A 49,292-nucleotide genomic window follows, 5' to 3' on the forward strand; every position below is an offset into this window, starting at 1 on the left:
AAAGAAATGAAGAAAGAAAACAAAAAAGAGAGAAGAAGATAACAAAAGGAGAAAGGAGGAAATAAATCCCTTTGAGGGATGGCGAGAGTCAAAAGCGATAGCTTGAACGAAGAGAAAGCAGCGCCTTGAGACGCGAGCAAGCAATATAGGCTTATAGCCTCAGAGAAAACCACGTCTTTTAGGCGTGGTTTTTATTTAGTTCTTTTTTATAAATAATTTCAATAATTGTTGCTCGTGACGTAAGGTCATGAACTATAATGTTTATAGAGGTGATGATATGAATGAGGACTACTTAACAATTGGAGAATTAGCACAAAAGATGGATGTAACAGTTCGTACACTACAATATTATGATCGTGAGGGGTTGTTGAAGCCAGCAGCAATTAGCAAAGGGGGAAGACGGCTCTATTCAACTAAAGATATTGTTAAATTGCATCAAATTTTATCATTTAAATATCTTGGTTTTTCACTTGTAGAAATTAAAACTAAATTATTTAATCTCGACACACCACAGGAAGTTGCAGCGATTTTAAATCAACAAAAAAGTGTGATTCAAGAACAAATTGCTAACTTATCAGAAGCTTTAGAAGCAACGATTGCCTTATCTAGAGAAGTTCAAGAAATGAATACGGTAGATTTTAAAAAATATGCTGAAATAATAGAGTTACTTCGTTTGGGAAATAAAGAATATTGGGTGTGGAAACATTTTGATAATACAATTACTGATCATATTAAAGAACGATTTGGTGATGATCCAGAGGCCGGGTTAAGAATATTTAGCACTTATCAAGAAGTCTTAGATAAGCTGTATGTGTTAAAGAAACAGGGGGTAAGTCCTGATAGTCCAGAATGCTTTATGATTGCCAAACAGTGGTGGGAAATGATTTTAGAATTTACTGGAGGTAATTTAGAACTGTTGCCAGAGTTACAAAAATTTAATGATAAAAAGAATGATTGGAATAATGATCTGGCAGTTAAACAAAAAGAAATAGATAATTATCTAACTGCGGCTCTAGAATATTATTTTAAGAGGATCCAAAAGGAGCAAGAGTAATATGGATATTGCATTGCAGATTAATAATCTTGGTAAGGTTTATGGTAAACATCAGGTTTTAGAAAATATTAGTTTTACTGTTGTTAAAGGGGAAATATTTGCTTTACTTGGCACAAACGGTGCGGGGAAAACAACGACATTAGAATGTTTAGAGGGGATTCGACGATACGATACAGGTAAAATTTTAATAAATGGTAAGCTGGGGGTTCAACTGCAATCATCATCATTACCAGCGGATATTACCGCTAAAGAAGCAATCATGTTATTTGCAAAATGGCAAGATCTTGAGGTGACTGACGATTATTTTATTTATTTAGGAATTAAAGCTTTTCTAAAAAAGCAATATCACCAGTTATCGACAGGACAAAAGCGTCGTTTACATCTTGCAATTGCGCTATTAGGACACCCCGATATTATTGTACTTGATGAGCCAACTGCAGGACTTGATGTTGAGGGACGTAACAGTATCCACCAAGAAATTAAACGACTAAAAACCCAAGGTAAAACAATTTTATTAGCGAGTCATGATATGACCGAGGTTGAAGAGTTGTGTGATCGAATCGGAGTATTAAATCATGGGAAAATTGTTTTTATTGGGGCTCCTGATCAATTGCATCAAACAATGCAAAGTAAATTTAAATTAAAGGTTCGTTTTTCAAAGGTGCCCCGATTAAATGAGCAGTTTGAAATAGTTTCTCAGGAACAGGAGTATTATATCTTTGAGACTACAAACTTAGAGATAACATTAAAAGCAATTATTCAATTAACCGAGGAACAAAGTATTAAAATTATGGAAATAAATACTGTTCAGCCAAAGCTGGAAGAAAGATTTTTAAAAGAGGTGCAATCATGAGGGCTTTCATCTATCAAATTGGATTAAACTGGAAATTAAATCTTCGCAGTAAAGAATTATTAGTTCATTATTATGTGGTTCCCTTAGTCTTTTATTTGTTTATTGGGGGGGTTTTATATCGATTTTGCCCGATGCTGATAAAACGATAATTCAAGTAATGAGTGTTTTTGCTATTACCATGGGTGGAGTCTTAGGTTCTCCATATCCGTTAGTGGAATTTTATCATAGTGACATAAAAAAGGCTTATCAGGTAGGAAAGATTCCTTTATGGACGATTGCCGCAAGTAATTTTATTTCTGGGATTATGCATTTATTTGTGATGAGTTTGATAATTTTAATAAGTGCCCCGATTATTTTTAAAGCACAAATACCTGAAAATATTTTTATATATTTATTGGGGGTGATTTTATTTATCATAGTTAGTTTGAGTATTGGAATGGTTTTTGGTGTATTTTTCAAAAGTGCAGCGAAAATGGGAATGGCAACGCAACTAGTTTTTTTACCGTCGATCATGTTATCAGGAATAATGTTCCCTGTAGCAATGCTCCCTAACGTATTACAGGTGATAGGCAGAATTTTACCGGCCACATGGGGATTTGAATTAATGTGTACAAATGATTTTTTGTGGCTTAATGTGGCTGTTCAGTTAATAATTTTTATGATAATGCTAATTGTAGCAAGTTTCAAGATCAAGCAGATAAGAAAAGAAGATTAAAAAAGCCTAAATTAGTACAAGCTGATTTAGTGCTTTTTATTGTTTAAACTGTTGATCAATCACATTGTTAAAACTATTGGTAATGAAGTCTTTAGTTAATCCTTTTGAATAACGATTATGACTTTTTTCTAATTTTTCATTATATTTATCTATAGGCACCAATTTAAAATTTTCAAATTTTTGATCATAATAGTTGATGACTGGGAGAGAATTAATATTTTTAATTATGGTAGAATTATTATTCTTTTCAAAAGTTATTTGCAGGATCATTGAAACATTATATGCATTGGCAAATTCTGGTGTTGCTCTAGTTACCTGATTATCAGCTGAAATAAATGATCCTAATGAATATACAACAAGTGTTTTATGGTTGGTAGTTTCTAACCATTCAATTGGCTGAATACAATGTGAATGATGACCGATAATGACATCAACCCCTAATTCGTTTAGATAATTAGCTAATTCTTTTTGTTCACTATTGACAGCATATGTAAACTCATTGCCCCAATGAACACTAACGATAACTATATCACTAAGCTGTTTTGCTTGTGCAACTTCTTGTTTTATGATTTCTTTATGAGCATTATCGAGTTTCATAGTGTCAAGGTTGCGATAATAACCAATCAGTTCTCTGTTTTGATTATCAGGCTTATTAGTTTTATAAGTGTAGCCAAGAAAACTGAAGGTTATATCATTTATGGTTTTTGTAGGGATTTGTGTTCGGACTTCTTTTGATTCATAGATTCCGGTTGTTAGAATCTGGTGTTTTTTAAAGAAGCTTAATGTATTGATACGTCCTTGAGGACCCGCGTCGTTAGCATGATTATTAGCAAGATTAACAGCATCGACACCCATAGCGATAACTTGATTACCAATTTCCTCAGGAGCATTAAAACTATAACCAGTTCCGGATACTCCTAATCCTTTGCCGCCGATAGGGACTTCCATATTGGCTAATGTTAGATCGTCATTTAAAAAATATGGTTTTACTAAGTCATAATAGCCTTTATCATTGTAACTTGTTCCAATCCAATCATAGTATGGCTGTTCATATAATAAATCGCCGATAAAAGATGCATTAACTATTCTTGGCCTTTTAGTAGAAGTGGATTTGTTTGGTGATTTGATTGATGTTTCTTTTCTATTGATAAATAAATACGTCCCCGTTACGAGGGATAAAAGCAGGAGAAAATTAAGAAATATTTTAATTGGACGTTTTAGTTTTAATTTTTTCTTTGACATTTTTATCACCCTTTATATTGTAACATGATCAATCATGCTAATTGTCTTAAATAAGCTGAAAAATCTTTGCATATTCTTAAGATAAATTATAGAAGATTTGGTAGTTAGATTTATTTAGTTTAGTAGAATGTATGCAAGGACATTGAGGAGGAATGAAAGATGACTAATGAGATTAAGCTGGAAGTTACCTGTGTTCATTGCTTAGGGGTTGGGGAAAAACAGTTATATCCAATAATTAATAGACAAGATTTAGAGGCAAAACAGAATATTTTTGAAGAAGATTTGTTTTTATATCGTTGTCCGCATTGTGGACATTATCAAAGGATTTCGTATGAATGTATGTATTATGATGAGAAATTAAAATATGCGGTGGTGTTGAGCCATGATGGACACCGTTTTTTAAAGAAAGTGAAAATAGATTTAACCGCTTATCAACTTCGTTTTGTAAAAAGTGTAAGTGAATTAAAAGAAAAAATCGTTATTAAAGAAAATGGTTTAGATGATCGAATTGTTGAGATAATGAAACATAATATTCAAACTACTTTAAGGAGCAAAGCGTCTTATCAATTGGTATTAAGAGATGGACAAGGACTAGAGTTTGTTTTATTATATCCAGATAATGAAGTTATTAAGATATTTATGTTTAATAAGCAAGATTATTTGACTTTAACAAAGAAGTATAATCGTTGTTTGGCTAATGATTATATAGTAGATAGGCTCTTTGCTTCTAGAACGGTTTTACGTCTAAATAAGTTCAATAATTTGAAACTAAATTGTCATTAGAATAAATAGATGATATTGGTAAAATACTTGATAAAATCAGGACTTTTATATTGAATCGACTTGTGAAATAATTAATTATTAATCAGATAATTAATTATCTATAAAATTTATGAAAAAGGGTTGACTTCGACAAAATTACGGGCTATTATATTCAGTAACATAACTTAAATACTTTGATAGGAACTAGTAAATAAATTTATCGAGCATAGAGAGATTCTGGGTGGTGAAAAGAATTGTTGATGATTTGTTGAACTCATCCTTGAGTGGAGCGCTGAATCAAGTAGGTGGCTACGGAGTGCAACCGTTATCTAGCAAAAGTATGAACTATATATAATAGCGTACTTGGTGAGATTAATATCGTGAGGTATTAATAAATTGAGGTGGAACCACGGGGTTACTATACTCTCGTCCTCAAAATGACATAGTCTGTCATTTTGAGTGCGAGAGTTTTTTTATAAGTATTTATTATGCAAAAGGGAGGAAGAAAAAATGATGAATTATCAAAAGTATAAGAGATTTGAACCAATCAACTTTAAAGAACGTACTTGGCCGGATAAACAAATTGAAAAAGCGCCAACTTGGGTCTCTGTAGATTTACGTGATGGCAATCAGGCGTTGATTACCCCTATGAAAATCGAAGAAAAAGTCGAAATGTTTCAACTTTTAGTTGATATGGGGTTTAAAGAAATAGAAGTTGGTTTTCCTTCTTCTAGTCAAATTGAATATGATTTTTTAAGAATTTTGATTGATGAAAATTTAATTCCTGATGATGTGACTGTTCAAGTTCTAACTCAAGCACGTGAACATTTAATTAGAAAGACTTTTGAATCATTAAAAGGATTAAAGAGAGCAATCGTTCATGTTTATAATTCAACTTCAGTATTACAACGTGATGTCGTCTTTAATCGAAGTAAAGAAGAAATTAAACAGATTGCAGTCGATGGTGTTAAATTAGTCAAAGAATTAAGTAGAGAATTTGATGGGGAAGTAATTCTTGAATATTCACCAGAAAGTTTTACTGGAACTGAACTGGAATATGCCTTAGAAGTTTGTGAAGCGGTGATGGATGAATGGGGCGCTACTAAAGATAATAAAGTAATTATCAATTTACCGTCAACAGTAGAAATGGCAACACCTAATGTGTATGCTGATCAAATTGAATGGATGTGTACTCACTTTAGTGATCGTGATCGTGTCATTGTATCGTTGCATACTCACAATGATCGTGGTTGTGGTGTAGCGGCTACTGAATTAGGAATTATGGCAGGAGCTGATCGTGTTGAAGGAACACTATTTGGTAATGGTGAAAGAACAGGAAATCTTGATATTGTCGTAGTAGCCTTAAATATGTTTACCCAAGGAATTGATCCAAAACTAGATATGAGCAATATCAATAATATAAAACATGTTTATGAAAAAGTAACGAAAATGGAAATCCCACCTCGTCAACCATATGTAGGAAAGTTAGTGTTTACCGCATTTTCAGGTAGTCACCAAGATGCAATTAATAAAGGAACTCATGCAATGCATGAACGTGACAGTCAAATTTGGGAAGTACCTTATTTGCCGATTGATCCTAGTGATCTAGGCCGCCAATATGAACCGATTGTGCGTATTAATTCACAATCTGGTAAAGGTGGTGTAGCATATGTAATGGAAAGTATGTATGGTTTCCATTTACCAAAAGGATTACAAGTAGATTTTGCTAAAGTAATTCAAGATATAAGTGAAGAAGAAGGAGAAGTTTCTCCAGAAAGAGTCTACGATACATTCATTGAAGAATATGTAGATATTGATGAACCTTATCGCTTTATTAAACAAAAGCTGATTGATATAAGTGAAGATGATAGTGAGTTTGAACGTCGTGCTGAGATTACGATTGAGGCGCATGGTGAAGTTACAACTTTAACAGGATATGGTAATGGACCAATCGATGCTGTTAAAAATGCTTTAAACTCACTTCCAGAAATGCATTCACACTTATTAGATTATAGTGAACATGCATTAACTTCAGGATCAAGCTCAAAAGCAGCGGCTTATGTTTATTTAAGAGCTAAGGGAAGTGCTAGACAAGAATACGGAGTGGGGATTCATCCAAATATTACAACTGCAACTGTAAAAGCGATAATATCTGGAATGAATCGTCTGTATAAGACGCTAAAATAAGTGGAAAGGAGCCGAACATGAATCGTTTAGTATTATCGTTATTAGTGGAAAATAACCCAGGTGTATTAAGCAGAGTGGCTGGTTTATTTAGTCGTCGTGGTTATGGAATTGAAAGTTTAAGCGTTGGCAAGACCAATGAACCTAATGTTTCACGCATGACGGTTGTGGCTGTTGGTGATGAATTGATTTTAAATCAAATTGAAAAACAGTTAGGTAAACTAGTCGAAGTAATTGAAATTTTCCCATTGAAACCGGAAGAATCGGTATACCGGGAATTAGTTTTAGTTAAAGTTGAGGCTGATGAAAAACAACGTTCGTCACTTGTTTCCATTGCCGATATCTTTAGAGCACGGATTATTGATGTTGCACCAGCATCATTAGTAATCGAGGTAACAGGAGATCAGTCAAAGATTGATGGACTGCTTGCCATGTTAGAAGGTTTCAATGTTGTTGAGATGGTTAGAACCGGATTATCTGGTATCAAACGTGGTCTTGGCGAAATTGATATAGAAAGTCATAACAAATAGAAATAGGGGGATTAGAAAAAATGGCTAAAATTTTTTATGAATCAGATTGTGATTTATCTTTATTAGACGGTAAAACTGTTGCCGTGATCGGGTATGGTTCTCAAGGACATGCTCATGCATTAAATATGAAAGAATCAGGAGTAAACGTAATTATCGGTTTATATGAAGGTTCTAAATCTTGGAAAAAAGCTGAAGAACAAGGTTTTGAAGTTTATACTTCTGCTGAAGCAGCTAAAAAAGCTGACATCATCATGATTTTGATCAATGATGAATTACAAGCTAAATTATACAAAGAATCAATTGAACCAAACTTAGAAGAAGGAAATATGTTAATGTTTGCTCATGGTTTCAATATTCATTTTGGACAAATCGTACCACCTAAGAATGTTGATGTAACTATGGTTGCACCAAAAGGACCTGGACATACAGTACGTAGTGAGTACCAAGTTGGTAAAGGTGTACCTTGCTTAGTCGCTGTTGAACAAGATGCTACTGGTCGTGCTCAAGATGTTGCTTTAGCATATGCTTTAGCTATCGGTGGAGCAAGAGCTGGAGTTCTTGAAACTGATTTTAGAACAGAAACAGAAACTGATTTATTTGGTGAACAAGCAGTATTATGTGGTGGAGTTTGTGCTTTAATGCAAGCTGGTTTTGAAACATTAGTTGAAGCTGGGTATGATCCAAGAAATGCTTATTTCGAATGTATCCATGAAATGAAATTAATCGTTGATTTAATTTACCAATCAGGTTTTGCAGGAATGAGATATTCAATTTCAAATACTGCTGAATATGGTGATTATATTACAGGACCAAAAATTATCACAGAAGATACTAAAAAAGCAATGAAAAAGGTATTACAAGATATTCAAGATGGTACATTTGCTAAAGACTTCTTATTAGATATGTCTGAAGCTGGTGGACAAGCTCATTTCAAAGCAATGAGAAAATTAGCAAGCGAACATATTTCTGAAAAAACTGGGGAAGATGTAAGAAAATTATACGCTTGGTCTGATGAAGATAAATTAATCAATAACTAATTTATTATAACAACACACTTTTGTGTGTTGTAATTAAGGAGTAATTTCTTACTCCCTAATTACAACCTACAAAGGTAAAGATAAGGGGGGAATATAAAAGTGGCAATGACAATGACACAAAAAATATTAGCAAAACATGCAGGATTAGACGCAGTTGTGGCGGGGCAGCTAATCGAAGCAAAACTTGATGTTGTAATGGCTAACGACATCACAGGACCGATGGCATTACCAATTTTTCATCAAATGGCTGACAAAGTCTTTGATAAAGATAAGGTGATTTTAGTTCCTGATCATTTTACACCAAATAAAGATATTAAGTCGGCTGAAAACTCTAAAGCAATTTTAGATTTTTCAAATGATCAATGTTTAACTCATCATATGGAACAAGGTAAATGTGGGGTTGAACATGCAATTTTACCAGAAAAAGGAATTGTTGTCGCTGGTGAATGTATCATTGGGGCTGATTCACATACATGTACTTATGGCGCTTTAGGAGCTTTTTCAACTGGTGTTGGAACTACTGATATTGCAACAGGAATGGCAACTGGTGAATTATGGTTTAAAGTGCCTAGTGCAATCAAATTTGTCTTAACCGGAAAGCCTAGTCAATTTGTTAGTGGTAAAGATATTATTTTGGATATTATTACTCGTATTGGAGTTGATGGGGCCCGTTATAAAAGTATGGAATTTGTTGGTGAAGGAATTCAACACTTAACAATGGATGATCGTTTTACGATTTGTAATATGGCAATTGAAGCTGGGGCTAAAAACGGGATTTTTCCTGTTGATGAGCAAACGATTGCTTATATGGAAAAACACTCAGTGAAAGAATATGCTGTCTATGAAGCTGATGAGGATGCTGAATATGATGAAGTGATTGAAATAGATTTAGGTAAAGTTAGACCAACAGTAGCTTTCCCACATTTACCAGGGAATGGGCATACGATTGATGAAATTGAAGCAATGGATAAGATTATGATCGATCAAGTTGTAATTGGTTCATGTACGAATGGGCGTTTGTCTGATTTACGTAAAGCGGCAGCAATCCTTAAGGGAAAACAAGTAGCTAAAAATGTTCGTGTAATGGTTGTTCCAGCGACTCAGAAAATCTTTGTTCAATGTATTCATGAAGGTTTAGCAGAAATTTTTGTTGAAGCTGGATGTGCATTTAATACCCCAAGCTGTGGACCTTGTATGGGTGGACATATGGGAGTTATGGCTAAAGGTGAAAAGTGTGTTTCTACAACTAACCGCAATTTTGTTGGTCGAATGGGCGACACAGAAGCGTTAATTTACTTAGCTTCTCCAGAAGTAGCAGCCGCAAGTGCAATTGCGGGATATATTGCAAATCCTGAAAAAGTAGGTGAAGAATAATGAAAATATATAAATATGGTGATAATGTTGATACGGATGTAATTATTCCAGCACGTTATTTAAATTCATTTGATGCTAAAGAATTAGCTAGTCATGCGATGGTGGATATTGATCCTGATTTTGCTAAAACGGTTGAATCGGGTGATATTATTGTTGCTGGAAAAAATTTTGGTTGCGGTTCTTCAAGAGAACATGCTCCTCTATGTTTAAAAACAGCAGGAACTAAATGCGTCATTGCAGAAAGTTTTGCTCGTATTTTCTATCGTAATTCAATTAATATTGGATTTCCAATCATGGAATGTCCAGAAGCAGTAGCAGGAATTAATCAAGGTGATGAAGTTACAGTAGATTTTACCACTGGTTTAATTACTAATATTACAAAAGGTGAAACTTATCAAAGTCAACCTTTCCCAGAGTTCTTACAAAAGATGATTGAATTAGATGGTTTAGTCAACTATGTTAATAGTAAAAAGGGGTAAGGATAATGGAAAAAAATATTGCTGTAATAAAAGGTGATGGAATCGGACCAGAAATTGTAACTGAAGCGATGAAAGTTTTAGATGCTATCGCTGATAAATATAATCATAAATTTAATTATACTCAAATTTTAATGGGTGGTGCTTCAATCGATGTTCATGGCGTTCCTCTAACTGATGAGGCGTTGGCGATTGCTAAAAATAGTGATAGTGTTTTACTTGGGTCAATTGGTGGTGATACTACAACATCACCTTGGTATAAATTAGAACCGAATCTTCGTCCTGAAGCGGGGTTATTGAAAATTCGTAAAGAGTTAGGATTGTTTGCTAATTTAAGACCGGCGGTCTTATATGATGAATTAAAGGGTGCTTGTCCTTTGAAGGAAGAATTAACTGAGGGTGGGTTTGACATGATGATCATGCGTGAACTTACCGGTGGGTTATATTTTGGTGAACGTTCAACGAAAGAAGAAAATGGTGAATTAGTGGCTCGAGATGCAATGAGTTATAGTGAGACTGAAATTAGAAGAATTGCTAAAAGAGCGTTTGATATTGCTATGAAACGTAATAAAAAAGTCACGAGTGTTGATAAAGCTAATGTTATTGATACTTCAAGATTATGGCGTAAAGTTGTAAGTGAAGTTGCAAAAGATTATCCTGAAGTTGTGCTGGAGCATATGTTAGTTGATAACTGTGCAATGCAACTGGTAAAGGATCCAAAACAATTTGATGTTATTTTGACGGAGAATATGTTTGGGGATATTCTAAGTGATGAAGCTAGTATGGTAACAGGTTCGATTGGGATGCTGGCAAGTGCATCACTACGTGTTGATAAATTTGGAATGTACGAACCAAGTCATGGTAGTGCGCCTGATATTGCTGGTAAAAATATTGCTAATCCAATTGCTACTATTTTATCAGCTGCAATGATGCTTCGTTATTCGTTTGATCTAGATGATGAAGCGAAAGTGATTGAAAATGCAATTGAAAAAGTATTACAACAAGGATATCGAACAAGTGATATCATGTCAGATAATAAAACTTTAGTAGGAACTAAAGAAATGGGTGACTTAATTGTTGCAAATTTATAAGGGGGATAGAAAATGAAAAGTGATAATGTAAAAAAAGGGATGCAGCAGGCACCACATCGATCATTATTTAATGCTTTAGGTTTAACTGAAGAAGAGATGGATAAACCGTTAATTGGAATTGTTAGTTCATATAATGAAATTGTCCCTGGACATATGAATCTTGATAAAATCGTTGAATCAGTAAAAATGGGAGTAGCCCTAGCGGGTGGAGTACCTAGAGAATTCCCGGCTATTGCGGTATGTGATGGAATTGCTATGGGACATATTGGAATGAAGTATTCGTTAGTAACTAGAGATTTAATTGCTGATAGTACTGAAGCAATGGCTTTAGCTCATCAATTTGATGCTTTAGTTATGGTACCCAACTGCGATAAAAATGTACCAGGATTATTGATGGCGGCTGCAAGGATCAATATACCAACTATCTTTGTTTCTGGGGGGCCAATGTTAGCTGGACGCGTACATGGTAAAAAAACTAGTTTATCATCAATGTTTGAAGCGGTAGGAAGCTATAGTGCAGGTAAAATTGATGAGGAAGAAGTTCGTTATTATGAAAATCATGCTTGTCCAACATGTGGTTCATGTTCTGGGATGTATACGGCTAATTCAATGAACTGTCTGACTGAAGTGTTAGGAATGGGGCTTCGTGGGAATGGGACTATTCCTGCTGTCTATTCTGAAAGAATTAAATTAGCTAAACATGCGGGAATGCAAATTATGGAATTGTTAAAGAAAGACATTCGTCCTCGTGATATTATCACTAAAGAATCAATGATGAATGCTTTAACGATGGATATGGCGTTGGGATGTTCAACTAATTCAATGTTACATTTGCCAGCTATTGCTCATGAAATTGGTTTTGATTTCAATATAAAGTTTGCTAATGAAATAAGTGAAAAAACACCTAATCTTTGCCATTTGGCGCCAGCTGGACCTACTTATATGGAAGACTTGAACGAAGCAGGCGGTATTTATGCAGTAATGAAAGAAATCAGTAAATTAAATTTATTGAATCTTGATTGTATGACTGTTACTGGTAAAACAGTAGGTGAAAATATTAAAGATGCAGTTAACTTTGATCCTGAAGTAATTCGAACAATTGAAAATCCATATAGTAAAACAGGCGGATTAGCTGTTTTATCGGGAAATTTAGCGCCTGATGGTAGTGTAGTAAAACGCTCAGCAGTTGTGCCGGAAATGATGGAACATAGTGGTCCTGCAAGGGTCTTTGATTGTGAAGAAGATGCGATTGAAGCAATTAAAGGTGGTAAGATCGTAGCGGGAGACGTTGTTGTGATTCGTTACGAAGGACCTAAGGGTGGGCCTGGAATGCGCGAAATGTTGAATCCAACCTCTGCAATTGCCGGAATGGGCTTAGGATCAACAGTAGCCTTAATTACTGATGGTCGATTCTCAGGGGCATCTCGTGGAGCTTCGATTGGACATGTTTCACCTGAAGCGGCAGTAGGTGGACCGATTGCTTTAGTTGAAGAAGGCGATATTATAGAAATTAATATTCCTGAATATAAAATCAATTTAAAAATTTCTGATGAAGAAATGGCAAAACGTAAAGCTAAATGGCAGCCAAGAGAACCAAAAGTAACGACTGGTTACCTAGCGAGATATGCGGCAATGGTAACTTCAGGTGATCGTGGTGCTATTTTAGAAGTACAAAAAAATAAGTAGAGGGAGGTATTTAAATGTTATTAACAGGTTCCCAAATTGTTGCTGAATGTTTAATTGAACAAGGTGTTGATACAGTGTTTGGTTATCCAGGTGGAACAATTCTAAATATTTATGATGCTTTATACCAATATCAAGATAAGATTCATCATATCTTAACATCTCACGAACAAGGTGCGGCCCATGCTGCTGACGGCTATGCGCGCTCAACAGGAAAGGTTGGAGTGTGTATGGCGACTTCTGGGCCGGGAGCTACGAATCTGGTTACAGGGATTGCTACGGCTTACATGGATTCAACACCATTAGTTGCAATTACTGCTAATGTTGCAGTATCGCTGCTTGGGCGTGACAGCTTCCAAGAAATTGATATCGCTGGAGTTACTATGCCAATTACTAAACATAATTTTATTGTTAAAGATATTAAAGATTTGGCACCAACGATCCGTAAAGCCTTTCATATTGCGAGCGAAGGTCGTCCTGGGCCGGTATTAGTGGATATAACTAAGGATGTTACAGCGGCTAAATTTGATTTTGAGCCAATTGTTCCAGAAGTGATCGAACCACGTAAATATACTTATGGTGCTCAAGAATTAGATCAAGCTATCAAGATGATTGAAGCAAGTGAAAAACCATTTATTTTTGTTGGTGGTGGGGCAATCGCTAGTGATGCGGCCAGCGAATTGAAAGAATTTGCAGAAAAAATTGATGCTCCTGTTACGGATTCTTTAATGGGTAAAGGCGCATATGATAATACCCGTCCTCGTTATACTGGAATGTTAGGGATGCATGGAACAAAAGCCTCAAATTTTGGGGTTAGTCAATGTGATTTATTGATTGTTGTAGGGGCTCGGTTCTCTGATCGAGTTACTGGAGATACAAATCGTTTTGCTAAAGATGCAAAGATTATTCATATTGATGTTGATGCTGCTGAAATTAATAAAAATGTTGTTGTTGATTTAGGGATCGTTGGTGATGCTAAAAATGTACTTAAAGAACTTAATGAAAAATTAACACGTCAAAATCATCCTCAATGGTTAAAAGAAATTCGTGATTTAAAAGAACGTTATCCTTTAAGTTATGATGATGAAGGTTTAACAGGTCCTTATGTAATTGAACAAATTGATTATCTCACTAATAGTGAAGCAATAATTTGTACTGATGTTGGACAACATCAAATGTGGGCGGCTCAATACTTTAATTATCGTCGCCCTCGTCAATTTATTTCTTCAGGTGGTGCTGGAACCATGGGATTTGGTTTAGGAGCAGCAATGGGAGCAAAATTAGCTAATCCCCACCAAACTGTCTTTAATATTGCTGGAGACGGATGTTTTAGAATGAATTTAAATGAATTAGCAACTCTAAGCCGTTATAATATTCCAGTAATTCAAGTCGTTATGAATAATCAAGTTTTAGGAATGGTTCGTCAATGGCAAACATTGTTCTATGGACAACGTTATTCCAACACAATTCTCGAAGATAAAGTTGATTTTTGTAAAGTTGCTGAAGGTTTAGGTTGTAAAGCAATTAAAGTTACAACTAAAGAAGAAGTTGCTTCAGCAATCAAAATTGCAATGGAGCATGACGGTCCTGTAGTGATTGAATGTATGATTGGTAAAGATGATAAAGTATTCCCGATGGTTGCTCCAGGTGGTGCAATTGCGGAAGCTTTTGACGATACTGATTTAAAGAATAAACAATAGGTAGTAATTTTTAATTACTATCTTTTTGTTTTTTAAAAGTATTTATTATAATATGCATTGAAAATCTAAATATCAAGTGTAATAATTGAAATATAGGATAAGGTTATAAGGAGGCAAGACAATGCAAAACGTATACAAATGTGTCTATGATTATGATGATCAGCAAATTGACAGGTTAACAAAAAACGGTAGTAGTATTCTTGGATTATTCAAGGTGATTGTGGAGAATGAGCGTTTTGTATTAATGCCGGTTAATCATCTAAATGCTAAAGATAGGAGCGTTTATTTTAATGAGATTGAAAAAGTAAAGATGACTTTATCCACAGGTGCAGCAACACGAATCACTATTAATCGTGCGACAATTTATCAAATTGATTTAAATATTTATTTTCATGATGGTTCATTATTTACTTTAGAATTTAGAAGTTTTCGAGGGGTTGTATCATTGATAAAGAAATTTGCAGAATTACATATCTATGTATATGATCCGATGAATTTATTGGAGATTATTTCAATGGATGATCGTTGGGCGATTGAAAAATATTTTGCAATTAACCTTGAGAAAATTAAAAAACAATTTCAAGTTGAAGAAATGCGAAAAAAAGATCGCTATGTTAAAGCGTAATGAGGAAAAGGGGGAATATAAATGAATGTAGTGTTAACGGGTGATAATACAAATATTACACCATACATAGTAATTATGGTAATTGCTATCGTTGTTATCGCAGGAGTATTGATTTATCGCAAAAAGAAACAAAAATAAAAAAAGAAACCGCTAGCGATAAGCGGTTTCTAAAGCTTTTTTCAAGACTTTAGGATCTTTATTATATGGTGTGACCTTACAGATTGGTTTATTGATTCCTAGTAATGTATAAACTGCAATTCTTGCGGCTCTTACAGAATATTCTTCGGTAAAGACCATATCCTCAGGGATTTCTACAAATTGAGAAATCATCGCAAAGTTAGTAGATCCTTTGGGAACAACATGAGGTCGATCGCTCATTTTTCGAGGCTGGAACTGGGCATCTACATATGGCATCATACATGGAATGACATTGATGATGTCTTTTTTAATTTCCTCTTTACGATCAATTAAATGAAGATGATATAGTAATTCATCAAAAATTTCTTCTCCAGTACAATCTTTCATTGGTTTTTTAATATAGTCGCCTAAACGATCAGTGTATAAGCCGTAAGCCCAAAAAATTGTAGTGTTAGCATCTTGTGCTTTGAAATGCGGTTGGGCTGCAACGACCATCGACATTAGCCATGATGAGTCTTTAAAGGTCATTAAAGCACCACTACCAGGGATGTTAGTTGAGAATTCCTCAATTATTTTAAGGAATTTATTTCCTTTAAATGTCACAGTAATACTCTCCCAGTTTGTTTCTTTAATGTTACCAAAGAATGGCTCAGGATTACCGAGGTTTGGTTTCTTTTGGGCAACCTTATACCAGAGTTCGCCAGAAATTGGTTTTTCAAGAGGTTTAGGAGCAGGAGTTTTGTAATCTCCTAAGGTAGCACTGTCAGTCATACATGCATTAGTCATAATACAAATGTCATTATCATTGAGAATGATTTTTTCATCTTTGCCATCTTTATTTAAGTAAAGCACTTTAACAGTAATAGTATCATCATCTTTAAAATCAATATCTGTAACAGTAGCGTTTGTTACAAAGTTGACATGATGACTATCTAAGTATTTCTTGATTGGTAAAATAACTGACTCAAATTGATTATATGGTGTTCTTGTTACGCCGGCTAATGTTTCGATACGTGGGAATTCAAAAATCATGCGGTTCATATAGCGTTTTAATTCAAAAACACTTGACCATTTTTGAAAGGCAAAAGTTGTTTGCCACATATACCAGAAGTTAGTTGTAAAGAAATGAGGTGCATCTTTAAACCATTGTTCAATCGTAATATCATCAAGTTTAGATTCAGGAGTAATCATTAATTTTCCTAAAGTTAAGCGATCGTTATTATCAAAGCCCATTGACTTAACGTCAAGAATTTTTCCATGACGATCAATTAAACGTGCCCGAGCTTCAGTTGGATGTAAATGATCAAAATCTAGTATTTCTTTAGTTACGCTTTGACCAGGATGGTCAAGTGAAGGAATTCGATCGAATAATTCCCAAAAATTCTCATAAGTTTCTTCATTTAACATTCGTCCGCCACGACAAACAAATCCATCTTTAATTGATCCGGCACCATCATTACTACCACCAAGAATTTTCATGCCTTCAAAAATATGAATATTTTTACCATCAACATGACCGTCTTGAATCAAATAGGCAGCCGCGGCCATACTGGCAAGCCCGCCACCAATTAAATAAAATTGTTGGTTTGTAATTTCAACAGGTTTTCTAACTGTATCTTTGTTATCAGCGTATTTCTTTGCTGCAACTGCTCCAGCTCCAGCTAGAAGAGCTGCTCCAGTTAATAATTTTGTTTTAGTTTTCATTTTTAATATCCTTCTTTCTTCTAACAAATACTAGTATAGCCAGAAAAAATAAAAAGTATTTAAACAAAGATTTAACTTTGTCTAAATACTAGACAGATATAATTAATTGTCTAATTATTTAATAAACTAGCAGCAAAAGTTTCACTTTGAGTAGCGATTTTTTTTAGTCCGTGTGCAAGTTTTGCAGGCTCATTTTTCATATTGGTTTTTATCCAGCGGAGTACTGTTCCGGCAATTCCATAAGCATAAAATTCACTAAAAAAATTCTTTTCTTGTGGGGAAACGGTTTTGTTTACATCAAGCTTAGTAATCGCATCATAAAAACATTTCTGAGCCAGATTATATAGATCATGATAAAAATATTGTTCGTTGGTATTGATAGTGCTAATATAAAAATCTTTTTCTTGATATATTTTTTCTAAAACTGTTAATAGACATTGATCCCAGTTGTCAAAAGTAATGATATTCTCGATATCTGCAAATAATTCATCATAATATAACCACTGTAATAAATCATATTTATCTTGGAAGTGATAATAAAAAGTTTGACGATTTAGACCACATTTATTAGTTAGATCGTTAATGGAAATTTTTTCAAAGTTTCGATACTGACAAAGTTCTTTTAAAGTTTTAGCCAAAGCCCGTTTAGTGATTAAAGAATCAGACATATAGTTCACCTCGATGATTATTGTAACAAATTTTTATGAATAAAACATTTACATTAATAATAATCTTGTTATAATAAGTATATAATCTTTCATTTTATTGTGACGAAAGGCAAAAAAAGGGGGGAGATATTTGGTTAAAATTACAGAATTAAAAACGAATAATATTCATCAAGTACGATTATGTTTTTATAATGGTGAAATTTGGACTAAAAACGATTTAGCTAAACATACTGGTCTATCACTTGCAGCAACAACAAACATCTTACAATTATTACTAAAAGATGATGAAATTAAGCTTGTTGGAGAAGCGCAGTCAACTGGTGGTCGCAAATCAAAACAATATATTCTAAATAAAGATTATTATCATTTAGGTAACGTAAGTTTAAAAAGAGATGATCAATATTATTATTTTCTTGTTAAAATTACAGATTTATTAGGGAATATTTTAAAGGAAGAAAAGCTTATTAGTGAAGAGGGTTCAATCGATGAATTACTAGAAGCCATAAGTAATTTAATTTGTGATGATTATAAAGTAACAGTGCTAGCACTAAGTATCCCGGGAGTGTGTAAAGATGGAAAAGTTGGAATTTGTGATTTTGAAGCGTTACGAAATTGTGAGTTGTTAAAGCTGCTGAAAGAGCATTTCAATCTTGATATAATAATGGACAATGATGTTAATGCGGCTAGCATAGGGTTTGGAATTCATTATCCAAATGCTAACAATTTAGCGTTAATGTATCAGCCTAAGATTAAATATGTTGGATGTGGTATTTTAATTAATCATCGATTATGCAGCGGATATTCTAACTTTGCGGGTGAACTATCATATTTGCCGTTTATGAGCCATCATGAGCAAGATGAAATGTTGTTTAAAGCTCCAAATGATTTACTATTAAAACAATTAGCAACGATTTGTTGTGTTATCAATCCGGAAATTATTGGTGTTTGCAGTGATGTATTTAAAGAGTTTGATTCGAGTCAATTAATTAATTATTTACCCGCAGAACATTGGCCTAAAATTATTGATATCGATAATTTAGATCAATTAATTAAAGATGGATTGTATAGTTTAGGAATTGAAGTATTAAAAAATAAAATGCGAAAGAGAGATAGATAAATGGAAAAGTATATTGATTTACACATGCATTCAAAATATAGTGATGATGGTGAATTTACTCCGACTCAATTAGTTGAACAATGCCACAAAGCAGGAATTAAGGTTATGGCAATTGCTGATCATAATAGTGTTAAAGCGATTGATGAAGCGAAAGAAGCAGCAGCTAAATTAAATATTAAATATATTCCTAGTGTCGAAATTGACTGTACTTATAAGGGAATCAACCTACATGTTTTAGGTTATGGGGTTGATTATCATCATGCGGATTTCGTGACGTTAGAAGAAAATGTATTGAACCAAGAACTAGCATGTTCAAAAGAAAAGGTAAAATTAACAAATATGTTAGGTTTTGATGTTGATCAAGCAGCGTTAGATGCTTTAAGTGATAATGGTGTTTATACGGGGGAAATGTTTGGTGAAGTATTATTAAATGATCAACGTTATAATGAAAATTCTTTATTAAAACCATATCGTAGCGGGGGAGAACGTAGCGATAATCCATATGTTAATTTTTATTGGGATTTCTATGCTCAAGGGAAACCATGTTATACAGAAATAGTTTATCCGACTTTAAAAGAAACGATTGATTTAATCAAGAGGCATGGAGGAACAGTTGTTTTAGCTCATCCTGGGAATAATTTAAAAGGTAAATTTGAGATTTTTGATGAGATGGTGGAATTAGGTGTAGAAGGGGTTGAAGCTTTTAGTAATTATCATAGTCCTGAAACAGTTGAATATTTCTATCAAGCAGGAAAAAAACATCAGATTTTGATTACATGTGGTAGTGATTATCATGGTAAAACTAAGCCGGCAATTGAGCTTGGTGAATGTCGCTGTACGATCGATGAACATGATATTGAAAATCAATTAAAAGAATATAAATTAATCTAATTATAAGAGCGTAATGGAGCGCTCTTTTTTATCAAAAATAAATTATAATTGTTCTTTAATTGATACAATCACTGTGCTATAATCGGGGCGTATAAAAGGGGATCAGTAACATGGATATAAAAAAGAAGAAATGCTTGATTAGCTTTGGTGCTGTGTTTTTATCATCGTTAATCATGGCTTTTGCAACAAAAAATTTAGTTCGGCCAGCCGGGATTTTATCAGGCGGATTTATGGGAATCGCAATAATGATCGATATGATTGCTGAACTAATCGGGCACAATATACCTACTTCAATTGGCTTATTGTTTTTAAATATCCCAGTAGCTTTATTTTGTGCAAAAAAAATATCACCACGATTTGTTTTCTTTTCGCTTTTGCAGGTTGGTCTGACATCGTTGTTTTTACCATTGATGCCACAAGTTCCATTATTTGATGACAAGATATTAAATGTTATTTTTGGTGGATTTATGTTTGGCGGAAGTATTGTAATTGCTTTGAAAGGTAATGCTTCAAGTGGTGGAACCGATTTTATAGCATTGTATGTTTCCAATAAGAGCGGAAAGGAAATCTGGAATCAAGTGTTCATTTTTAATACAATAATGTTGTGTGTATTTGGATATATTTTTGGTTTTGAGGCAGCAGGATATTCAATTTTATTCCAATTTATGTCAACAAAAACAGTTTCTAATTTTCATACCCGTTATAAACGTGTAATGATGCAGATTTTCACAAAAAACAAAGATGATGTTATGGCAATATATTGCAAAAATTTTCATCATGGGATTACAGCTTTAGATGGAATGGGTGGATATTCTAAGACGCCGGTTTCTATGTTAACGGCAATTGTTTCAAGTTATGAGGTTGATGATGTTGTTACTGCTTTAAAAGAAGTTGACCCCAAGATAATTATTAATGTAAGTAAGTCAGAAAAATATGTTGGTCGTTTTTACAATGCACCATTATAAAAATAATCCCGTTAGTTTAACTGGCGGGATTATTTGGTATTAGTATTTTGACAATAAAGTAACCTTCATCTTCTTCGAATTTAATTAAACCTTGGTAATGGTTGACTAATAGTCGTACGTTATTAATACCAATTCCATGATGCTCAGAGTCAACTTTAGTTGTATTTAAATCTGGATTAGCAGCTAGAACACTATCTTTGATACTGTTTTTAATACTAATAAAATAATACTCTGGTTTTGTCCCGATAGAAACCCAAAGTTGTTTATTGAAATTTGAATCGCAATTTTCAATTGCGTTGTCAATTAAGTTTCCCACAATAATAAAGAAATGGGCATCTTCCAGTGGACCAATGGTATTATGACAACTAGTTATAAGGTGAATCTCTTTATCCTTTATTTGATTAACTTTTTGTAATAATAAATAATCTAATAATTCATTTCCAGAAGATTGAACAAAGTTATTGCTATTTAAATTATGATTATATTCATTGATGATTTTAAAAGCTTAATTATAATTTTTATTAGTTAGTTGATATTTTATGGCATTAAAGACATGGATAATATCATGTTTCCAATTTCTTAGTTGTTGATAATTATTTTCATTGATACTTTGAATAGTTTCTAAGTTTTCAATTTTCATACTTTTTCGTTGTAATTCGAGAATACGATATTGTTCGCGCTGGGCCTCAAAGAATACAAAACAAAGACAGATTGTTAGGGCATCAATAAGCAATAATAGCAATGTTAGAGTGGAATTAAGATTATCCCCATAAAATATGTAATCAACAGTAACGCTGTAAATAAAGTTTAATAAAACAATTGAAATTGTAATATATTTAAGTACTTGACTTTCTAAAAAATAATACTTTTTAATATGACTGGCTGTTGCAAGTACGAGAACAAGTAAGATTGGTTTTGAAATCATAGCCATTAAATGATAACCGTCAACTGAATCGATTGGAAATTTGGCTAGTAAAGTAGAGAAACAAATTGATAAAGTAGTTGCTACATTAACAAGAGTATTAATGAACAAAGCGATAAAGATATTTTGTAAATAATTCGCTTTATTTAGAAAGTGTGAATAGGAAAAGAGAATTAGAATTGAAAGAACAATCATTATTATTTCGGGTGATGATGTAAAATTACATGCTGTTATGACTCCCGAATAAAAGAGAGAGGCAATCAAATAGGTGGAAAATTTCCTGTTAAATAATTTGTATACAAATAATGTGCAAATAAAAGCTTCAGTAATATTTATAATTAAATCAAAATAGCTCATAGTAACCCCCAAATATAGCTTTGATAGTGTTTTTCGAAATGTTTATTATATCCTAAGGATATGATTAGTTCGATATTATTTTTTAAACAAATTTTATTCTTTTTAATATCTTTTATATGTAACATATTTATTATAGTAGAACGATTAATGCGTACTAATCCATTAGAAAGGTGGGATTTTTCAATGTTTCCTATAGTGTCACGAATACAAATAGATTTTTTGTTTTCATATAAAAAGATATAACATAAGTGATCTTCTACAATGATGTAATAAATATCTTTGATGCGAATATTTTTCTTCCGATCGTAAATATAACCAGTAATAAATTTATCATTCTTTTTCAATGATTTAAATAACTGATTACAGACATTGATTATTTCTATTTTAATATTTTGTTTATTAATAAACTGAAATGGATGAATATTGTATGCGTTTGCGCGATAATCATTATTATTAGTAACAACTATAATTTTTGTTTCATAATAATTATTAAGACGTTCGGCAAATGAAAAACCATCTTCTTTAGGCATTTCGATATCTAAGAAGATAGCGTCATAAAAAATACTCAAATCAAAATTCAATGAATTATTATAAACATCAAGTTTATATTCAATATTATGAAGCTGACATTCCTTTTCTAATGTCGATAGGATTAATTTTTGGTCAAAATGATTATCATCAATAATTGCAAACTTATACATAGTTATTTCTCCTTTAGTGACTATTATATACGAAACTTGACGATTCGCGAAATAAAATAGTACTTTACGACATATATATTGTATTAATTTGGTGTTATGATATTGTGATGAAAGGAGATGTGGTTATGATTGATAGTTTATCAAATAAGTTAGTGAATTATTTAGACAAAGGTAATTATTTAGATGAGGATAAAGAAATATACCTTCATGGAGCTAAGCTGATTATTTCTGAAGTGATTGGGACGTTGCTGCTTTTATTTTTGGGTTTAATGACTAATCATTTTATTGAAGCAGTTGTTTATGAAATTGTTTTATCAAGCACAAGATCAATTTTAGGCGGGTATCATTGTAAAAGTTATGCCGCTTGTATTTGTACATATGCTGGTTTTTTCTTGGCGGGTGTTATATTTTTAAATTATTATCATTTTACATTAATGACAATATTAATAGTGTGTTTGATTGGTTCAATTAATATTTTAGCTTTAGGTCCAGTAGATAACGTGAATAAAGTTGCGAGTAAAAAGAAGAAAGATGTATTCATACGTTATTCAAAAATAGTCTTAATAATTTATCTAACAATAATAGCGGCATTATTCCATATTCATAATGGATATTTAGACATAATGGTTTATATATTTATTGTGATTAATCTACTAATGTTGGGAGGGAAGATTGATTATGAAAAATCTAAAAAGTAAAGTATTAAAAGTTTTAAGTTCAGGTTTATTTTTAGTTGCTGTTCAAGCGGTAAGTGTATATTCACAAAGACATATTTATCAAGAACAAGAACCTGAGGCATTAAAGAAATACGACAGATATTAATAAGAAAAGGATTGAGATAAATTGCGTATCTCAATCCTTTTTTGTATGCCGGGCATGGCATATATCTAGGTGGTGAAAGTCCACTATGGGGGTGCCAACCACTAGCCAATATCAAGGGTGTCTATCGTGAGGTGGAATCTGAAAGAAGATGGAGGCAAAATCTTGGTCCGAGGAACATGAATCACATCAGGCATATAATGGGGACGAGTGTGCAAAGCAACATGAAGTCATAAGAGGTTGTGGAATGAAACTATTATATGTAAATGTGGCAGATATATGGAAGGAAAGAGATATGACATTATCCTGGGAGGTCTCATGATGGAGAAATCCTAGTAATAATGAATCATGGGAAGTCAGCAGAGGTCGTAGTAGCAAAGAAGTGGCTGTAATGGTCATGGAGCGAAGGCCCGAAAGAAGAATACAGGGGAAGTGAGTATAATGGATAGCGAAAGAAATGGAGGTAACGGAAATATGAAAACTGATAATGCATTGCTTGAACAGATGCTTAGTGATACTAATCTAGGACTAGCATTTACACAAGTAAAACGAAACAAAAGTGCAAGTGGAGCAGATGGGAGTAGATGAACTTAAAGGTTATCTAGAAGAAATTAAGGACAGTATACGTAACAAGACATATAAGCCAGAACTTGTACGAAGAGTAGAAATACCTAAACCTGATGGCGGAGTACAAAATTTAGGAGTACCAACAGTACTTGATAGATTTGTTCAACAAGCCATAGCCCAAGTATTAATACCTATCTACGAATCAATATTTAGTGACAATAGTTTTGGCTTTAGACCAAATAGGTGTTGCGAAATGGCAATTATCAAAGCGTTAGAATATATGAATTAAGGCTTTCAGTAGGTAGTAGATATAGACTTGGAAAAGTTCTTTGATACAGTTAATCACGATAAACTCATCTCACTTGTCATGAAGGGTGTAAAAAGTGAGGAGATAGTATCTCTAATTAGAAAATTCCTAGTGAGTGGAATTATGATTGATAATGAATATAGAGAGTCAGTCGTAGGAACACCACAAGGGGGAAATCTAAGTCCCCTACTCAGTAACATAGTTCTCAATGAACTAGATAAAGAAATGGAAGCACGAGGGCTAAGATTCACACGTTATGCAGACGATTGTATTATATTAGTGGGTAGCAGTAAAGCCGCCGATAGAGTAATGGAAAACATTAGTAAATTCATAGAAAAGAAACGTAGATTTAAGGTAAACATGACTAAAAGCAAAATTTTGAAACCTAATGATATTAAATATTTAGGATTTGGTTTCTACTATGACTCTTTTTCATCTATGTGGAAAGCAAAACCACATGAGAAAACTGCAAACAAAATTGAAGAAACTAACAAATAGAAGTTGGTCAGTATCTTGGGAATATAGAATACTTAAGATAAGACAACTGATAGTTGGATGGATTAATTACTATCGGATAGAAAATTTTATGGGTGTATGTAGAAAACTAGATAAACAAATAAAATTTCGAATAAGAATGTGCCTTTGGAAGAAGTGGAAGACGAACAAAAGCAGGGAAAAGCAACTAATAAAATTAGGAGTATTACCATGGCAAGCAAAGACTTAGGCAAACTGTCGTGAGTCATATGCAAGATGTGCAAGCACATTTCTACAAACAAAAATAACAAACAATTTACTATATAAAAAAGGGCTACCATCAATGGTAGTCCAGTATCAGTTAAAACATATTTCAATATAGATTTAAACCGTCGTACGGCACGTACGGTGGTGTGAGAGGTCGAAAATAAATATAAAATTATTTATTTTCTCCTACTCGATTATTTTATTAAATTGTTTTCTAATAAAAAGTTATAAGCAACATCTTTTGTTTTTTGTTTTTCTTCATCTACTTTATAATTTAGGTCTACCATTACTTCTTCGTTTAGATAATTTTGTAATTGATTAACTAATTCAATGATTTCTGGACATTCATCTTTGATTCTTTGATTAATGATCGGAATAGCATTGTATGGTAAGAAGAAGTTTTTGTCATCAGTTAACACCTTTAAGTCAAATTTCTTTAATAGTCCATCAGTAGAAAAAGCATCAACTAGATCACATTCATTATTAACTAATGCTGTATATCGAGGTGAACCGTCAATTGGGATAACTTCTTTAAACTGAAGTGGATATGTTTCTTGTAAACCGACTAAGCAGTCTTTTCTTTCAACAAATGTTAATGTTGGTGAAAAGATTAATTGATTAGAAACTTTACATAGATCACTAATTGTTTCGATGTTATATTTATCAGCAGTTTGCTTGCTCATTGCTAAGGTATAAGTGTTGTTAAATCCTAGTGGTTCTAAAACGGTAAAATTATATTGTTTTTTCATTTCGTCTTTGACTGTGTTGTAGACAGCTTCTACGTCACTGTTAGGCTCAAGGCCGAGAACACTACCGTAAATAGTTCCTGTATAATCGACATACATATCGACATCACCAGTTTTCATCGCATCTAAGACGATTGACGAAGAGCCAAGTGATAATGACTGGTTTACTTCTACATCGGTATTTTTTTCAATCAAATACTTTAACATATAGTTCAATATTTCTTGTTCAGAAAAGTCCATACTACCAATATTGATTGTGATTTTATCGCTAGTTTTGCCTAAATTAGTATAAACAAAACTTCCAGCTAGACAGATACAAGTAGCGATAATAACGATCTTATCAATAAGTTTTTTTCCTTTGCTTTGTGGACTGGCTAGTTGATTGCATTTAGGGGTAACTAAGACTTCTAAAATTGAAAAAATATAATCAATCAATAATGCTAAGATACAGGCAGGAATAGCTCCGGCTAGAATCTGTGCATTATTTACTGTTCGGATTCCCGCATAGACTAAATACCCTAATCCTCCGGCACCAATAAAAGCTGCTAGAGTCATTAACCCGACTGAACTGACTGCTGAGATTCTAACTCCGGCCATGATAACAGGTGCTGCTAAAGGAATTTGAACTTTATAAAGAACTTGCATTGGTGTTAATCCGATTCCTTTAGCTGCTTCAAGGGTATCGCTATTAATGCTATCCAATCCAGCTACGGTATTTTTTATAATTGGTAATAACGAATACAAGATAACCATTACAATCGCTGGTTTTGTTCCTATTCCTAATAAAGGAATCATGAATCCTAACAAGGCCATTGATGGAATTGCTTGAATAATATTTGCAATTGCCATGACTGGTTTTTTTGATGGTTTAAAATAAGTAATAATGATTCCTAGTGGAACTCCAATTAAAATTGAAATAATAATAGCAAGAATCGTTAGTTGAATATGATCGATAAAGAGTCCGAAGATAGTTGAAAAGTTTTGACTAAAGTAATTAATAAATTCATTCATTTTAATCATCCTCACTTTCATCATATTTCTTTGATAAAGTGGTTACTAATGTACTCTTAGTAATTAATCCAACTAATTTGTTTTTATCATCAACTACTGGCAAAGTGTAAATATTACTGCTGTTAGCTAGATTGATGACATCAACGATAGATTCATCGGGTTTAACTGATAAACATTCGGTATGCATTACCTCATCGACCTTTTTATCACGATTCTTTTCTCTAGCTGCTTGATTAGCATCAAGAATTCCTAAAAAGTTTTGATGATTATCAACGATCATCAAACTATCAACTTTATAATTATACATAATGTTTACAGCTTTGATACATTTTAAATTGACATTACAAGTAATTGGCTTATCAATCATGATATCAGCTACCTTGATTAATTCTGGCGAATCCCATATTCGTTTTTTTCCAACGAAGTTATGAACAAAATCATTAGCAGGATGCTTTAAAATTTGTTCAGGCGTATCAAATTGTTGGACACGGCCATCAGACATAATACAAATTCGATCAGCCATCTTGATTGCTTCAGCCATATCATGAGTTACAAAAATAATGGTTTTATGTAGCTTGTTTTGTAACGTTAGCAACTCATCTTGGAGTTGTTCTCTGGTGATTGGATCAAGAGCACTAAATGGCTCATCCATTAAGATGATCTCTGGATCACTGGCGAACGCTCGGGCAACTCCGACCCTTTGCTGTTGACCGCCACTCATTTGAGTAGGGTATAAGTTCATATACCCTTCTGGATCGAGTCCTACCATATCCAATAGTTCAACAACCTTGGTGGCAAGGCTGGGATCCTTCTTGTTTTTTAATTTTGGTATTAATTCGATGTTTTCTTTGACAGTCATATGGGGAAATAATCCTGTCTGTTGAATTACATAACCAATATTTCGTCTTAAATCAATTTCGTCTTCTTTGCTGATGTCTTTACCGTCAACATAGATAGCCCCACGAGTAGGCTTGATCAAGCGGTTGATCATTTTTAAAGCGGTAGTTTTACCACAGCCACTAGGACCGATGATACAAACGAATTCTCCCTTATCAATTGAAAACGAAACGTCTTCTAGTACATGTTTGTCCTTAAAAGACTTATAGATGTTTTTAAATTCAATCATTTAATCATTCCCTTCTTAAGTACCTATTATATCACAGAAAATGTGTACTTTATGTGAATATGGTAATTTACTTCTATTGTTGTGATAATAAATTAGCATGATTTCATCAATAAAATTGTTTATTGATGGGGTGTTCAACAGCATAAAAACCGCCGTTGAAGCTGTATGCGTGATAACCACAGCGCGTTAATTTTTGAGCTAGATCAAGGGATCTTTTGCCGCTGTAACAGATTAAATAAATAGGTTTATCTTTGGGGAATTGTGGTGGAGTGGCGATAAAAGTATCGTAAGGGATATTGATGAACTTGCGCAAATGAATTTTATTAAATTGTAAAGGATCTCTTAAATCGATAAATGTATAATCATGTTTTAGTAATTCGGGTAATTTGTCGACACTGATTAATTGGCTGTTTTCCATATATTTCACCTCATTATATTGTATGAAATTAATTGAAAACAATGAATAACAGTGATATAATTCAGCCATGGAGGAATATTAAAGATGGATAAAAAAACAATCAAAGATATCGAAGTCGCTGGAAAAGTAGTTTTATGCCGTGTTGACTTCAACGTACCAAGAAACAAAGAAACTGGAGAAATTACAAATGATAATCGTGTGGTAGCTGCTTTACCTACAATCAATTATCTATTAGAACAAGCTCCAAAATGTGTAGTTTTATTCTCACACTTAGGAAAAGTAAAAACAGAAGAAGACAAAGCTAAAAATGATTTAGCTGTTGTAGCTCCTTGTTTAGAAAAACATTTAGGAAAACCTGTTACTTTTGTTAATGCAACAAGAGGACCGGTATTAGAAGATGCAATCAAAAATGCTGCTGATGGAGCAGTAATCTTAGTACAAAATACTCGTTATGAAGCTGGTGAATCTAAAAATGATCCTGAATTAGGTAAATATTGGGCTTCTTTAGGTGATGTATTTGTTGAAGATGCATTTGGTTCTGTACATAGAGCACATGCTTCAACTGCTGGTATCCCTGCTCACTTACCAAGTGCAGCTGGATTCTTAGTTGAAAAAGAAATCGCTTATATTGGAAAAGCTGTAAATGATCCTGAAAGACCAATGGTCGCAATTTTAGGTGGAGCTAAAGTTTCTGATAAAATCTTAGTTATCGAAAACTTATTAAAAGTTGCTGATAAAGTTATCGTTGGTGGAGGTATGTGCTATACTTTCGCTAAAGCTATGGGTCATAACATTGGTAACTCTTTAGTTGAAGATGACAGAATTGAAATCGCTAAAGAATTAATTGCTAAAGCCGGAGATAAATTAATCTTACCAATCGATTCAATTTGTTCTGATAAATTTGCTGTAGATGGTGATATCAAAGAATGTGGTGAAGATGTACCTGATGGATACATGGGATTAGACATCGGACCTAAATCTGTTGAATTATTCAAGGAAGCATTACAAGGTGCTAAAACTGTAGTATGGAATGGCCCAATGGGTGTGTTCGAAATGGAACCATTTGCTAAAGGAACAATTGCTGTATGCGAAGCTTTAGCTAACTTAGATGGTGCTAATACTATTATCGGTGGTGGAGACAGTGCTGCTGCTGTTATGCAATTAGGATATGCTGATAAAGTTTCTCACATTTCAACTGGTGGTGGAGCTTCATTAGAATATATGGAAGGTAAAGTTCTTCCTGGTATTGCTGCAATCGATGATAAATAATAAGGGGAAATTATAATGAGAAAACCAATTATCGTAGGAAACTGGAAAATGAATAAAACAATCGCTGAAACAAAAGCGTTTGTTGAAGCTGTAGATGCTAAAGTATCAGACAGTGCTGATTGGGGTATTGCTACGCCATACTTAGCTTTACAAGCTGCAAAAGAAGGAACTAAAAAATTATTAGTTGCTGCTGAAAACTGTCATTTCAAAGATAGCGGAGCTTATACTGGTGAAGTTAGTGTTGAAATGTTAAAAGAAATTGGAGTTGAATGGGTAATCCTAGGACATTCTGAAAGAAGACAATATTTTGGTGAAACTGATGAAACAGTTAATGCTAAAATGTTACAAGTATTAAAAAATGATATGACTCCAATCGTTTGTGTTGGTGAAACATTAGAAGAGTACGAAGCTGGAACTACTAAAGATGTTGTTAAAACTCAAACAGTTGCTGCCTTCAAAGATGTTTGCCCTAAATGCGCAGGACGTACTGTGATTGCTTATGAACCAGTATGGGCAATTGGAACTGGAAAAACTGCTACTAATGAAATTGCACAAGATGTTTGTGGATATATTCGTAGTGTTGTTGCTGAACTTTACGGTCAAGAAGTTGCTGATCAAGTTAGAATTCAATATGGTGGATCAGTTAAACCAGAAGGATTAAAAACTTTATTAGAACAACCAGATATCGATGGTGCTTTAGTAGGTGGAGCTTCTTTACAAGCTGATTCTTACATTGCAATGATTGAAAACTTAGGATAATAATTGAGAGACTTCATAAAGAAGTCTCTTTTAATATGTATATTTTTATTTAAATAGGGTATAATAAAGAAGGAGTTTTATTAATTAAATTAATAAAGCATATTAGTAACTATTATTGTTAAACTATGCTATAGTGTAGTTGCAAGGGATAGATAAATTAAAAAGGAGGTTTGAAGATGAAATTATTAAAATGTCCAATTTGTGGAAATGTTGTGGAAATGGTTGAGGATCATGGAGTACCATTAATGTGCTGTGGTAAGAAAATGGAAGAGGTTGAAGCAGGTGCGGTTGATGCGGCACTTGAAAAACATGTTCCAGTTTTAAAAGTAGAAGGTGATTGCTTAACTGCTGTTGTAGGGGATGTTTTACATCCAATGACACCAGAACATTTAATTAGTAATATTTGGATTGAATTTGCTGATGGTAGCAATAAGAAGGTCACACTAACTTCTGATGACGAACCAATTGCTAAGTTTAATATTGCTGGTAAAAGTGGTAAAGCTACAGTCTATGAATATTGCAATCTTCATGGATTATGGAAAACAGAAATCGAACTATAGAAACCTCCATTGTGGGGTTTTTATTTTTGTCCGTATATAATAAAAAGAAAGAGTGTTCTGCTGATATTATCTTTACTGTTAGTCTGGGGGTTCCAGTTTTAGGAGTAGTATCAAGTGAATCACTCTTTTTAGTTTAAAATTACGACTAAGGTCGAAGACCACTACCACCTTGAATCGTCATAGTTTCTCCGGTAATGTAGTGACCGGCTTCGCTAGCAAAAAAGACTGCTGCACTTCCAATGTCATTTTCAGGATCAGCAAAGCGTTGCATTGGAATACCTTGAATAGTTTTTTCATATAAGTCAGGGTACTCTTCCTTCCATTTAGTAAGACCTTCAGTCATTGCTAAGGGGCAAATTACATTTACATTAATGTTATCAGGACCCCATTCAGCTGCTGCAACACGGCTTAACCCTCGAATCCCTTCTTTGGCAGCGGCATAAGAAGATTGTCCGAGTTTGCCAAATAGTCCAGCCCCTGAGGCAAAGTTGATAACACTACCATGACTTTCTTTTAAATATGGGTAAGCAGCTCGCATATAAAAGAAGGTTGCGTATAGACCGGAATTAATTGCTAAATCAAAGTCTTCTTTAGTATGGTCTTTTAACATAACGCCAGATTTAGATGCCTGTGCGTTATTTACAACGATATTAATTTTTCCATAATATTTGATGGTTTTGTTAATGACATTATTAACATCATCTTCATTAGCTCCATCAGCAGGAATGCATAGTACATTGATTTGGTATTGAGATTCTAATTTCTCTTTAGCATTGTGTAAAGTATTTCTGTTTCTCCCGGTAATAACTAGGTTAGCCCCGGCTTTAGCAAAGGCTTTTGCTAACCCAAAACCAATACCACGACCGCCACCAGTAATAATAGCGACTTTATTTTGTAATGTTTTCATATTATCTCTCCTTTGGTTAGTTATAGCTAACTTATTTGATATATTAGACGTATTTATTAATGTTGTCCAATAATATGCAATAATAATATTCCCGAAAACATTTATTTTATTAGATGAATAAGATAAATGTTTTAGTATAAATCTTATAGTAAAGGAAATAAAGCAGGTTTTATTATTAGCTGATCTAAGATATTTGACCATAAATAAAAATAATTTAGAGAAAAAAATAAAAAAGTATTGCATTTATCGAATAATAATGTATAATCCTTAGTTGACGCAATATGTGTTACTATGCGTGGAAGGACAATGTCCATTTGACCACAGCACGGACAAATTTTATATAGGAGGTATGTCACGTGAGTAAAAAAGTCGCAAGAGTCATGAAGATTCAATTCCCAGCTGGAGGAGCTAAACCAGGTCCAGCATTAGCAGGAGCAGGAATTCAAATGCCTAAATTCTGTACAGCTTTCAATGATCAAACAAGAGATCGTATGGGTGAAACTGTACCAGTAGTTTTGACTATTTATGAAGATAAAGATTTTAGTTTTGTACTAAAAACTGCACCAGCAGCGGAAATGATTAAAAAGGCTTGTGGAATCAAAAAAGGTTCAAGCAATGCCGGAACTACTGAAGTTGCTACATTATCAGCTGAAAAATTAAAAGAAATCGCTGAATACAAAATGCCAGACTTAAACGCTATCGATTTAGAATCAGCAATGAAAATCATCGCTGGTACTGCTCGTAACATGGGTGTTAAAGTAGAAGCATAATTAAAGATTAAATATTAATCGTCATTTGTGGAAGGATAATCCGTTTGACCACTAAGGAGGAAAAATAATGGCAAAGAAAAGTAAAAGATATCAAGAAGCTGCTAAATTAATTGAAAAAGGTAAAGCTTATTCAATCGAAGAAGCAGTTGCATTAGTAAAAGAAACTAGTAAAGTTAAATTTGATGCCGCAGTTGATGTTGCATTTAGATTAGGAGTAGATCCTCGTCAAGCTGATCAACAATTACGTGGGGCATTAGTATTACCAAACGGTACTGGTAAGTCTAAAAAAGTTTTAGTTGTTACTGAAGGACCTAAAGCTCAAGAAGCTAAAGATGCTGGAGCTGATGTTGTTGGTGGTAAAGAAATTTTAGAAGACATCAAAAAAGGATGGTTAGATTTTGAAGTAATGATCGCTACTCCTGATATGATGGCTGAATTAGGTAAGTTAGGTCGTATTCTTGGACCTAAAGGATTAATGCCTAACCCTAAAACAGGAACAGTAACTATGGATGTTGCTAAAGCTGTTAAAGAAACAAAAGCTGGTAAGGTAACTTACCGTACAGATAAAGAAGGAAATGTTCAAATGACAATTGGACGTGTTTCATTTGATAATGATAAATTAGTAGAAAACTTTACAGCAATCTATGATTTATTAGTAAAAATCAAACCTTCTACTTCAAAAGGTGTTTATATGAAAAACATCGTTGTCTCATCAACTATGGGACCTAGCATTAAAATCGCAGCCGCTAAATAGTAGCTGCTAAACAAGGCGCAATCAATATACCCAAGACAGTAACTGGGAAACCTTAATTTGTTACCGAGGTGTTAAAGAGATATATATTATATATTGACTTTGACTCTCGTTTAAACGAGAGTTTTAGTTTGAGTATATTGTTGCATATATAAAAATTTACAGGAGGTGTGACAATGTCAGCAGAAGCAATTAAAGCAAAAAGCGCATTAGTCGAAGAAATCGCTGCTAAATTGAAAGGAGCTCAATCTGCAGTTGTAGTTGAATATCGTGGTTTATCTGTCGCAGAAATGACAGAATTACGTAACAACTTACGTGCAGAAGATGTTGAATTAAAAGTTTATAAAAACTCATTAGTTCAAAGAGCTACTGTAGCAACAGAATATGAAGGACTTAATGCAGAATTAACAGGACCAAACGCAATTGCACTTGGTAATAGCGATGCTGTAGCACCAGCAAGAGTAATCGCAAAATTCGCGAAAGATCATGAAGCTTTAGTAATTAAAGCGGCAGTGGTTGAAGGTAAATTATTAACAGTGGATGAAGTTAAAGAAATTTCTAAATTACCTAACCGCGAAGGTATGTACTCTATGTTACTTGGAATGTTACAAGCACCAGTTAGCAAGTTTGCACGCGTAGTAAAAGCTGTTGCAGAAGCTAAACCAGAAGATGGTAGCGCAGCAGAAGAAGCAGCACCAGTTGAGGAAGCTGCACCAGAAACACCAGTTGTTGAAGAAACAGCTGAAGAAACAAAAGAAGAAACAGCTGAATAATCAGCTATATAAATTGGAGGAAAATAAACATGGCAAAATTAACACATGAAGATATCTTAGCTTACTTAGAAGAAGCTACAATCTTAGAATTAAATGATTTAGTAAAAGCAATTGAAGAAAAATTTGACGTAACTGCTGCTGCACCTGTAGCTGTAGCTGCTGCTGGAGCTGAAGAAGCTGCTGGAGAACCTGCTAACGTAACTGTTACATTGACAGAAGCTGGTGGAACTAAAGTTGCTGTAATCAAAGCTGTAAGAGAAATCACTGGATTAGGATTAGTTGATGCTAAAGGTTTAGTTGACAAAGCACCATCTGTAATCAAAGAAAACATTCCTGCTGCAGAAGGAGCAGAAATTAAAGAAAAATTAGAAGCTGCTGGAGCTTCTGTAGAAGTTAAATAATTTATATTTGACTAAATAAAGAGCCCTTCGGGGCTCTTTTATCTTGGAGGACATATGAAACATTACTATACAAATAATGAAGATTTAATTAGTGAACCAGAACAATTTATTTTTACTTATCGTGGTAAAGAACTAATATTTACTAGTGATCATGGAGTTTTTTCTAAAAAAATGATTGATTTTGGATCACGAGTTTTATTAGATGCAATTGAATTAGATGAGGGTAAATCTACTTTATTGGATGTGGGGTGCGGTTACGGCACTTTTGGGGTTGCTCTTAAAAGTGCTTACCCGGCTTTGGAAATCGATATGATTGATGTGAATGAACGGGCCTTGTTATTAGCAAAACAGAATCTAGCTGCTAATAATTTAGAAGCTAATGTTTATTTAAGTAGTGTTTATGAAAATGTTACTAATAAATATGATGTAATTGTTACAAATCCTCCGATTCGGGCTGGAAAAGAAACTGTTACAAAAATTTTAGTTGAAGCTAAAGAACATTTAAATCTTCATGGAGAAATTTGGGTTGTGATTCAAAAGAAACAAGGGGCGCCATCAGCTAAGAAGAATCTAGAAAGTGTTTTTGGTAATGCAAATGTCGTAAAAAAGGATAAAGGATATTATATTTTAAAAGCTATTAACAAGTAAATTTACTTGTCAATAGTTTTTTTGATATTTTTTTATTTTTTTGTTGACTTTAAAATATCCTTGTGATAGAGTATTAAAATGCCTATTAATGTTTAAAATCAAGCGCTTTTGCGCGCTCTAAAACATGTTGATAGAGAAATATAAAGGGGTGGAGTTAATACGTGGAAAACAAAATAACTGAAGCAAAAAGCAAGATTACTCGTCGTAATTATTCAAGAATTAGTGGATCTTTAGAACTTCCAAATTTAGTAGAAATTCAAACAAATTCATATAAATGGTTTAAAGAAGTAGGTATTAAGGAAGTATTTGAAGATATCTACCCAATTACTAACTTTAACGAAACATTGTCGTTAGAATTCGTAGATTGTACATTTGATGAAGCAAAATATTCAGTCGAAGAGAGCAAAGACCGTGATGCTAACTATGCTGCACCAATTAGAGCATCTTTACGTTTAGTTAATTCTGGTACTGGTGAAATTAAAGAACAAGAAGTATTTATGGGAGATTTCCCATTGATGACTGACTCAGGAACTTTCATCATTAACGGTGCTGAACGTGTTATCGTATCACAATTAGTTCGGTCTCCAGGGGCATATTTTGCTGATGCCTTAGATAAAAGTGGTAAAACAGTATTTAATGGGAGTATTATCCCTTCAAGAGGTACTTGGCTAGAATTTGAAACAGATGCTAAGGATGTTTTAAACGTGCGTATCGATCGTAATAGAAAGATGCCGGGAACTGTATTATTAAGAGCTTTAGGTCTTTCAAGTAACGATGAAATCATCGATGTTTTTGGTGAACACGAGTATATCATCAACACTTTAGCTAAAGATAATACAACTAATACTGAAGAAGCTTTAATTGAAATTTATAATAAATTAAGACCAGGTGAACCAGCAACATTAGAAGGTGCTAACAACTTATTATATACGCGTTTCTTTGATTGTAAACGTTATGATCTAGCTAAAGCTGGACGCTTTAAGTTCAGAAAAAAATTGAGCCTTTTAGATCGTATTGCGGGACGTATTTTAGCAGAAGATTTAGTTGATGTTGACGGAAATGTAGTATACCCAGAGGGTACTGTAGTTACTCAAGAAGTTAGTGATACAATTAAACCAATTTTTGAAGCTGGAGCTCATACACGTGAACTTGATACCAACCCTAGATTAGAATCAAACGGTGTGATCCAAGTATTAGATGTTTATGTAGATGATACTAAAACTAAAAAGATGCGAGTTATTGGTACTGATTTATCTTTAGATAGTAAGTTTGTTACTATTTCTGATATGATGGCTGCTTATTCATATATGTTTAACTTAGTAGATATCTATGATGCGTTAGATTTAACAGCTGAAGATCGTGTTAACTTAATGGCTCGGATTGGATTATTAGATGATATTGACCATTTAGGTAATCGTCGTGTTCGTTCTGTTGGTGAATTAATTCAAAATCAATTTAGAATTGGTTTATCAAGAATGGAACGGGTTGTAAAAGAAAGAATGTCATTGTCTGAAGTTGATTCAATTACACCACAATCACTTACTAATATTCGTCCGTTAACTGCGGCAATTAAGGAATTTTTCTCTTCTTCACAATTGTCTCAATTTATGGATCAAATCAATCCCCTTGCCGAACTTACTAATAAACGTCGTTTATCAGCATTAGGGCCTGGTGGTCTAAGCCGTGATCGTGCTGGTTATGAAGTCCGTGACGTACATGCGTCTCACTACGGAAGAATTTGTCCAATTGAAACACCTGAAGGTCCAAACATCGGGTTGATTTCAACATTAGCTTCTTATGCTAAAATTAATCAATATGGGTTTATTGAAACGCCATATCGTAAAGTAAATAATTGTGTTATTGATGAACATGATGTTCGTTATTTAACTGCTGATGAAGAAAAAAATTATATTATTGCGCAAGCAAATGTTAGAACTGATAAAGATGGTACGATTCTAGATGCCCAAGTTATTGCTCGTCACTTAGGAGAAAATATCATGGCTAAGCGCGAAGAAGTAGATTATATCGATATTTCACCAAAACAAATTGTATCGGTTGCTACTTCTTGTATTCCGTTCCTTGAAAATGATGATGCTACTCGTGCTTTAATGGGTGCCAACATGCAACGTCAAGCTGTACCATTGTTAAATCCACATACGCCATTTGTTGGAACTGGGATGGAGCATCAGGCAGCTCGTGATTCAGGTGCGGCAGTAGTATCACGTGAAGATGGAATTGTAACATATGTTGATGCTAAAAAAGTAATTGTTGAAGATAATGAAGGGGTTGAACATCGCTACCGTTTATCTAAGTTTAAGATTTCAAACAACGGTACATGTATTAACCACAAACCAATCGTTAAGACTGGGGAAAAAGTATTGAAAGGTCAAGTTTTAGCTGATGGTCCGGCTATGGAACAAGGTGAACTTGCTTTAGGACAAAACGTATTAGTAGGATTCATGGAATGGAATGGATATAACTATGAAGATGCGGTTATTATGTCTGAAAGATTAGTGAAAGATGATGTTTATACATCTGTTCATATTGATGAGTATGCAATCGAATGTCGTGATACTAAATTAGGGCCTGAAGAAATTACTCGTGACATTCCTAACGTTGGGGATGAAGCTCGTAAAAACCTAAATAGTGACGGGATCATTATGATTGGTGCTGAAGTTAAAGAGGGTGACATTCTAGTTGGTAAAGTAACACCAAAAGGTCAAGCTGAGCTTTCGGCAGAAGAAAAATTATTACTTGCAATCTTTGGAGAAAAATCTCGTGAAGTTAAAGATAATTCATTAAGAGTTCCTCATGGTGGGGCTGGAATCGTTCATGACATTAAAGTATTTGAAAGAAAAAATGGTGATGAATTACAACCAGGTGTTAATAAAGTTGTTAAAGTTTATATTGTTCAAAAGAGAAAAATTTCTGAAGGGGATAAAATGGCAGGACGTCATGGTAATAAAGGGGTAATCTCTAAAATTTTACCAATTGAAGATATGCCACACTTAGAAGATGGAACACCATTGGATATTATGTTAAACCCATTAGGGGTACCTTCTCGTATGAATATCGGGCAAGTACTTGAATTACATTTAGGTTATGCTGCTCGTCAATTAGGTTTATATATTGCAACACCAGCCTTCGATGGTTTACATCCAAGTGATCTAGAAGATATCATGGCTGAAGCAGGAATGTCTAAAGATGGTAAACAACCTGTTATTTCTGGTCGTACTGGTGAATATTTTGATAATAATATCTCAGTTGGAATCATGTATATGATTAAATTAGCCCACATGGTTGATGATAAATTACATGCTCGTTCAGTTGGTCCATACTCACTAGTTACGCAACAACCATTAGGTGGTAAAGCACAAAATGGTGGACAAAGATTTGGGGAAATGGAAGTTTGGGCACTTGAAGCATATGGTGCTGCATATACATTACGTGAAATATTAACAGTAAAATCTGACGATGTTGTTGGTCGTGTTAAGACTTATGAAGCAATTGTTAAAGGACAACCATTACCAGAACCAGGATTACCTGAATCATTTAGAGTGTTAAAGAAAGAATTGCAAGCTCTTGCATTAGATATTCGTCTATTAGATGAAAATGATAATGAAGTAGATATGCGTAATATCGAAGAAGAGGAACATCGTTTCCCTCGTAGTATCGATAAAGATGAAGTGATTGAAACTCCTGAAACAGAAGATGAATTAGAAGAAGAAATTCTTGAGGATGATTTAGATGTTGAAGAAGAGGAAGATTTCGAAGATATCGACGAAGATTTTGATGAAGAATTAGAAGAAATCGAAGAAAGTGAATCATTATAGGAGGAATAAAGATGGCAAATACAAATAAATTCTCAGCAATTCAAATTGGCTTAGCTTCCCCTGAAAAGATTCGCGAATGGTCTTATGGTGAGGTTAAAAAACCTGAAACTATTAACTATCGTTCTCAAAAACCGGAAAAGGACGGATTATTTTGTGAAAAGATTTTTGGTCCTTCAAAGGACTGGGAATGTAGTTGCGGTAAATACAAAAAAGTACGTTATAAAGGTGTAGTATGTGATCGTTGTGGAGTTGAAGTAACTAAATCAGCTGTTCGTCGCGAAAGAATGGGACACATTGAATTAGCAACACCAATCGCTCATATTTGGTATTTGAAAGGAATTCCATCAAGAATGGGACTTATCTTAGATATGTCACCAAAACAATTAGAAGAAATTATTTACTTTGTTTCTTATGTTGTTATTGATAAAGGAAGTACACCATTAGAATACAAGCAAGTATTATCTGAAAGAGACTATCGTAAATGTTTTGAACAATTTGGTCATACTTTTGAAGCCCAAATTGGGGCTGAAGCAATTCAAACATTATTACAACAAGTTGATCTAGATGCTGAATTTGCAAAAGTAACTAAAGAACTTAAAGAAGCTCAAGGTCAAAAGAGAACAAAATTATTAAAACGATTAGAAGCAATTGAGGCTTTTAGAACTTCAACAAATGAACCAGAGTGGATGATTCTTGAAGCTTTACCGGTAATACCACCTGATTTGCGTCCAATGTTACAATTGGATGGGGGGCGTTTTGCTACTTCTGATTTAAACGATTTATATCGTCGTGTTATTACTCGTAATAATCGTTTAAAGAAATTATTAGAACTTGGAACACCTTCTATTATCGTGCAAAACGAAAAGAGAATGTTGCAAGAAGCTGTTGATGCTTTGATTGATAATGGTCGTCGTTCAAAACCGATTACTGGTGCTGGTGGACGTGCATTAAAGTCATTAAGCCATACTCTAAAAGGTAAACAAGGTCGTTTCCGTCAAAACTTACTTGGTAAACGTGTTGATTACTCAGGACGTTCTGTAATCGCAGTTGGTCCCGATTTAAAAATGTATCAATGCGGGATTCCACGTGAAATGGCATTGAATCTATTCAAACCATTCGTTATTAATGGTCTCGTTAGGGATCAATTAGCAACAAATATTAAAGCTGCTGAAAGATTAATTGATAAAATGGATGATCGGATCTGGCCAATTGTTGAAGAAGTTATTCAACAACATCCAGTGTTACTTAACCGTGCACCTACATTGCATAGATTAGGAATCCAGGCATTCGAACCAAAACTAGTTGAAGGGCGAGCAATTCGTCTACATCCACTGGTTACTCCAGCGTTCAATGCCGATTTCGATGGTGACCAAATGGCGGTCCATGTACCATTAGGTGAAGAAGCAATTCAAGAAGCTCGTCAATTAATGCTAGGTTCAAATAATATCTTAGGTCCAAAAGATGGAAAACCAATCGTTACACCATCTCAGGACATGGTATTAGGAAATTATTATTTAACACTTGAAGATGAAGGTGGCTTAGGAGAAGGAACTGTCTTTGCTGATCGTAATGAAGTTGATCATGCTTATTTTGCTAAAACAGTAGAATTACACACTCGTGTAGCAATCAAAGCGTCAGCATTAAAGAATGAAACTTTCACTAAAGCACAAAATGATTGTTATTTAATCACATCTGTTGGGAAAATTTTATTTAATGACATCTTTGATGGTAAATTCCCATTTATTAATGATCCAAGCAGTGAAAACTTAATCGCTACTCCAGATAAATATTTTGTTCCAATGGGAACAGATATTAAAGAACACATTAGAAATCAAAAGATTATTAAACCTTTAAATAAAAAATCTTTAGGAAAGATCATTGATGAAGTGTTTAAACATTCAGCAATGTCTGATACAAGTTTAATGCTTGATAAATTAAAAGACCAAGGTTTCTATTACTCAACAATTGCTGGTACAACTGTATCTGTATACGATATCCAAGTGCCAGAAGCTAAATATGAAATTTTTGAAAAAGCTGATGAAAAACTAGAGCAAATTAAAAAGTTCTATAATAAAGGTAAATTAACTGAATCAGAAAGATATCAAAATGTAATTAAATTATGGACTGACGTTAAAGACGAAGTTCAAGAAGTTGTACGTTTAGAGTTCGAAGCTGATGATCGTAACCCGATCTTCATCATGTCTGATTCTGGAGCCCGTGGATCATTATCTAACTTTACGCAATTAGTAGGTATGCGTGGATTAATGTCAAATCCAAAAGGGGAAACAATTGAGTTGCCAATCAAGTCTTCATTTAGGGAAGGTTTAACAGCATCAGAATTCTTTATCTCTACCCATGGTGCTCGTAAAGGTTCTACCGATACAGCTTTAAAAACTGCCGATTCTGGATATTTAACAAGACGTTTAGTTGATGTTGCTCAAGAAGTAATTATTTCTGAAGAAGACTGTGGAACTGATCGTGGCTTTGTAGTTACAGAATTATACAATAATGATGATAAATCAGTCATTGTACCATTACATGACCGTTTGGTTGGTCGTTATTCACAAAAAGATATTTTCCATCCAGAAACTAAAGAATTAATTATTGCTGGTGGAGAATTAATTACTGAAGCATTAGCTGATGAAATTGTTAATGCTGGAATCACTGCTGTAGAGATTCGTTCTGTTTTAGGGTGTAATGCTAAAGGTGGAGTATGTCGTAAATGTTACGGACGTAACTTAGCTACAGGGGATGTGGTTGAATTAGGAGAAGCTGTAGGTATTATGGCGGCTCAATCAATTGGGGAACCTGGTACCCAATTAACAATGCGTACATTCCATGATGGTGGGGTTGCCGGTGGTGCCGATATTACTCAAGGGTTACCTCGTATCCAAGAGTTATTCGAAGCTCGTAATCCAAAAGCAAAATCTATTATTAGTGAAATCGAAGGAGAGGTTACTAATATTATTGATAACGCTGGAAGAATGGAAGTCGTTATTACTAATGATTTAGAAACGCGTAGTTATTTAGCGCCATACGGTGCTAAAATCCGGGTGAACGTTGGTGATCATGTCAATATTGGAGCTAAAATCACTAAAGGTTCAATTGATCCAAAGGAATTATTATCAGTTGCTGATGTTGAAGCAGTTGAAAACTATATTATTAAAGAGGTTCAAAAGGTATATCGAATTCAAGGTATCGAAATTTCTGATAAACATATCGAAATCATCGTTAAACAAATGCTAAGAAAAATGAAAGTAGTTGAAGGTGGGGAAACAGGTTGTCTACCTGGTACAAATATTAATGTAAACGCCTTTACTGAATTAAATAAACAAGTTTTAAAAGATGGTAAGCATCCAGCAGTAGCTCGTCCAGTATTACTAGGGATTACAAAAGCATCTCTTGAAACTGAATCATTCTTATCTGCAGCATCATTCCAAGAAACTACTAAGATCTTGACCGATGCTTCAATCAAAGGTAAGAAAGATCATTTATTAGGATTGAAAGAAAACGTATTAATTGGTAAGCTATTGCCAGCAGGGACTGGTCTTCGTGGAGCTCTTAAATCACCGGAAAGATTAGCGCGCGAAGCTGAAGAAGCAATGTTAGCGAGTCAAGAAGATATGGATGATTTAATTGATAATGACAATGAAATAGAAATGATGGAACAAGCAGGTTAATCCCTGCTTGTTTTTTATGTTAATAAATTTACTTGCAATGCTAGTTACTAAGTGTTAATATAAACTTGTCACTATATAGTGACAAAGAGCGGTTATGAATGAATCTCAAATCTTGAATTAGGGATGTATTTTGACTCTTTATGGTAAATCACAATTGTGTAGTAAAATAGGGATTTTATTTTTTCATGGTAGTCCTGGCAGTGGGGCACATGCACTTATGCAGTTATCGCCTTTTCAAGAACTTGAGAAATGGTAGCAATGTTTTTATTTTGATCAACGTGGTAGTGGCAAGTCAGAATATGATCTCCGTAACGGCTTAACAATTGAACAAATTACCACCGATGTATTTGCTGTTGTAGAGGTAATGAAAAACAATGGGATATAGAAAAACTGTGGTTCTTTGGGTGGATCGTTTTGAGGTTATTTGGCCTGCTTATGTATAGTATGTTTTTATCAATCGTTTACGGGTCTTGTTTTTAAGCAGCTCGGCGATTATTTTTAATCATCAACAGCCAGTAGAATTCTTTTTTTAATGAAATCTTTTTATGCAAATAAAGTTTGTTCTACCGATAAAGTTCCTACAGCAGCAAGATTAGCACCAGAAGAGTTTTTTTTCATTATCATCAACTCAAGAATTTGTCTTTAGCTCGCTTAATACCTCTAATTCATTGCAACATATTACTGCGATGAGCGACTGGTTTTATTGTTATTATTTTGGTTTCCTATTTGATAATTTAATAGTTTTGACGTTAATCATGCAGGAAAAAGAAAATCCGATTTGTGCTTATCAAAATCTTAATCAGCAAATCGAACTAATAAAAAATGAATTAATTCGATATCTTTTATTTGCTGATTGTGGGGATGCTGTTTTTGAGGATCAAGTAGATGTTTTTGCAGAAGAAATAAACAAATTTATAGAGGAGAAAATAAAATGTTAGTATATATTTGTTGTGCTGGTGGGGCAACATCAAGCTTATTTTGTAAAAAGATTGGGGATGCCTCTAAGGTTCCAACTACAGTGGAAGATATTTTTACAGTATTAAAGAATTATGATGAGTATGATAATAAATATGAGATAATTTTAGCTTATGGACCGGCTGAGTTTTTAAAAGAACGTTGTATTAGGGAATATAATTTAGGTGAAAAAATTTCAAGTATATGGATTGCTCCGCAAGAACGTTTTATGTTGCCGACAATTCAAAAAATATTTGCAAAGTATAATACCCCGGTAGCAGCTATCGATATGAGAACATTTGGAACGATGAATGGTGCTAAAGCATTAGCGGATATTCTTGCATTGTAAAGTCTATACAACCACACATAAAAGTTCTATAATAATAAAAATGGAGGTTGGTAAATGTGATTGATTTGAATCAAGTGATGACGTTTACTGAAGCGGCAGATAAATGGGGATTTGCTAATGGCAATACGATTCGTAAGGCGGTTGAAAGAAATAAATTCTTGCCAGCGGAAATTCGTAAAAGTGGAGATGTCTGGTTAACTACCTATGCAGCAATGCTGCGGGTTTTCGGTCAACCAAGAAAATTGGACGAAGTGATTACCTACCAAGAGATTGCTGAATTGATAACGGATGCAGTCTATTTACATAAAAATGTAGATTTAGAGATGAATTCGATTTTCCGACGAATTGCTGGAGCAATTGAAAAAAGGCAAACGATAACGGTAGTTGAGTCTCGAAATAAATCAGAACGAATTTTAATGGTTGTTAAGACAAGAGATGATTTAGAAGCATTTATGAATACTTTAAAGCGTTATTTAGATTCAGTAGATATAAAATTAAAGAAAGAGTAAAAACTGTTTAAATATAAAAAGCGTTTAAATGGTTTTTATTTTGTTTATTAATGATATAATCAATTTTTTTAAAAAAAACAAATAAAATTATTGACATATTTATATTTTTGTAATAATATGAACTACGGTGCCCGCATAGGGGCGCGTTGTTTATTACGAAATATGAAACACCCGGAATCGTGTGTTTAAGTATGGAAGAAAGGAGAACAAGGAATGCCTACAATTAATCAATTAGTTAGACAAGGTCGTAACGACAAAACCACAAAATCAAAATCACCAGCGTTAAACAGAGGTTTTAACTCATTAGCTAAGAAACCAACAACGACTAATTCACCTCAAAAACGTGGTGTTTGTACACGTGTTGCTACTATGACACCTAAAAAACCTAACTCGGCTTTACGTAAATATGCCCGTGTTAGATTATCAAATGGAATGGAAGTAACTGCATATATCCCAGGAATTGGACACAACTTACAAGAACATAGTGTTGTTTTAATTCGTGGTGGTCGTGTTAAAGATTTACCAGGGGTTCGTTATCACATCGTACGTGGTACAATGGACTGTGCTGGTGTTAATGATCGTAAACAAGGCCGTTCAAGATACGGTGCTAAAAAACCAAAAGCTTAAGAAAAATCAAGTATAGGAGGAAAATTAAATGGCAAGAAAAGGTCAAGTTGCTAAAAGAGACGTTCTACCTGATCCAGTGTACAATTCTAAAACTGTATCTAAATTAATCAACAACATTATGCTTGATGGTAAAAAAGGTGTTGCTCAAAACATCTTATATGATGCATTTAAAAAAGTAGAAGAGAAAACTGGAAACCCAGCAATGGAAGTTTTTGATCAAGCAATCAACAACATTATGCCAGTTCTTGAACTTAAAGTTAGACGTATTGGTGGGGCTAACTACCAAGTACCAGTAGAAGTATCTGGTGAAAGAAGAATGACTTTAGGGTTAAGATGGTTAGTAAATTATTCTCGTTTAAGAAACGAAAATACAATGGTTGATCGTTTAGCTAACGAAATTATTGATGCTTCTAACGGAGCTGGTGCTTCTGTTAAGAAGAAAGAAGATACTCATAAAATGGCAGAAGCTAATAAAGCATTTGCTCATTTCCGTTGGTAATATCCAACAAATGATAACGAAAGGAGAAAAATTATGTCTCGTGAATTCTCATTAGAGAAAACTCGTAATATCGGAATCATGGCTCATATCGATGCTGGTAAAACAACAACTACTGAACGTGTCCTTTATTACACAGGTAAGATTCATAAAATTGGAGAAACACATGAAGGTGCTTCTCAAATGGACTGGATGGAACAAGAACAAGAACGTGGTATTACAATCACTTCTGCAGCAACAACTGCACAATGGAATGGATACCGTGTTAATATCATCGATACACCGGGCCATGTAGACTTCACTGTAGAAGTTGAACGTTCATTACGTGTATTAGATGGTGCGGTTACTGTATTAGACTCAAAAGCAGGTGTTGAACCTCAAACTGAAACAGTTTGGCGTCAAGCAACTACTTATGGAGTACCACGTATTGTATTCTGTAATAAAATGGATGCTACTGGTGCTGACTTCATTATGTCTTTAGAATCTTTAGAAAAAAGATTAGGGGTACATGGTGTTGCACTTCAATTACCAATCGGTGCTGAAGATACTTTCGAAGGAATCATCGACTTAATTAAGATGAAAGCTGTTTACTTCGAAGGGACTAAAGGTGAAAACGTAATTTACAAAGATATCCCTGAGGAATATTTAGATCAAGCAAACGAATATCATGCTAAAATGTTAGATGCTGCTGCATCTTATGATGATGATCTAATGATGAAAGTTTTAGAAGAAGAAGAACCAACTGAAGAAGAAGTTAAAGCTGCTATCCGTAAAGGTGTATTGGCTGTAGAATTATTCCCAGTATTATGTGGTTCTGCTTATAAAGACAAAGGGGTTCAACCAATGTTAGATGCAGTTATTGATTTCTTACCTGCTCCTACTGATATTCCTTCAATTAAGGGGATTGATGAAGATGGTAATGAAATTGAAAAACATGCTTCAGACGAAGAACCGTTTGCTGCATTAGCGTTCAAAATTATGGCTGACCCATTTGTAGGAAGATTAACTTTCTTCCGTGTATATTCAGGAACTGTTGATTCTGGATCGTATGTATTAAATTCAACAAAAGATAAGAAAGAACGTTTAGGACGTATTCTTCAAATGCATGCCAATAAACGTAATGAAATCCAAACAGTTTATGCTGGGGATATCGCAGCTGCTGTAGGGTTTAAAAATACAACTACTGGGGATACTATCTGTGACGAAAAGAATTTCGTTATTCTTGAAAAAATGGAATTCCCTGAACCAGTTATTGAACTTGCTATTGAACCAAAAACAAAACAAGATCAAGATAAATTAGGTGTTGGATTATCTAAATTAGCTGAAGAAGATCCAACTTTCAGAACATTTACAAACCCTGAAACTGGTGATACAGTTATCGCAGGTATGGGTGAATTACACTTAGATGTAATCGTTGACCGTTTAAGAAGAGAATACAAAGTAGAAGCTAACGTAGGTGCTCCACAAGTAGCTTATCGTGAAACAATCAAAACAGCTGCTGAATGTGAAGGTAAATATGTTAAACAATCTGGTGGTCGTGGACAATACGGTCACGTATGGATCAAATTTGAACCTAATGAAGGTAAAGGATTTGAATTCGTTGATGCTATCGTTGGGGGATCTGTTCCAAGAGAATACATTAACTCTGTTAAAGTAGGTCTTGAAGATGCTCTTGCAACTGGGATGATTGCTGGATATCCAGTATTAGATGTTAAAGCGACATTATTTGATGGTTCTTACCATGATGTCGATTCATCAGAAATGGCATATAAAGTTGCTGCAAGTATGGCATTAAAAGCTGCTGGTAAAAAATGTGATCCAGTTATCTTAGAGCCAATCATGGCTGTAGAAGTAACTGCACCTGCTGAATACTTAGGTAGTGTAATGGGTGACGTATCTTCACGTCGTGGTATGATTGAAGGACAAGAAGAAAGAGGAAATGCTGTTACAGTGCAAGCTAGTATTCCTTTATCAGAAATGTTCGGATATGCTACTGATTTAAGATCATTTACACAAGGTCGTGGTAACTACACAATGATCTTCGATCGTTATGAACCAGTACCTAAATCTATTAGAGAAGAAATTATTAAGAAAAACGGTGGAAACAACTAGTATCCAATCAAAATCTTATTGATTTTTTCAACTAAATAAATTAGAATGTATATGTACAAAAATATAAACTAGGAGGAACCTTAAATGGCTAAGGAAAAATTTGACCGCTCAAAAGCGCATGTAAATATCGGAACTATTGGTCACGTTGACCATGGTAAAACAACTTTAACTGCTGCTATTACAACAGTATTATCAAAAGATGGACAAGCTCAAGCAATGGATTATGCTGCTATCGATGCTGCTCCAGAAGAAAAAGAACGTGGTATCACAATCAACACTGCACACGTTGAATACCAAACTGCAACTCGTCACTATGCACACGTTGACTGTCCAGGCCATGCTGACTACATCAAAAACATGATCACTGGTGCTGCACAAATGGACGGTGCTATCTTAGTAGTTGCTGCTACAGATGGACCAATGCCTCAAACAAGAGAACATATCTTATTATCTCGTCAAGTAGGTGTACCTTACATCATCGTATTCTTAAATAAATGTGATATGGTTGATGACGAAGAATTATTAGACTTAGTAGAAATGGAAGTTCGTGAATTATTAAATGAATATGACTTCCCAGGTGATGACACTCCAGTTATCCGTGGTTCTGCTTTAAAAGCTTTAGAAGGAGATCCAAAATGGGTTCCAGCTATTCATGAATTAATGGAAGCTGTTGATTCTTATATTCCAACTCCAACTAGAGATACTGATAAACCATTCTTAATGCCAGTTGAAGACGTATTCACAATCACTGGACGTGGTACAGTTGCTACTGGACGTGTTGAACGTGGACAATTAAACTTAAATGATCCACTTGAAATCGTTGGTATTCATGAAACTAAAAACACTGTTGCTACAGGTATCGAAATGTTCCGTAAGTTATTAGATTACGCTGAATCTGGAGATAACGTAGGGGTTTTATTAAGAGGTGTTAACCGTGAAGAAATTCAACGTGGACAAGTATTAGCTAAACCTGGATCAGTTAATCCACACAAAAAATTCAAATCTCAAGTGTATATCTTAAGTAAAGATGAAGGTGGACGTCATACTCCTTTCTTCGCTAACTATAGACCACAATTCTACTTCAGAACTACTGACGTAACTGGTGTTATTGAATTACCAGAAGGTGTAGAAATGGTTATGCCTGGGGATAACGTTGAATTAACTGTAGAATTAATTGCTCCAATTGCAATTGAAAAAGGAACTAAATTCTCAATCCGTGAAGGTGGTAGAACTGTAGGTTCTGGAAATATCTCTGATATTATTGAATAATAATTACAGAAATTTGGAAAGTCACATTAGTGGCTTTCTTTTTTTAGGCTCCGTGTCAATAGTGGAGGGGCTTAAGAGATAGCGAAAGCTATCTCTTTTCT

Annotated in this window: 50 protein-coding genes and 2 other annotated features; of the genes, 40 read left to right on the forward strand and 10 right to left on the reverse strand. The window is 34.1% G+C overall.

All coding sequences use genetic code 11. The features are described 5' to 3' along the window. Positions 1 to 277: 277 nt before the first annotated feature. From KSU54_RS12300 to KSU54_RS12310, 3 genes are all read left to right on the forward strand, one after another. A complete protein-coding gene (locus KSU54_RS12300; protein ID WP_117792579.1) occupies positions 278 to 1,054 on the forward strand; it encodes a MerR family transcriptional regulator in 777 nt (258 codons plus the stop codon). A 1-nt stretch (position 1,055) separates the two neighbouring features. Further along, positions 1,056 to 1,907 carry an ABC transporter ATP-binding protein gene (locus tag KSU54_RS12305; protein WP_003539576.1) on the forward strand — a complete coding sequence of 284 codons (852 nt, stop codon included), beginning with the start codon at positions 1,056 to 1,058 and terminating at the stop codon, positions 1,905 to 1,907. Positions 1,908 to 2,031: 124 nt separating this feature from the next. Beyond that, positions 2,032 to 2,622, forward strand: coding sequence for an ABC transporter permease (locus KSU54_RS12310; protein WP_230328589.1), 591 nt, complete (start codon positions 2,032 to 2,034; stop codon positions 2,620 to 2,622). Between the two features lie 36 nt (positions 2,623 to 2,658). Here KSU54_RS12310 and KSU54_RS12315 read toward each other — a convergent pair whose 3' ends face one another. Then, positions 2,659 to 3,864, reverse strand: a complete 1,206-nt coding sequence (locus tag KSU54_RS12315; RefSeq protein ID WP_003539579.1) for a CapA family protein — start codon at positions 3,862 to 3,864, stop codon at positions 2,659 to 2,661. 159 nt (positions 3,865 to 4,023) lie between these two features. Here KSU54_RS12315 and KSU54_RS12320 point away from each other — a divergent pair, with 159 nt between their 5' ends. The 11 genes from KSU54_RS12320 to KSU54_RS12370 all read left to right on the forward strand — a co-directional run bounded on the left by KSU54_RS12320 (position 4,024) and on the right by KSU54_RS12370 (position 15,464). Further along, positions 4,024 to 4,647: a CpXC domain-containing protein gene (locus KSU54_RS12320; protein WP_003539581.1), complete on the forward strand. Its 624-nt coding sequence runs from the start codon at positions 4,024 to 4,026 to the stop codon at positions 4,645 to 4,647. Positions 4,648 to 4,811: 164 nt separating this feature from the next. Next, positions 4,812 to 5,063, forward strand: a binding site (T-box leader). A 73-nt stretch (positions 5,064 to 5,136) separates the two neighbouring features. Further along, positions 5,137 to 6,813, forward strand: a complete 1,677-nt coding sequence (gene leuA / locus KSU54_RS12325; RefSeq protein WP_003539584.1) for a 2-isopropylmalate synthase — start codon at positions 5,137 to 5,139, stop codon at positions 6,811 to 6,813. Positions 6,814 to 6,830: 17 nt separating this feature from the next. Further along, positions 6,831 to 7,340 carry an acetolactate synthase small subunit gene (ilvN, locus tag KSU54_RS12330; RefSeq protein WP_003539586.1) on the forward strand — a complete coding sequence of 170 codons (510 nt, stop codon included), beginning with the start codon at positions 6,831 to 6,833 and terminating at the stop codon, positions 7,338 to 7,340. A gap of 20 nt (positions 7,341 to 7,360) precedes the next feature. Continuing rightward, positions 7,361 to 8,377: a ketol-acid reductoisomerase gene (gene ilvC, locus KSU54_RS12335; protein ID WP_003539587.1), complete on the forward strand. Its 1,017-nt coding sequence runs from the start codon at positions 7,361 to 7,363 to the stop codon at positions 8,375 to 8,377. A gap of 99 nt (positions 8,378 to 8,476) precedes the next feature. Beyond that, entirely contained in the window at positions 8,477 to 9,751 is a 1,275-nt protein-coding gene (leuC, locus tag KSU54_RS12340) for a 3-isopropylmalate dehydratase large subunit (RefSeq protein WP_003539595.1), read from the forward strand. Next, positions 9,751 to 10,230 carry a 3-isopropylmalate dehydratase small subunit gene (gene leuD, locus KSU54_RS12345; RefSeq protein WP_003539597.1) on the forward strand — a complete coding sequence of 160 codons (480 nt, stop codon included), beginning with the start codon at positions 9,751 to 9,753 and terminating at the stop codon, positions 10,228 to 10,230. The genes leuC and leuD overlap by 1 nt, the downstream gene beginning before the upstream one ends. A 5-nt stretch (positions 10,231 to 10,235) precedes the next feature. Next, positions 10,236 to 11,318 carry a 3-isopropylmalate dehydrogenase gene (gene leuB / locus KSU54_RS12350; RefSeq protein WP_003539599.1) on the forward strand — a complete coding sequence of 361 codons (1,083 nt, stop codon included), beginning with the start codon at positions 10,236 to 10,238 and terminating at the stop codon, positions 11,316 to 11,318. A gap of 12 nt (positions 11,319 to 11,330) precedes the next feature. Beyond that, positions 11,331 to 13,004: a dihydroxy-acid dehydratase gene (ilvD, locus tag KSU54_RS12355; RefSeq protein ID WP_003539601.1), complete on the forward strand. Its 1,674-nt coding sequence runs from the start codon at positions 11,331 to 11,333 to the stop codon at positions 13,002 to 13,004. A gap of 14 nt (positions 13,005 to 13,018) precedes the next feature. Continuing rightward, positions 13,019 to 14,701 (forward strand): biosynthetic-type acetolactate synthase large subunit, encoded by a 1,683-nt coding sequence (gene ilvB / locus KSU54_RS12360; RefSeq protein ID WP_003539603.1) that lies wholly within the window; start codon positions 13,019 to 13,021, stop codon positions 14,699 to 14,701. Between the two features lie 121 nt (positions 14,702 to 14,822). After that, positions 14,823 to 15,326, forward strand: a complete 504-nt coding sequence (locus KSU54_RS12365) for a hypothetical protein (protein ID WP_003539605.1) — start codon at positions 14,823 to 14,825, stop codon at positions 15,324 to 15,326. A gap of 21 nt (positions 15,327 to 15,347) precedes the next feature. Beyond that, complete coding sequence (locus tag KSU54_RS12370; protein WP_008792698.1) at positions 15,348 to 15,464, forward strand: LPXTG cell wall anchor domain-containing protein; 117 nt, start codon at positions 15,348 to 15,350, stop codon at positions 15,462 to 15,464. 12 nt (positions 15,465 to 15,476) lie between these two features. Here the strand turns inward: KSU54_RS12370 and KSU54_RS12375 are convergent, their stop codons facing one another. Both KSU54_RS12375 and KSU54_RS12380 read right to left on the reverse strand, forming a co-directional pair. Next, a complete protein-coding gene (locus KSU54_RS12375; RefSeq protein ID WP_003539607.1) occupies positions 15,477 to 17,168 on the reverse strand; it encodes an oleate hydratase in 1,692 nt (563 codons plus the stop codon). 110 nt (positions 17,169 to 17,278) lie between these two features. Further along, the gene (locus KSU54_RS12380; RefSeq protein WP_003539610.1) at positions 17,279 to 17,836 is read right to left on the reverse strand and encodes a TetR/AcrR family transcriptional regulator C-terminal domain-containing protein; all 558 of its coding nucleotides are present in this window, start codon (positions 17,834 to 17,836) and stop codon (positions 17,279 to 17,281) included. Between the two features lie 130 nt (positions 17,837 to 17,966). Between KSU54_RS12380 and KSU54_RS12385 the strand changes: the two genes are divergently transcribed. From KSU54_RS12385 to KSU54_RS12395, 3 genes are all read left to right on the forward strand, one after another. After that, on the forward strand, positions 17,967 to 18,953 hold the full coding sequence (locus KSU54_RS12385) for an ROK family protein (RefSeq protein WP_003539611.1): 987 nt from the start codon (positions 17,967 to 17,969) through the stop codon (positions 18,951 to 18,953). Continuing rightward, positions 18,954 to 19,844 carry a PHP domain-containing protein gene (locus tag KSU54_RS12390; RefSeq protein WP_003539612.1) on the forward strand — a complete coding sequence of 297 codons (891 nt, stop codon included), beginning with the start codon at positions 18,954 to 18,956 and terminating at the stop codon, positions 19,842 to 19,844. It abuts the gene before it with no gap. A gap of 110 nt (positions 19,845 to 19,954) precedes the next feature. Then, positions 19,955 to 20,809 (forward strand): YitT family protein, encoded by an 855-nt coding sequence (locus KSU54_RS12395; RefSeq protein ID WP_003539614.1) that lies wholly within the window; start codon positions 19,955 to 19,957, stop codon positions 20,807 to 20,809. 16 nt (positions 20,810 to 20,825) lie between these two features. On the opposite strand, the gene KSU54_RS18925 is transcribed toward KSU54_RS12395, so the two are convergent. From KSU54_RS18925 to KSU54_RS12405, 3 genes are read right to left on the reverse strand one after another with little or no spacing between them, the layout of a single operon-like run. Then, positions 20,826 to 21,305 carry a GHKL domain-containing protein gene (locus KSU54_RS18925; RefSeq protein WP_336244651.1) on the reverse strand — a complete coding sequence of 160 codons (480 nt, stop codon included), beginning with the start codon at positions 21,303 to 21,305 and terminating at the stop codon, positions 20,826 to 20,828. A gap of 9 nt (positions 21,306 to 21,314) precedes the next feature. Beyond that, the gene (locus tag KSU54_RS18930; protein WP_226814494.1) at positions 21,315 to 22,088 is read right to left on the reverse strand and encodes a hypothetical protein; all 774 of its coding nucleotides are present in this window, start codon (positions 22,086 to 22,088) and stop codon (positions 21,315 to 21,317) included. Further along, positions 22,085 to 22,789 carry a LytR/AlgR family response regulator transcription factor gene (locus KSU54_RS12405; protein WP_003539617.1) on the reverse strand — a complete coding sequence of 235 codons (705 nt, stop codon included), beginning with the start codon at positions 22,787 to 22,789 and terminating at the stop codon, positions 22,085 to 22,087. Before KSU54_RS12405 ends, KSU54_RS18930 begins: the two co-directional genes overlap by 4 nt. A 125-nt stretch (positions 22,790 to 22,914) precedes the next feature. Here KSU54_RS12405 and KSU54_RS12410 point away from each other — a divergent pair, with 125 nt between their 5' ends. The 6 genes from KSU54_RS12410 to KSU54_RS19500 all read left to right on the forward strand — a co-directional run bounded on the left by KSU54_RS12410 (position 22,915) and on the right by KSU54_RS19500 (position 25,206). Continuing rightward, on the forward strand, positions 22,915 to 23,487 hold the full coding sequence (locus KSU54_RS12410) for an accessory gene regulator B family protein (protein ID WP_040434437.1): 573 nt from the start codon (positions 22,915 to 22,917) through the stop codon (positions 23,485 to 23,487). Continuing rightward, the gene (locus KSU54_RS12415) at positions 23,468 to 23,611 is read left to right on the forward strand and encodes a cyclic lactone autoinducer peptide (RefSeq protein WP_003539619.1); all 144 of its coding nucleotides are present in this window, start codon (positions 23,468 to 23,470) and stop codon (positions 23,609 to 23,611) included. The genes KSU54_RS12410 and KSU54_RS12415 overlap by 20 nt, the downstream gene beginning before the upstream one ends. A gap of 438 nt (positions 23,612 to 24,049) precedes the next feature. Further along, positions 24,050 to 24,196, forward strand: coding sequence for a hypothetical protein (locus tag KSU54_RS12420; RefSeq protein WP_003539621.1), 147 nt, complete (start codon positions 24,050 to 24,052; stop codon positions 24,194 to 24,196). Beyond that, positions 24,183 to 24,464, forward strand: a complete 282-nt coding sequence (locus KSU54_RS19305) for a reverse transcriptase domain-containing protein (protein ID WP_003539622.1) — start codon at positions 24,183 to 24,185, stop codon at positions 24,462 to 24,464. Before KSU54_RS12420 ends, KSU54_RS19305 begins: the two co-directional genes overlap by 14 nt. Positions 24,465 to 24,491: 27 nt before the next feature. Next, positions 24,492 to 24,980 carry a reverse transcriptase domain-containing protein gene (locus tag KSU54_RS19310; protein ID WP_009008928.1) on the forward strand — a complete coding sequence of 163 codons (489 nt, stop codon included), beginning with the start codon at positions 24,492 to 24,494 and terminating at the stop codon, positions 24,978 to 24,980. Next, positions 24,940 to 25,206 carry a group II intron maturase-specific domain-containing protein gene (locus KSU54_RS19500; RefSeq protein ID WP_003539624.1) on the forward strand — a complete coding sequence of 89 codons (267 nt, stop codon included), beginning with the start codon at positions 24,940 to 24,942 and terminating at the stop codon, positions 25,204 to 25,206. The genes KSU54_RS19310 and KSU54_RS19500 overlap by 41 nt, the downstream gene beginning before the upstream one ends. 211 nt (positions 25,207 to 25,417) lie before the next feature. Here KSU54_RS19500 and KSU54_RS12440 read toward each other — a convergent pair whose 3' ends face one another. The 3 genes from KSU54_RS12440 to KSU54_RS12450 all read right to left on the reverse strand — a co-directional run bounded on the left by KSU54_RS12440 (position 25,418) and on the right by KSU54_RS12450 (position 28,524). Next, entirely contained in the window at positions 25,418 to 26,980 is a 1,563-nt protein-coding gene (locus tag KSU54_RS12440; RefSeq protein ID WP_009300313.1) for an ABC transporter permease/substrate-binding protein, read from the reverse strand. A 1-nt stretch (position 26,981) separates the two neighbouring features. Then, positions 26,982 to 28,106 carry an ABC transporter ATP-binding protein gene (locus tag KSU54_RS12445; protein WP_003539633.1) on the reverse strand — a complete coding sequence of 375 codons (1,125 nt, stop codon included), beginning with the start codon at positions 28,104 to 28,106 and terminating at the stop codon, positions 26,982 to 26,984. Between the two features lie 106 nt (positions 28,107 to 28,212). Then, entirely contained in the window at positions 28,213 to 28,524 is a 312-nt protein-coding gene (locus KSU54_RS12450; RefSeq protein ID WP_003539634.1) for a rhodanese-like domain-containing protein, read from the reverse strand. Positions 28,525 to 28,608: 84 nt separating this feature from the next. Between KSU54_RS12450 and KSU54_RS12455 the strand changes: the two genes are divergently transcribed. From KSU54_RS12455 to KSU54_RS12465, 3 genes are all read left to right on the forward strand, one after another. Next, on the forward strand, positions 28,609 to 29,793 hold the full coding sequence (locus KSU54_RS12455) for a phosphoglycerate kinase (RefSeq protein WP_003539635.1): 1,185 nt from the start codon (positions 28,609 to 28,611) through the stop codon (positions 29,791 to 29,793). Between the two features lie 15 nt (positions 29,794 to 29,808). Then, positions 29,809 to 30,552, forward strand: a complete 744-nt coding sequence (gene tpiA, locus KSU54_RS12460; RefSeq protein ID WP_003539636.1) for a triose-phosphate isomerase — start codon at positions 29,809 to 29,811, stop codon at positions 30,550 to 30,552. A gap of 176 nt (positions 30,553 to 30,728) precedes the next feature. Beyond that, complete coding sequence (locus KSU54_RS12465; RefSeq protein ID WP_003539637.1) at positions 30,729 to 31,112, forward strand: desulfoferrodoxin family protein; 384 nt, start codon at positions 30,729 to 30,731, stop codon at positions 31,110 to 31,112. 145 nt (positions 31,113 to 31,257) lie between these two features. Here the strand turns inward: KSU54_RS12465 and KSU54_RS12470 are convergent, their stop codons facing one another. After that, positions 31,258 to 32,019 carry an SDR family NAD(P)-dependent oxidoreductase gene (locus KSU54_RS12470; RefSeq protein ID WP_008792706.1) on the reverse strand — a complete coding sequence of 254 codons (762 nt, stop codon included), beginning with the start codon at positions 32,017 to 32,019 and terminating at the stop codon, positions 31,258 to 31,260. Positions 32,020 to 32,375: 356 nt separating this feature from the next. On the opposite strand from KSU54_RS12470, the gene rplK reads away from it, so the two are divergent. The 14 genes from rplK (at position 32,376) to tuf (ending at position 49,191) form a co-directional block, all read left to right on the forward strand. Further along, entirely contained in the window at positions 32,376 to 32,789 is a 414-nt protein-coding gene (gene rplK / locus KSU54_RS12475) for a 50S ribosomal protein L11 (RefSeq protein WP_003539639.1), read from the forward strand. Between the two features lie 67 nt (positions 32,790 to 32,856). After that, on the forward strand, positions 32,857 to 33,543 hold the full coding sequence (gene rplA, locus KSU54_RS12480; protein ID WP_003539640.1) for a 50S ribosomal protein L1: 687 nt from the start codon (positions 32,857 to 32,859) through the stop codon (positions 33,541 to 33,543). Between the two features lie 11 nt (positions 33,544 to 33,554). Continuing rightward, positions 33,555 to 33,679 (forward strand) — a sequence feature (ribosomal protein L10 leader region). A gap of 37 nt (positions 33,680 to 33,716) precedes the next feature. After that, positions 33,717 to 34,313, forward strand: a complete 597-nt coding sequence (gene rplJ, locus KSU54_RS12485) for a 50S ribosomal protein L10 (protein WP_009008931.1) — start codon at positions 33,717 to 33,719, stop codon at positions 34,311 to 34,313. Positions 34,314 to 34,342: 29 nt separating this feature from the next. Next, a complete protein-coding gene (rplL, locus tag KSU54_RS12490) occupies positions 34,343 to 34,714 on the forward strand; it encodes a 50S ribosomal protein L7/L12 (protein WP_003539642.1) in 372 nt (123 codons plus the stop codon). A 54-nt stretch (positions 34,715 to 34,768) separates the two neighbouring features. Then, positions 34,769 to 35,362, forward strand: coding sequence for a class I SAM-dependent methyltransferase (locus tag KSU54_RS12495; protein WP_003539643.1), 594 nt, complete (start codon positions 34,769 to 34,771; stop codon positions 35,360 to 35,362). A gap of 161 nt (positions 35,363 to 35,523) precedes the next feature. Next, the gene (rpoB, locus tag KSU54_RS12500; RefSeq protein WP_003539644.1) at positions 35,524 to 39,195 is read left to right on the forward strand and encodes a DNA-directed RNA polymerase subunit beta; all 3,672 of its coding nucleotides are present in this window, start codon (positions 35,524 to 35,526) and stop codon (positions 39,193 to 39,195) included. Between the two features lie 11 nt (positions 39,196 to 39,206). Beyond that, positions 39,207 to 42,875: a DNA-directed RNA polymerase subunit beta' gene (rpoC, locus tag KSU54_RS12505; protein ID WP_003539646.1), complete on the forward strand. Its 3,669-nt coding sequence runs from the start codon at positions 39,207 to 39,209 to the stop codon at positions 42,873 to 42,875. Between the two features lie 755 nt (positions 42,876 to 43,630). After that, on the forward strand, positions 43,631 to 43,813 hold the full coding sequence (locus tag KSU54_RS18940; RefSeq protein ID WP_003539650.1) for a hypothetical protein: 183 nt from the start codon (positions 43,631 to 43,633) through the stop codon (positions 43,811 to 43,813). Then, entirely contained in the window at positions 43,807 to 44,178 is a 372-nt protein-coding gene (locus KSU54_RS12515) for a PTS sugar transporter subunit IIB (RefSeq protein ID WP_003539651.1), read from the forward strand. The genes KSU54_RS18940 and KSU54_RS12515 overlap by 7 nt, the downstream gene beginning before the upstream one ends. 56 nt (positions 44,179 to 44,234) lie before the next feature. Continuing rightward, positions 44,235 to 44,687, forward strand: coding sequence for a helix-turn-helix domain-containing protein (locus KSU54_RS12520; RefSeq protein ID WP_003539652.1), 453 nt, complete (start codon positions 44,235 to 44,237; stop codon positions 44,685 to 44,687). A gap of 213 nt (positions 44,688 to 44,900) precedes the next feature. After that, positions 44,901 to 45,314 carry a 30S ribosomal protein S12 gene (gene rpsL, locus KSU54_RS12525; RefSeq protein WP_003539653.1) on the forward strand — a complete coding sequence of 138 codons (414 nt, stop codon included), beginning with the start codon at positions 44,901 to 44,903 and terminating at the stop codon, positions 45,312 to 45,314. Positions 45,315 to 45,342: 28 nt separating this feature from the next. Beyond that, positions 45,343 to 45,813 carry a 30S ribosomal protein S7 gene (rpsG, locus tag KSU54_RS12530; protein WP_003539656.1) on the forward strand — a complete coding sequence of 157 codons (471 nt, stop codon included), beginning with the start codon at positions 45,343 to 45,345 and terminating at the stop codon, positions 45,811 to 45,813. Between the two features lie 33 nt (positions 45,814 to 45,846). Then, positions 45,847 to 47,922, forward strand: a complete 2,076-nt coding sequence (gene fusA, locus KSU54_RS12535) for an elongation factor G (protein ID WP_003539659.1) — start codon at positions 45,847 to 45,849, stop codon at positions 47,920 to 47,922. 84 nt (positions 47,923 to 48,006) lie between these two features. Beyond that, complete coding sequence (gene tuf, locus KSU54_RS12540; RefSeq protein ID WP_003539660.1) at positions 48,007 to 49,191, forward strand: elongation factor Tu; 1,185 nt, start codon at positions 48,007 to 48,009, stop codon at positions 49,189 to 49,191. Positions 49,192 to 49,292: the final 101 nt, after the last annotated feature.

This window comes from Erysipelatoclostridium sp. MSK.23.31, from assembly GCF_019125875.1.
GTDB classification, from domain to species: domain Bacteria; phylum Bacillota_I; class Bacilli_A; order Erysipelotrichales; family Coprobacillaceae; genus Thomasclavelia; species Thomasclavelia ramosa.

What these genes read in the sequence shown, in the direction of transcription:
- KSU54_RS12300 (WP_117792579.1), top strand. Translation starts at nt 278, where the DNA reads ATGAATGAGGACTACTTAACAATTGGAGAATTAGCACAAAAGATGGAT.
- KSU54_RS12305 (WP_003539576.1), top strand. Translation starts at nt 1,056, where the DNA reads ATGGATATTGCATTGCAGATTAATAATCTTGGTAAGGTTTATGGTAAA.
- KSU54_RS12315 (WP_003539579.1), bottom strand. Translation starts at nt 3,864, where the DNA reads ATGTCAAAGAAAAAATTAAAACTAAAACGTCCAATTAAAATATTTCTT.
- KSU54_RS12320 (WP_003539581.1), top strand. Translation starts at nt 4,024, where the DNA reads ATGACTAATGAGATTAAGCTGGAAGTTACCTGTGTTCATTGCTTAGGG.
- leuA (WP_003539584.1), top strand. Translation starts at nt 5,137, where the DNA reads ATGATGAATTATCAAAAGTATAAGAGATTTGAACCAATCAACTTTAAA.
- ilvN (WP_003539586.1), top strand. Translation starts at nt 6,831, where the DNA reads ATGAATCGTTTAGTATTATCGTTATTAGTGGAAAATAACCCAGGTGTA.
- ilvC (WP_003539587.1), top strand. Translation starts at nt 7,361, where the DNA reads ATGGCTAAAATTTTTTATGAATCAGATTGTGATTTATCTTTATTAGAC.
- leuD (WP_003539597.1), top strand. Translation starts at nt 9,751, where the DNA reads ATGAAAATATATAAATATGGTGATAATGTTGATACGGATGTAATTATT.
- leuB (WP_003539599.1), top strand. Translation starts at nt 10,236, where the DNA reads ATGGAAAAAAATATTGCTGTAATAAAAGGTGATGGAATCGGACCAGAA.
- ilvD (WP_003539601.1), top strand. Translation starts at nt 11,331, where the DNA reads ATGAAAAGTGATAATGTAAAAAAAGGGATGCAGCAGGCACCACATCGA.
- ilvB (WP_003539603.1), top strand. Translation starts at nt 13,019, where the DNA reads ATGTTATTAACAGGTTCCCAAATTGTTGCTGAATGTTTAATTGAACAA.
- KSU54_RS12365 (WP_003539605.1), top strand. Translation starts at nt 14,823, where the DNA reads ATGCAAAACGTATACAAATGTGTCTATGATTATGATGATCAGCAAATT.
- KSU54_RS12370 (WP_008792698.1), top strand. Translation starts at nt 15,348, where the DNA reads ATGAATGTAGTGTTAACGGGTGATAATACAAATATTACACCATACATA.
- KSU54_RS12375 (WP_003539607.1), bottom strand. Translation starts at nt 17,168, where the DNA reads ATGAAAACTAAAACAAAATTATTAACTGGAGCAGCTCTTCTAGCTGGA.
- KSU54_RS12380 (WP_003539610.1), bottom strand. Translation starts at nt 17,836, where the DNA reads ATGTCTGATTCTTTAATCACTAAACGGGCTTTGGCTAAAACTTTAAAA.
- KSU54_RS12390 (WP_003539612.1), top strand. Translation starts at nt 18,954, where the DNA reads ATGGAAAAGTATATTGATTTACACATGCATTCAAAATATAGTGATGAT.
- KSU54_RS12395 (WP_003539614.1), top strand. Translation starts at nt 19,955, where the DNA reads ATGGATATAAAAAAGAAGAAATGCTTGATTAGCTTTGGTGCTGTGTTT.
- KSU54_RS18930 (WP_226814494.1), bottom strand. Translation starts at nt 22,088, where the DNA reads ATGAGCTATTTTGATTTAATTATAAATATTACTGAAGCTTTTATTTGC.
- KSU54_RS12405 (WP_003539617.1), bottom strand. Translation starts at nt 22,789, where the DNA reads ATGTATAAGTTTGCAATTATTGATGATAATCATTTTGACCAAAAATTA.
- KSU54_RS12410 (WP_040434437.1), top strand. Translation starts at nt 22,915, where the DNA reads ATGATTGATAGTTTATCAAATAAGTTAGTGAATTATTTAGACAAAGGT.
- KSU54_RS12415 (WP_003539619.1), top strand. Translation starts at nt 23,468, where the DNA reads ATGAAAAATCTAAAAAGTAAAGTATTAAAAGTTTTAAGTTCAGGTTTA.
- KSU54_RS12420 (WP_003539621.1), top strand. Translation starts at nt 24,050, where the DNA reads ATGGATAGCGAAAGAAATGGAGGTAACGGAAATATGAAAACTGATAAT.
- KSU54_RS19305 (WP_003539622.1), top strand. Translation starts at nt 24,183, where the DNA reads ATGGGAGTAGATGAACTTAAAGGTTATCTAGAAGAAATTAAGGACAGT.
- KSU54_RS19500 (WP_003539624.1), top strand. Translation starts at nt 24,940, where the DNA reads ATGAGAAAACTGCAAACAAAATTGAAGAAACTAACAAATAGAAGTTGG.
- KSU54_RS12440 (WP_009300313.1), bottom strand. Translation starts at nt 26,980, where the DNA reads ATGAATGAATTTATTAATTACTTTAGTCAAAACTTTTCAACTATCTTC.
- KSU54_RS12445 (WP_003539633.1), bottom strand. Translation starts at nt 28,106, where the DNA reads ATGATTGAATTTAAAAACATCTATAAGTCTTTTAAGGACAAACATGTA.
- KSU54_RS12450 (WP_003539634.1), bottom strand. Translation starts at nt 28,524, where the DNA reads ATGGAAAACAGCCAATTAATCAGTGTCGACAAATTACCCGAATTACTA.
- KSU54_RS12455 (WP_003539635.1), top strand. Translation starts at nt 28,609, where the DNA reads ATGGATAAAAAAACAATCAAAGATATCGAAGTCGCTGGAAAAGTAGTT.
- tpiA (WP_003539636.1), top strand. Translation starts at nt 29,809, where the DNA reads ATGAGAAAACCAATTATCGTAGGAAACTGGAAAATGAATAAAACAATC.
- KSU54_RS12465 (WP_003539637.1), top strand. Translation starts at nt 30,729, where the DNA reads ATGAAATTATTAAAATGTCCAATTTGTGGAAATGTTGTGGAAATGGTT.
- KSU54_RS12470 (WP_008792706.1), bottom strand. Translation starts at nt 32,019, where the DNA reads ATGAAAACATTACAAAATAAAGTCGCTATTATTACTGGTGGCGGTCGT.
- rplA (WP_003539640.1), top strand. Translation starts at nt 32,857, where the DNA reads ATGGCAAAGAAAAGTAAAAGATATCAAGAAGCTGCTAAATTAATTGAA.
- rplJ (WP_009008931.1), top strand. Translation starts at nt 33,717, where the DNA reads ATGTCAGCAGAAGCAATTAAAGCAAAAAGCGCATTAGTCGAAGAAATC.
- rplL (WP_003539642.1), top strand. Translation starts at nt 34,343, where the DNA reads ATGGCAAAATTAACACATGAAGATATCTTAGCTTACTTAGAAGAAGCT.
- KSU54_RS12495 (WP_003539643.1), top strand. Translation starts at nt 34,769, where the DNA reads ATGAAACATTACTATACAAATAATGAAGATTTAATTAGTGAACCAGAA.
- rpoC (WP_003539646.1), top strand. Translation starts at nt 39,207, where the DNA reads ATGGCAAATACAAATAAATTCTCAGCAATTCAAATTGGCTTAGCTTCC.
- KSU54_RS18940 (WP_003539650.1), top strand. Translation starts at nt 43,631, where the DNA reads ATGCAGGAAAAAGAAAATCCGATTTGTGCTTATCAAAATCTTAATCAG.
- KSU54_RS12515 (WP_003539651.1), top strand. Translation starts at nt 43,807, where the DNA reads ATGTTAGTATATATTTGTTGTGCTGGTGGGGCAACATCAAGCTTATTT.
- rpsL (WP_003539653.1), top strand. Translation starts at nt 44,901, where the DNA reads ATGCCTACAATTAATCAATTAGTTAGACAAGGTCGTAACGACAAAACC.
- rpsG (WP_003539656.1), top strand. Translation starts at nt 45,343, where the DNA reads ATGGCAAGAAAAGGTCAAGTTGCTAAAAGAGACGTTCTACCTGATCCA.
- fusA (WP_003539659.1), top strand. Translation starts at nt 45,847, where the DNA reads ATGTCTCGTGAATTCTCATTAGAGAAAACTCGTAATATCGGAATCATG.
- tuf (WP_003539660.1), top strand. Translation starts at nt 48,007, where the DNA reads ATGGCTAAGGAAAAATTTGACCGCTCAAAAGCGCATGTAAATATCGGA.